The 57,671-nt window shown below is 70.2% G+C and carries 47 protein-coding genes, 1 tRNA gene and 1 pseudogene (2 of these 49 only partly in view); 24 read left to right on the top strand and 25 right to left on the bottom strand.

The window, feature by feature from the left end; genetic code table 11:
* The 3 genes from E0500_RS33115 to rpsA form a co-directional block, all read right to left on the bottom strand.
* On the bottom strand, nt 1-470 hold the 5' portion of the coding sequence (locus tag E0500_RS33115; protein ID WP_131563814.1) for a PAC2 family protein. It extends 469 nt beyond the left edge of the window; only the first 470 of its 939 coding nucleotides appear in the window; its start codon is at nt 468-470; its stop codon lies off the left edge, out of view.
* 94 nt (nt 471-564) lie between these two features.
* On the bottom strand, nt 565-747 hold the full coding sequence (locus tag E0500_RS33110) for a hypothetical protein (RefSeq protein WP_131563815.1): 183 nt from the start codon (nt 745-747) through the stop codon (nt 565-567).
* Between the two features lie 82 nt (nt 748-829).
* The gene (gene rpsA, locus E0500_RS33105; RefSeq protein ID WP_131563816.1) at nt 830-2,320 is read right to left on the bottom strand and encodes a 30S ribosomal protein S1; all 1,491 of its coding nucleotides are present in this window, start codon (nt 2,318-2,320) and stop codon (nt 830-832) included.
* 403 nt (nt 2,321-2,723) lie between these two features.
* Here rpsA and E0500_RS33100 point away from each other — a divergent pair, with 403 nt between their 5' ends.
* The gene (locus E0500_RS33100) at nt 2,724-3,536 is read left to right on the top strand and encodes a class I SAM-dependent methyltransferase (RefSeq protein WP_131563817.1); all 813 of its coding nucleotides are present in this window, start codon (nt 2,724-2,726) and stop codon (nt 3,534-3,536) included.
* Nucleotides 3,537-3,597: 61 nt separating this feature from the next.
* Nucleotides 3,598-6,120 (top strand): ATP-dependent helicase HrpB, encoded by a 2,523-nt coding sequence (gene hrpB, locus E0500_RS33095; protein ID WP_131563818.1) that lies wholly within the window; start codon nt 3,598-3,600, stop codon nt 6,118-6,120.
* Here the strand turns inward: hrpB and E0500_RS33090 are convergent.
* The 3 genes from E0500_RS33090 to E0500_RS33080 form a co-directional block, all read right to left on the bottom strand.
* The gene (locus tag E0500_RS33090) at nt 6,110-7,102 is read right to left on the bottom strand and encodes a DUF3068 domain-containing protein (protein ID WP_131563819.1); all 993 of its coding nucleotides are present in this window, start codon (nt 7,100-7,102) and stop codon (nt 6,110-6,112) included. The genes hrpB and E0500_RS33090 overlap by 11 nt on opposite strands.
* 21 nt (nt 7,103-7,123) lie before the next feature.
* On the bottom strand, nt 7,124-7,258 hold the full coding sequence (locus E0500_RS33085; RefSeq protein ID WP_131563820.1) for an SPW_0924 family protein: 135 nt from the start codon (nt 7,256-7,258) through the stop codon (nt 7,124-7,126).
* Between the two features lie 140 nt (nt 7,259-7,398).
* Nucleotides 7,399-9,168 (bottom strand): lytic transglycosylase domain-containing protein, encoded by a 1,770-nt coding sequence (locus tag E0500_RS33080; RefSeq protein WP_131563821.1) that lies wholly within the window; start codon nt 9,166-9,168, stop codon nt 7,399-7,401.
* A gap of 307 nt (nt 9,169-9,475) precedes the next feature.
* Between E0500_RS33080 and E0500_RS33075 the strand changes: the two genes are divergently transcribed.
* Complete coding sequence (locus E0500_RS33075; RefSeq protein WP_131563822.1) at nt 9,476-10,348, top strand: DUF4184 family protein; 873 nt, start codon at nt 9,476-9,478, stop codon at nt 10,346-10,348.
* Between the two features lie 467 nt (nt 10,349-10,815).
* Here the strand turns inward: E0500_RS33075 and polA are convergent, their stop codons facing one another.
* Nucleotides 10,816-13,542, bottom strand: coding sequence for a DNA polymerase I (gene polA / locus E0500_RS33070; RefSeq protein ID WP_131563823.1), 2,727 nt, complete (start codon nt 13,540-13,542; stop codon nt 10,816-10,818).
* A gap of 290 nt (nt 13,543-13,832) precedes the next feature.
* Between polA and E0500_RS33065 the strand changes: the two genes are divergently transcribed.
* The 7 genes from E0500_RS33065 (at nt 13,833) to E0500_RS33035 (ending at nt 22,962) form a co-directional block, all read left to right on the top strand.
* Complete coding sequence (locus E0500_RS33065; protein WP_131563824.1) at nt 13,833-16,112, top strand: FdhF/YdeP family oxidoreductase; 2,280 nt, start codon at nt 13,833-13,835, stop codon at nt 16,110-16,112.
* 82 nt (nt 16,113-16,194) lie between these two features.
* Nucleotides 16,195-16,686, top strand: a complete 492-nt coding sequence (locus E0500_RS33060; RefSeq protein WP_131563825.1) for a hotdog fold thioesterase — start codon at nt 16,195-16,197, stop codon at nt 16,684-16,686.
* 583 nt (nt 16,687-17,269) lie between these two features.
* Nucleotides 17,270-18,499 carry a branched-chain amino acid ABC transporter substrate-binding protein gene (locus E0500_RS33055; RefSeq protein ID WP_131563826.1) on the top strand — a complete coding sequence of 410 codons (1,230 nt, stop codon included), beginning with the start codon at nt 17,270-17,272 and terminating at the stop codon, nt 18,497-18,499.
* Between the two features lie 116 nt (nt 18,500-18,615).
* Nucleotides 18,616-19,545, top strand: a complete 930-nt coding sequence (locus tag E0500_RS33050) for a branched-chain amino acid ABC transporter permease (protein WP_131563827.1) — start codon at nt 18,616-18,618, stop codon at nt 19,543-19,545.
* Nucleotides 19,546-19,550: 5 nt separating this feature from the next.
* On the top strand, nt 19,551-21,377 hold the full coding sequence (locus E0500_RS33045; RefSeq protein WP_131563828.1) for a branched-chain amino acid ABC transporter permease: 1,827 nt from the start codon (nt 19,551-19,553) through the stop codon (nt 21,375-21,377).
* Between the two features lie 5 nt (nt 21,378-21,382).
* Nucleotides 21,383-22,249 carry an ABC transporter ATP-binding protein gene (locus E0500_RS33040; protein WP_131563829.1) on the top strand — a complete coding sequence of 289 codons (867 nt, stop codon included), beginning with the start codon at nt 21,383-21,385 and terminating at the stop codon, nt 22,247-22,249.
* Nucleotides 22,246-22,962 carry an ABC transporter ATP-binding protein gene (locus tag E0500_RS33035; RefSeq protein ID WP_131563830.1) on the top strand — a complete coding sequence of 239 codons (717 nt, stop codon included), beginning with the start codon at nt 22,246-22,248 and terminating at the stop codon, nt 22,960-22,962. Before E0500_RS33040 ends, E0500_RS33035 begins: the two co-directional genes overlap by 4 nt.
* Nucleotides 22,963-23,087: 125 nt before the next feature.
* Here E0500_RS33035 and E0500_RS33030 read toward each other — a convergent pair whose 3' ends face one another.
* On the bottom strand, nt 23,088-23,738 hold the full coding sequence (locus E0500_RS33030) for an ANTAR domain-containing response regulator (protein ID WP_131563831.1): 651 nt from the start codon (nt 23,736-23,738) through the stop codon (nt 23,088-23,090).
* A gap of 102 nt (nt 23,739-23,840) precedes the next feature.
* On the opposite strand from E0500_RS33030, the gene E0500_RS33025 reads away from it, so the two are divergent.
* Both E0500_RS33025 and E0500_RS33020 read left to right on the top strand, forming a co-directional pair.
* A tRNA-Leu gene (locus E0500_RS33025) sits at nt 23,841-23,913 on the top strand.
* 107 nt (nt 23,914-24,020) lie between these two features.
* Nucleotides 24,021-24,794: a helix-turn-helix domain-containing protein gene (locus tag E0500_RS33020; protein ID WP_131563832.1), complete on the top strand. Its 774-nt coding sequence runs from the start codon at nt 24,021-24,023 to the stop codon at nt 24,792-24,794.
* Nucleotides 24,795-24,809: 15 nt separating this feature from the next.
* Here E0500_RS33020 and pyk read toward each other — a convergent pair whose 3' ends face one another.
* Complete coding sequence (gene pyk, locus E0500_RS33015; RefSeq protein WP_131563833.1) at nt 24,810-26,246, bottom strand: pyruvate kinase; 1,437 nt, start codon at nt 26,244-26,246, stop codon at nt 24,810-24,812.
* Nucleotides 26,247-26,390: 144 nt separating this feature from the next.
* Nucleotides 26,391-27,130: pseudogene (locus tag E0500_RS33010) on the bottom strand (SIMPL domain-containing protein).
* Between the two features lie 178 nt (nt 27,131-27,308).
* Between E0500_RS33010 and E0500_RS33005 the strand changes: the two are divergent.
* Entirely contained in the window at nt 27,309-29,114 is a 1,806-nt protein-coding gene (locus tag E0500_RS33005; protein ID WP_131572078.1) for a 5'-nucleotidase C-terminal domain-containing protein, read from the top strand.
* A 195-nt stretch (nt 29,115-29,309) separates the two neighbouring features.
* Here the strand turns inward: E0500_RS33005 and E0500_RS33000 are convergent, their stop codons facing one another.
* The 5 genes from E0500_RS33000 to E0500_RS32980 form a co-directional block, all read right to left on the bottom strand.
* The gene (locus E0500_RS33000; protein ID WP_131572079.1) at nt 29,310-30,728 is read right to left on the bottom strand and encodes a lysine N(6)-hydroxylase/L-ornithine N(5)-oxygenase family protein; all 1,419 of its coding nucleotides are present in this window, start codon (nt 30,726-30,728) and stop codon (nt 29,310-29,312) included.
* A complete protein-coding gene (locus E0500_RS32995; protein ID WP_181587313.1) occupies nt 30,725-32,092 on the bottom strand; it encodes an aminotransferase class V-fold PLP-dependent enzyme in 1,368 nt (455 codons plus the stop codon). Before E0500_RS32995 ends, E0500_RS33000 begins: the two co-directional genes overlap by 4 nt.
* Before the next feature lie 232 nt (nt 32,093-32,324).
* Nucleotides 32,325-34,841, bottom strand: coding sequence for an aminopeptidase N (gene pepN / locus E0500_RS32990; protein ID WP_131563447.1), 2,517 nt, complete (start codon nt 34,839-34,841; stop codon nt 32,325-32,327).
* A 96-nt stretch (nt 34,842-34,937) separates the two neighbouring features.
* Complete coding sequence (locus E0500_RS32985; RefSeq protein WP_131563446.1) at nt 34,938-35,288, bottom strand: chorismate mutase; 351 nt, start codon at nt 35,286-35,288, stop codon at nt 34,938-34,940.
* Nucleotides 35,289-35,298: 10 nt separating this feature from the next.
* Nucleotides 35,299-36,120 (bottom strand): AraC family transcriptional regulator, encoded by an 822-nt coding sequence (locus tag E0500_RS32980; protein WP_258573865.1) that lies wholly within the window; start codon nt 36,118-36,120, stop codon nt 35,299-35,301.
* A 110-nt stretch (nt 36,121-36,230) separates the two neighbouring features.
* Between E0500_RS32980 and E0500_RS32975 the strand changes: the two genes are divergently transcribed.
* Nucleotides 36,231-38,027: a beta-galactosidase family protein gene (locus E0500_RS32975; RefSeq protein WP_131563444.1), complete on the top strand. Its 1,797-nt coding sequence runs from the start codon at nt 36,231-36,233 to the stop codon at nt 38,025-38,027.
* A gap of 223 nt (nt 38,028-38,250) precedes the next feature.
* On the opposite strand, the gene E0500_RS32970 is transcribed toward E0500_RS32975, so the two are convergent.
* Nucleotides 38,251-39,033, bottom strand: coding sequence for a trypsin-like serine protease (locus E0500_RS32970; protein ID WP_131563443.1), 783 nt, complete (start codon nt 39,031-39,033; stop codon nt 38,251-38,253).
* Nucleotides 39,034-39,270: 237 nt separating this feature from the next.
* Between E0500_RS32970 and E0500_RS32965 the strand changes: the two genes are divergently transcribed.
* Both E0500_RS32965 and E0500_RS32960 read left to right on the top strand, forming a co-directional pair.
* Nucleotides 39,271-40,185 (top strand): hypothetical protein, encoded by a 915-nt coding sequence (locus E0500_RS32965; protein WP_131563442.1) that lies wholly within the window; start codon nt 39,271-39,273, stop codon nt 40,183-40,185.
* A 96-nt stretch (nt 40,186-40,281) separates the two neighbouring features.
* On the top strand, nt 40,282-41,115 hold the full coding sequence (locus E0500_RS32960; protein WP_131563441.1) for an ankyrin repeat domain-containing protein: 834 nt from the start codon (nt 40,282-40,284) through the stop codon (nt 41,113-41,115).
* Here the strand turns inward: E0500_RS32960 and E0500_RS32955 are convergent.
* Complete coding sequence (locus E0500_RS32955) at nt 41,063-41,977, bottom strand: SDR family oxidoreductase (protein ID WP_131563440.1); 915 nt, start codon at nt 41,975-41,977, stop codon at nt 41,063-41,065. The two genes, E0500_RS32960 and E0500_RS32955, sit on opposite strands and share 53 nt — an antisense overlap.
* Complete coding sequence (locus tag E0500_RS32950; protein ID WP_131563448.1) at nt 41,974-42,738, bottom strand: SDR family oxidoreductase; 765 nt, start codon at nt 42,736-42,738, stop codon at nt 41,974-41,976. The genes E0500_RS32955 and E0500_RS32950 overlap by 4 nt, the downstream gene beginning before the upstream one ends.
* A gap of 170 nt (nt 42,739-42,908) precedes the next feature.
* Between E0500_RS32950 and E0500_RS32945 the strand changes: the two genes are divergently transcribed.
* The 4 genes from E0500_RS32945 to E0500_RS32930 are packed head-to-tail and all read left to right on the top strand — an operon-like array spanning nt 42,909 to nt 46,405.
* Nucleotides 42,909-43,670 carry an enoyl-CoA hydratase family protein gene (locus E0500_RS32945; protein ID WP_131563439.1) on the top strand — a complete coding sequence of 254 codons (762 nt, stop codon included), beginning with the start codon at nt 42,909-42,911 and terminating at the stop codon, nt 43,668-43,670.
* Complete coding sequence (locus E0500_RS32940) at nt 43,663-44,592, top strand: CoA transferase subunit A (protein ID WP_165934990.1); 930 nt, start codon at nt 43,663-43,665, stop codon at nt 44,590-44,592. The genes E0500_RS32945 and E0500_RS32940 overlap by 8 nt, the downstream gene beginning before the upstream one ends.
* Entirely contained in the window at nt 44,589-45,347 is a 759-nt protein-coding gene (locus E0500_RS32935; protein ID WP_131563438.1) for a CoA-transferase subunit beta, read from the top strand. Before E0500_RS32940 ends, E0500_RS32935 begins: the two co-directional genes overlap by 4 nt.
* On the top strand, nt 45,347-46,405 hold the full coding sequence (locus tag E0500_RS32930; RefSeq protein WP_131563437.1) for a nitronate monooxygenase family protein: 1,059 nt from the start codon (nt 45,347-45,349) through the stop codon (nt 46,403-46,405). Before E0500_RS32935 ends, E0500_RS32930 begins: the two co-directional genes overlap by 1 nt.
* On the opposite strand, the gene E0500_RS32925 is transcribed toward E0500_RS32930, so the two are convergent.
* Genes E0500_RS32925 through E0500_RS32915 form a run of 3 tightly spaced genes read right to left on the bottom strand, consistent with a single transcriptional unit; the run spans nt 46,389 to nt 49,008 of the window.
* Nucleotides 46,389-47,546: an acetyl-CoA C-acetyltransferase gene (locus E0500_RS32925; protein WP_131563436.1), complete on the bottom strand. Its 1,158-nt coding sequence runs from the start codon at nt 47,544-47,546 to the stop codon at nt 46,389-46,391. The two genes, E0500_RS32930 and E0500_RS32925, sit on opposite strands and share 17 nt — an antisense overlap.
* Nucleotides 47,547-47,577: 31 nt before the next feature.
* Nucleotides 47,578-48,189 (bottom strand): TetR family transcriptional regulator, encoded by a 612-nt coding sequence (locus E0500_RS32920; RefSeq protein ID WP_131563435.1) that lies wholly within the window; start codon nt 48,187-48,189, stop codon nt 47,578-47,580.
* Between the two features lie 15 nt (nt 48,190-48,204).
* Complete coding sequence (locus tag E0500_RS32915) at nt 48,205-49,008, bottom strand: SDR family oxidoreductase (RefSeq protein WP_131563434.1); 804 nt, start codon at nt 49,006-49,008, stop codon at nt 48,205-48,207.
* A 70-nt stretch (nt 49,009-49,078) separates the two neighbouring features.
* Between E0500_RS32915 and E0500_RS32910 the strand changes: the two genes are divergently transcribed.
* Both E0500_RS32910 and E0500_RS32905 read left to right on the top strand, forming a co-directional pair.
* On the top strand, nt 49,079-50,254 hold the full coding sequence (locus E0500_RS32910) for an acyl-CoA dehydrogenase family protein (protein WP_131563433.1): 1,176 nt from the start codon (nt 49,079-49,081) through the stop codon (nt 50,252-50,254).
* Nucleotides 50,255-51,226 (top strand): acyl-CoA dehydrogenase family protein, encoded by a 972-nt coding sequence (locus E0500_RS32905; RefSeq protein WP_131563432.1) that lies wholly within the window; start codon nt 50,255-50,257, stop codon nt 51,224-51,226. It abuts the gene before it with no gap.
* Here the strand turns inward: E0500_RS32905 and E0500_RS32900 are convergent.
* Nucleotides 51,201-52,847 (bottom strand): cytochrome bc complex cytochrome b subunit, encoded by a 1,647-nt coding sequence (locus tag E0500_RS32900; RefSeq protein ID WP_131563431.1) that lies wholly within the window; start codon nt 52,845-52,847, stop codon nt 51,201-51,203. The two genes, E0500_RS32905 and E0500_RS32900, sit on opposite strands and share 26 nt — an antisense overlap.
* 150 nt (nt 52,848-52,997) lie before the next feature.
* Nucleotides 52,998-53,717, bottom strand: coding sequence for a VWA domain-containing protein (locus E0500_RS32895; RefSeq protein WP_131563430.1), 720 nt, complete (start codon nt 53,715-53,717; stop codon nt 52,998-53,000).
* 161 nt (nt 53,718-53,878) lie between these two features.
* Here E0500_RS32895 and E0500_RS32890 point away from each other — a divergent pair, with 161 nt between their 5' ends.
* Nucleotides 53,879-54,811: a rhomboid family intramembrane serine protease gene (locus E0500_RS32890; RefSeq protein WP_131563429.1), complete on the top strand. Its 933-nt coding sequence runs from the start codon at nt 53,879-53,881 to the stop codon at nt 54,809-54,811.
* A gap of 46 nt (nt 54,812-54,857) precedes the next feature.
* Complete coding sequence (locus E0500_RS32885; protein ID WP_131563428.1) at nt 54,858-55,769, top strand: chitosanase; 912 nt, start codon at nt 54,858-54,860, stop codon at nt 55,767-55,769.
* Between the two features lie 427 nt (nt 55,770-56,196).
* Here the strand turns inward: E0500_RS32885 and E0500_RS32880 are convergent, their stop codons facing one another.
* Nucleotides 56,197-57,657, bottom strand: coding sequence for a glutamate synthase subunit beta (locus tag E0500_RS32880; RefSeq protein ID WP_131563427.1), 1,461 nt, complete (start codon nt 57,655-57,657; stop codon nt 56,197-56,199).
* On the bottom strand, nt 57,650-57,671 hold the 3' portion of the coding sequence (gene gltB, locus E0500_RS32875) for a glutamate synthase large subunit (RefSeq protein WP_131563426.1). The gene runs 4,622 nt beyond the window's last position; the window shows 22 of its 4,644 coding nt (coding positions 4,623-4,644); its start codon lies off the right edge, out of view; its stop codon occupies nt 57,650-57,652. Before gltB ends, E0500_RS32880 begins: the two co-directional genes overlap by 8 nt.

Below are 57,671 nucleotides of genomic sequence, written 5' to 3'. Positions count from 1 at the left end.
GTGAGGCCCACGGGGCGGGTGTGCGGGACGCCCATGGGGATGCCGTGGAAGTTCACCGACAGGCGGACGCCGAGGCGCTCCACGATCTGCTGGACAGCTGCCGCGAAGCGCTCCCACTCGACGTCGGGCTCGGGACCGGACAGCAGCAGGAAGGGCGCACCGGTGGCGTCCTGCACGAGCCGCACGTCCAGCGTGGGCTCCTCGTAGCCCGCCCAGCGGTCGCGCTTGAACGTCAGCAGCGGGCGACGGGCTCGGTAGTCCACCAGTCGGTCGTGGTCGAAGCGGGCCACGACCTGGTGGGGCAGCGAGTCGAGAAGCCGGTCGACGATCTGGTCGCCGGTCTCGCCCGCGTCGATGTATCCGTCGAAGTGGTAGAGCATGACAAGACCGGCCGACTCCTGGGCGAGCGCCATGTCGACGACTGCCAGGCCTTTCGGCTCCCATGCGTACAAACCCTGCGGATCAAGCACTGTGACCGCTCCTCCTCGTGTCCGTACTGCACAACGCAGGGCGGGGCGCGGGCATTCCCGCCCGCACCCTTCACGCCCTCGTCTCAGGGGCTTTTCATCCGTACGGGGGACGGGCCCGTCTGCCGACGAGCCGCTCCTGGTCGTCGACCGTCAACTCACCGTCCTGGGCGCCCTTGTCGGTGGCCTTGGCGAGCAACTCGGAAACAGGGCCGTAGACATCGGCCTTGGCCGGAGCCAGGGCCGTGCCCGGGGGAAGAAGCCAGCCCGAGTGCGCCATGCGTCGGCGCACAACAGACTTAGGGCCCGCACCCAGTGAGGTGCGGGCCCTAAGTCAGCGGTTACTGCCTAGCGGTGAGCGATCAGCTCTGGCCGCCGGCGAGCTTCTCGCGGAGCGCGGCCAGGGCCTCGTCCGACGCGAGGGCGCCGGAGTTGTCCGGACCCTCCGAGGAGTACGAACCACCGGAGGCGGCCGGAGCGGCGGCCTCGCCACCCTCGGCAGCGGCCTTCTCGTCCGCCTCGCGGGACTTGATGACCTGCGCCTGGTGCTGCTCGAAGCGGGCCTGCGCCTCGGCGTACTGGCCCTCCCACGCCTCGCGCTGGGTCTCGTAGCCCTCGAGCCAGTCGTTGGTCTCGGGGTCGAAGCCCTCGGGGTAGATGTAGTTGCCCTGGTCGTCGTAGGACGCGGCCATGCCGTACAGGGTCGGGTCGAACTCGACCGACGCCGGGTCGGCACCGAAGGACTCGTTGGCCTGCTTGAGGGACAGCGAGATCCGGCGACGCTCCAGGTCGATGTCGATGACCTTGACGAAGATCTCGTCGTTGACCTGGACGACCTGCTCCGGGATCTCCACGTGGCGCTCGGCCAGCTCGGAGATGTGGACCAGACCCTCGATGCCCTCGTCCACGCGGACGAACGCACCGAACGGAACCAGCTTCGTGACCTTGCCGGGCACGACCTGGCCGATCTGGTGCGTGCGGGCGAACTGCTGCCACGGGTCTTCCTGGGTCGCCTTCAGCGACAGGGAGACGCGCTCGCGGTCCATGTCCACGTCGAGGACCTCGACGGTGACTTCCTGGCCCACCTCGACGACCTCGGACGGGTGGTCGATGTGCTTCCAGGACAGCTCGGAGACGTGGACCAGACCGTCGACGCCGCCCAGGTCCACGAAGGCACCGAAGTTGACGATCGAGGAGACCACACCGGAGCGGACCTGACCCTTCTGAAGGGTCGTGAGGAACGTCTGGCGGACCTCGGACTGGGTCTGCTCCAGCCAGGCACGGCGGGACAGGACCACGTTGTTGCGGTTCTTGTCCAGCTCGATGATCTTCGCCTCGAGCTCCTTGCCGACGTACGGCTGGAGGTCGCGGACGCGGCGCATCTCGACCAGGGAGGCCGGGAGGAAGCCACGGAGGCCGATGTCGAGGATGAGACCACCCTTGACGACCTCGATGACGGTACCGGTGACGATGCCGTCCTCTTCCTTGATCTTCTCGATGGTGCCCCAGGCACGCTCGTACTGGGCGCGCTTCTTCGAGAGGATCAGGCGGCCTTCCTTGTCCTCCTTCTGGAGGACGAGGGCCTCGATCTCGTCGCCGACGGCAACGACCTCGTTCGGGTCGACGTCGTGCTTGATCGAGAGTTCGCGGCTCGGGATGACACCTTCGGTCTTGTAACCGATGTCGAGCAGGACCTCGTCCCGGTCGACCTTCACGATGACGCCGTCGACGATGTCGCCGTCGTTGAAGTACTTGATCGTCTCGTCGATCGCGGCGAGGAAGGCTTCCTCGTTACCGATGTCGTTGACCGCTACCTGCGGGGTGGTGGCGGTGGTCTCGGTGCTGCTCGTCATGTGGGAAAGGGCTCCGGTACGGACATTGAAGTCGTAGGCACTGCTCACGCCGGGAGCCCGTTATCGCACTGCAGAAGCCGGACAGCCAAGGAAGCGCCACACCAGAAATCCGGTGGCGCCTCGACAACCGAGGGGACATACAACAGATGCGAGCGCAGCCTGCTCCGTCTGAGGTGCGCAGGCCCGCAGCGCAACTTGTAGCATACGGGGGCAGCCGGGCAGGGTCAACGCACGAAGACCCACACCCGGGGCGGATCGCCCCATTCCCGGCACAGGAACACACACGGCGGCAACCGCATGCCGTGCACCGGACGGTGTTCCGAGCCCGTGCAGGCCCGGTACGCCCCTTCCGTGACACCACCGATACCGGTAGTAGGTACGGAAGAGTACGACGAGGGAGCCGATCATCCAAGAGCCCGATGACTTCGACCCCGAAGCGACCCGGCGTGCTGCGGGAGTCGCGGAGAGTTCCCGTGCCAACCGGGGCTGGTGGGACCGGAACGCGGACGAGTACCAGGTCGAGCACGGCACCTTCCTCGGGGACGACCGTTTCGTGTGGGGCCCCGAGGGCCTCGACGAGGTGGAGGCCGAACTCCTGGGGCAGCCGGAGGATCTGAAGGGCAAGGACGTCCTGGAGATCGGCGCCGGCGCCGCCCAGTGCTCGCGCTGGCTGGCCGCGCAGGGTGCCCGTCCGGTGGCGCTGGACCTCTCCCACCGCCAGCTCCAGCACGCGCTGCGCATCGGCGGAACCTTTCCCCTGGTGCAGGCCGACGCGGGCGTCCTGCCCTTCGCGGACTCGTCCTTCGACCTGGCGTGCTCGGCGTACGGCGCGCTGCCGTTCGTCGCCGACCCCGTGCTGGTGCTGCGGGAGGTGCGCCGGGTGCTGCGTCCGGGCGGCCGCTTCGTCTTCTCGGTCACTCACCCGATCCGCTGGGCGTTCCCCGACGAGCCGGGCCCCGAGGGGCTGAGCGTCGCCGACTCGTACTTCGACCGCACGCCGTACGTCGAGCAGGACGAGGCGGGCCGTGCGGTGTACGTCGAGCACCACCGCACCCTCGGCGACCGGGTGCGGGACATCGCCGTGTCCGGTTTCCGTCTGGTCGACCTGGTCGAGCCGGAGTGGCCCGCCTGGAACACGTCCGAGTGGGGCGGCTGGTCCCCGCTGCGCGGGAACCTGATCCCAGGGACGGCCATCTTCGTGTGCGAACGCGACTGAGCTGAACTGAGCCGCACGCGCGCGTGGAGGGCGGCTTTGACGGCCGTACGACACTTGGGGCGTGATCCGTTACGACGCCCTGGACGCGCTGCCCGTACGACATGCCCTGCCCGCGCTGAGCGACGCTCTGGAGGGGCACGGCTGTGCCGTTCTGGTGGCGCCGCCCGGCACCGGGAAGACCACACTCGTTCCGCTGGTGCTGGCCGGGCTGGTGGGTGACGGGCCCGCACGGCGTGTCGTCGTCGCCGAGCCGCGCCGTATCGCCGCCCGGGCGGCGGCTCGGCGGATGGCGTGGCTGCTCGGGGAGAAGGTCTGCGAGAGCGTCGGGTACAGCGTGCGCGGCGAGCGAGTGGTGGGGCGGCACGCGCGCGTGGAGGTCGTCACGACGGGCCTGCTGCTGCAGCGGTTGCAGCGGGACCAGGAGCTGGCGGGCGTGGACGTCGTGGTGCTCGACGAGTGCCATGAGCGGCATCTGGACGCGGACACGGTGGCGGCGTTCCTGCTGGACGTACGGGCCGCGCTCCGCCCCGAGCTGCGTCTGGTGACCGCGTCCGCCACGACCGACGCGCAGGGGTGGGCCCGGCTGCTGGGCGACGCGCCGGTGGTGGAGGCGGAGGGCGTCTCGCACCCGGTGGAGGTCGTGTGGGCCCCGCCGGTACGTCCCGTGCGGCCTCCGCACGGCATGCGTGTGGACCCGGCACTGCTGACGCATGTGGCGTCGGTGGTGCGGCGGGCGCTGGTGGAGCGGGAGGGCGATGTCCTGTGCTTCCTGCCCGGGGTCGGGGAGATGGCGCGCGTGGCCGGGCAGTTGGGCGACCTGGACGGCGGCGCCGAGGTCCTCCAGGTGCACGGGCGGGCGCCCGCGGCCGTGCAGGACGCCGTGCTGTCCCCCGGGGTGCGCCGCCGGGTGGTGCTGGCCACGTCCGTGGCCGAGTCGTCGCTGACGGTTCCCGGCGTACGGGTCGTGGTGGACTCCGGGCTGGCGCGGGAGCCGCGGGTGGACCACGCGCGCGGGCTCAGCGCGCTGACGACCGTACGGGCCTCGCAGGCGGCCGGGCGCCAGCGGGCGGGGCGTGCCGGGCGTGAGGCTCCGGGCGCCGCGTACCTCTGCTGGGCAGAGGCCGAGAACGCACGTCTGCCGCGTTTCCCCGCACCCGAGATCAAACTGGCCGACCTCACCGCGTTCGCCCTCCAGGCGGCCTGCTGGGGTGACCCGGATGCTGCCGGGCTGGCGTTGCTCGACCCGCCGCCGGGCGGGGCGATGGCGGCGGCGCGGGACGTCCTGTCGGGGATCGGGGCCGTGGACCCCGATGGGCGGGTCACGGAGCGTGGCGTGCGGATGTCCCGGCTCGGGCTGCACCCGCGGCTGGCGCGAGCGCTGCTGGACGCGGCGTCCGAGGTCGGCGCGGACCGGGCGGCCGAGGTCGTCGCCCTGCTCAGCGAGGAGGCGCCGCGCGAGTACGGCGACGATCTGGCCGCCGCGCTGCGGACGGCCCGGCGTGGCGGTGACGCGTACGCGGGGCGCTGGCGGGCCGAGACACGGCGTCTGCGGTCCGCGGCGGCGGACGTGCCCCGGGGGTCCGGGCCCGCACCAGGTTTCCCTGCGCTCGCGGATGACGCCGCTGTCGGGCTCGTGGCGGCGTTCGCCTTTCCCGAGCGGGTGGCCAGGGCGCAGGGCGGGTCGTACGTGATGGTGTCCGGGACGCGGGCCGATGTCGGGGACGGCTCGTCCCTGCGTGGTGTCCCGTGGCTGGCTGTCGCCGTCGCGGACCGGCCCGTCGGTGCGGGGCACGCGCGCGTGCGGCTCGCCGCCGCGGTGGACGAGGACGTGGCCCGGCGCGCGGCGGCGCCGCTGCGTGCCGTCGGCGAGGAGGTGCACTGGGCCGACGGGGACATCGTCGCTCGGCGGGTGGAGCGGCTGGGGGCGGTGGAGCTGACGGTGCGCCTCCTCAAGGACGCCGACCCCGGGCTCGTACGGCGGGCGCTGCTGGACGGGCTGCGGGAGGAGGGGTTCGGGCTGCTGCGGTGGTCCCAGGACGCCGAGCGGCTGCGGCAGCGGCTCGCGTTTCTGCGGCTGCACCTGGGCGAGCCGTGGCCCGATGTCTCCGACGACGCCCTCCACGCGCGCGTGGAGGAGTGGCTGGAGCCGGAGCTGAGCCGTGCCCGGCGTCGGGGCGATCTGGCGCGGGTCGACGCCGGGGAGGCGCTGAGCCGGTTGTTGCCGTGGGCCTCCGGCGATGCCGTTCGTCTCGACCAGCTCGCTCCGGAGCGGATCACCGTACCGAGTGGGTCCAAAATCCGGATCGACTACGCCGATCCCGAACGGCCCGTGCTGGCCGTGAAGTTGCAGGAGATGTTCGGGCTCCACGAGTCGCCCGCGCTTGCCGGTGTCCCGGTCCTCGTGCATCTCCTCTCCCCCGCCGGACGGCCCGCCGCGGTCACCGCCGATCTCGCGTCCTTCTGGAAAGAGGGGTACAGGGCCGTGCGGGCGGAGTTGCGCGGCCGGTACCCGAAGCATCCGTGGCCCGAGGACCCGGCGACCGCCGAGCCGACGCGGTACACGAAGGCGCGGCTCAGGCACTGACCGGCTGCGGTGCCACGGTCTCTGTGGGCTCCGGTTCCCCGGGCCCGCGGCCGCGGGCCTCCAGGTAGAGGGAGAGCGACAGCAGCAGGACACCGAGGGCGAGGAAGCCCCACGGCAGGTACGAGGTCATCAGCAGCACCAGCGCCCGGTTGGACTCGACCAGGTCCGCGGTCGATCTGATGTAGTCCTCGCGCATCTTCACGTGCCCGGCGAAGGCCGTCACCTTCTCGCGGCCCCCCAGGAGTGTGCCGCCGCGGAGTTCCTCCTTGTGGATCTCCTCGCCGTACACGGGGGCGCCGGTGAGGGGTTCGACCCAGAACTTGCGGACGGTGCTGTACCAGCGGGTCGTGCCGGTCCTCGCGACCGACTCCGGGGTGATGCCCTGGACGGGCATGATCTTGGGGAAGGGCACCTTGGTCCACGGGATGGTCTGCTCGAAGTAGTAGACCTCGATGCCGCGGAAGTCCTGGGTGCCCTTGTAGTGGATGGGTGCGGTGACACGGGCCTGGGCGTCGAAGTACTCGTAGTCCCGTTTCTCCGTCAGGAACGGCCACTTGAACTCGATGCCCGTCCGTTTCACCGGATCGCCGTCGACCATCTCACCTTTGACGTGCACGGGTTCCTGGGTGTGGGCGTCGAAGACATACCGTTCGGGGATCTTGGAGACCATCTCGCCGTCGGGGCCCTGGACGTAGGAGAGCCCGTCCCAGACGACGACATCCCGGCCGGCCGTCTTCTCGATCTTCTCGGAGGCCTCCACGTTGCCCTTGAGGGTCTGCACGATGGTGACCTTGGGGACCTTCTTCGCCCGCATCGTGCCGTAGTCGAGGAGGGTCGCGTCCTTCGCCTCCAGGACCATGTCCTGGTACTGGTTGGCCGGGATCTTGGCCAGGCGCGGGAAGGCGTACCAGCGCACCAGCGGGGACAGCGCCGCGAAGAACACGGCGAGGGCGAGCAGTATCAGGCTGGACCTGCGGCGCATCTCGGCCTCCGTCCCGGGGAGTTACGGGTGTGCGGGCACCGTCGTCAGCAGTGGTTTCGGTGATGTCCCGCCCGCCGGTGAGCCCATCGCCGTGATCGTGAACACCAGGGCGAGTGCGAGGGCGAGACCGGTCGCGGCGGCGGCAAGAGCGCGCATGCGAGCCTCCCGGCGGACATGAACTGATACATCGTCAGTTCCGGCACGGTAGCAACGGCCGGGCGAGATGAGAACACGTCGCACACACGGCGACGGCGCCCCTCCGTCATGGAGGAGCGCCGTGGCTGTCGTGACAGGGGTTACGCGGAGGGGCTGGGCGACGCCGACTCGGCCGCCGCGACCTTCAGCTCGACCGTGAGCGTCGCGCCGCCCGTGGTCGTGATGCGGAGCAGGAACGTGCCGGTCGTGTCGTCCGCGTACAGCTTCGGGAGCTTGAGCAGGCCGTCCTTGCCGGTGGTGAGGCCCTTGAGGGTGCGGACGGTCTTGCCGTCGGCGTCCTTGAAGTGCGGGCCCTTGTCGTTCTCGGTGGGGTCGTCCGCCGACTTGATGAGCGTGGCGGTGGCCGCGACTGCGTCGGCGACCCCGCCCTTGTACGTGGCCTTCACCTCGACCTGCTCGGCGAACTCGCCGCCCGGGACGCAGGTCAGCGCGGTGTCAGTGGTGCGGGCGAGGGCGTCGGCCTGGCGGGCGGTGACGGTCGCCTTGTAGTCCAGGCCGGGCACCGCGCGACCCACGACGGTGGCGCGGACCGTGAAGCCGCCGGTCTTCTCGCCGGCCCGCAGCGTGGGCGCGGTGGCCGTGCCGGCGCTGTCGGTGACGACCGTGGCGACGGTCTCGCCACCGGTGAACGTGGCGTCCGTGTCGCCGACGACGGTGAAGCGGACCCTGACCTTCGCCACGGCCTCACCGGCCTTGGTCTCGGTACTGACGGCGACCTTCTCGGCGAAGGCGTCGCCGGCCATGGCCGTGAGTGTCCCGGTGCCCGCGTTCTCCAGGTGGTCCACCGTGTCGGTGGGCGTGGGCGGCGTACTGGGGGGTGTCGTGCCGGGCGGTGTGGTGCCAGGGGGTGTGGTGCCGGGAGGTGTGCTCGGCGGGGCGGGACTGCCAGAATCTGCGCCGCCGGTACCGGGGTTGCCGGGCTTGGCGGGGTCCGTGGTGCCCTCCGGGGGCTTCGGCTTCTGCGAGTCCCTCGGCGACGGGCTGGGACTGACGCTCGACCCGGAGGTGCCGCCGTCGCTCGGGTTGCGGGGCAGCGTGCCCGTGCCGTCCGGGACCTCGTGAGTGCCCTTGCGGTAGTACTCCAGCCACGACAGCACCGTGTTCAGGTAGTGCGTCGAGTTGTTGTAGCTGAGGATCGCGCGCCTGAGGTCGGCCTGGTCGGACAGGTCCCAGTTGAACCGGCACAGGTAGTTGCCGGCCGCGAGGGCCGCGTCGTAGATGTTGTTGGGGTCCTTGCGGCCGTCGCCGTTGCCGTCGCGGCCCGCCCACTCCCAGGTGGACGGGATGAACTGCATCGGGCCGACGGCGCGGTCGTACGTGCTGTCGCCGTCGTACGCGCCGTTGTCGGTGTCCCGGATGTTCGCGAACTGGCCGCCGTTGAGGACCGGGCCGAGGATCTTCGAGTACGTCGTGCCGTCGGCGTCGACACGGCCGCCGCGGGCCTGGCCCGACTCGACCTTGCCGATGGCGGCGAGGAGCTGCCAGGGCAGGTTGCAGCCCGGCTTGGACTCACGCAGGGCCGACTCGGCCTTCTTGTAGGCGTCGAGGACGGTGGCGGGGATGCCGCGCTCGGCGTTGGCCGTGATGCCCGAGGTGTCGCCGCCCGCGCCGGGCGTGGCCGTGGGGCTGTCGAGGGGTGGGAGGTCCGTGTAGTAGCGCGAGTTGCCGGTCGCGGTGTCGTCGGCACCGGACGCGGCGTCGGGCGCCGACGAGTCCGTGGCCTGCCGTCTGCCGGCGCTGTCGGTGGTCACTCCCGGAGCCTGGGAGGCGGCCAGTGCCGCGACTGCGACAGCGGCAACCGTGGTGGTCGCCGCTCCCCTGCGCAGCCTTTTGCCGAATTGCGCCGACATCGAGTGAATCCCTCCCGCGGACGTTGGTCTTCGCGTTCCCTGTGGTGCCGTCTGTCAGGACTGTCGACGCGCCTCTTCGGTTGCCTCGTCATCGGTGTTCGACAGCGCCCCGGCAACGTGACCCAGGCGACCCTACGACAACTTCCGTCGCGGGGGCACCCGTTGGCGCCCGTTATTCACCGGTTGGCCATATCCGCTCCACCGGGATCGGGCGCCCTTGGGGCGGGCGGCACCCTGTCGCGCATACTGGCGGGCAGTGATCGCCGGCCGGGGGGTGCCGGGCCAACGCCAGTCACAGGGGGACTACTTGCCCTTCACGCTCAGCCACGCGGCCGCCGCCCTGCCCGCCGTGCGTCTCGACGGGACCGGGCGCGGACCGCTGGTGCCCTCACTGCTCGTCGCCGGTTCGCTTGCGCCCGACATGACCTATTACGCCGCGAGTGTGCTGCCCGGAGCGATGGAGTTCGGGGACTTCACCCACTCCCTCGCAGGGGTGCTCACCTTCGACGTCCTCGTCACCTGGGCACTGGTGGGGGTGTGGCTGGTCCTGCGTGAACCGCTGGTGGCCCTGCTGCCCCGGGGGCGGCAAGGCCGGGTGGCGGCGCTGGTGGGGTGCGGGACGGAACGAACGGGACGAACGACGGGACACGGACGACTGCGCGGGCGGCCACGCCCGTCCGAGGTGGCGTGGTGGTACGTCTCGGCGGCTATCGGTGCGCTGACGCATGTCGTCTGGGACGCGTTCACGCACTTCGACCGGTGGGGGACGCGGCTGTTTCCGGTGCTGGGGGAGGAGATCGCGGGTTCGCCGCTCTACTGGTACCTGCAGTACGGCGGCTCGGCCGTGGCCGCGGCCGTGATCGCGGTCTTCGTGTTCCTGGCCCTGCGCCGGCAGCCGGATCGGGAGCCCGTGAGCGTGCCCGCGCTGTCCGTGGCGGACCGCCTGGTGGCCGGGGTCGGGATCGGGGGTTGCACGCTGGCGGCCGCGGCGCAGCGGGTGACCCGGTGGTGGGAGTACTGGGGGTCCACCGCCAAGCCGTACGAGGTGATCCCCACGCTGTGCTTCGGCGCCGGAGCGGGGCTCGCGCTCGGGCTGGTGCTGTACGGGGTCGGGGTCAGGGTGTGGCGCCCGGTGCCCACGCCCTCGGACGATGCCGTCGTGGAGCGCGTGTCCCACTGATCGCGCGCTGTCCGGTCACGCGCTGTCTGATCGCCCACTGTTCCTGGCCGGTCCCGTACTCAGGGCCGGGGGGTTGTTCGTGAGATCGCCGTGGCCGCCTGTTCGGCTGCGCGAGCAAGGTCGCGCGGCGAGCGGAAGCGGGTGACGTCCTCGGGGATACGGGGTGTGCTGGCGCCGGGCGCGGAGACGGGTGACCGTCGGAGCAACGCCGATACGAGTACGCCGACGGTCATTGCGGTACGGCGGCGAAGCGTGCGTATACCCATGCCCGCATCCTTGCTCCGCGCGCCCGTCCGGGCGCCCTCTTGAGGGCCACCTGGGTGACGGTTCCCGGGACGTCGGGTGACTTCGACCGGATGACGTGGGAACGAGCCGAGGGGCCCGGCACCCGGTGGTGCCGGGCCCTGGTCGCGCTGCCCGGTGTGCCGCCCGCGTCCCGCCCGAGGCGCAAGCGGCGCTTGGGTCGCTCAGTGCGCGGCAGACTCCCAGTCCGGGCCCGAGCCGACGGAGACGTCCAGCGGAGCCCTCAGGTGGACGGCGCCCGCCATCTCGCGGCGGACGAGTTCCTCGGCCTTGGCACGCTCGCCGGGGGCGATCTCCAGGACGATTTCGTCGTGGACCTGGAGGAGCATGCGGGAGGTGAGACCCTCCTCGCGCAGCGCCCGGTCGACGTTCAGCATGGCGATCTTGACGATGTCGGCGGCCGTGCCCTGGATCGGGGCGTTCAGGGCCATGCGCTCGGCCGCCTCGCGGCGCTGGCGGTTGTCGCTGTTGAGGTCGGGCAGGTAGCGGCGGCGCCCGAAGAGCGTCGCCGTGTATCCGGTCGCCCGGGCCTCGTCGACCGCCCTGCGCAGGTAGTCGCGGACACCGCCGAACCGCTCGAAGTAGGCGTCCATCAGGGCGCGGGCCTCGGCCGCCTCGATGTTCAGCTGCTGGGAGAGGCCGAACGCCGACAGCCCGTACGCCAGGCCGTACGACATCGCCTTGATCTTGCGGCGCATCTCGGCGTCCACCGCCGAGGGGTCGACGGCGAACACCTGCGCGGCCGCCGTGGTGTGCAGGTCCTCACCCGACGTGAACGCCTCGATCAGGCCCGCGTCCTCGGAGAGGTGGGCCATCACCCGCAGTTCGATCTGGCTGTAGTCCGCCGTCATCAGGGACTCGAAGCCGTCGCCGACCACGAACCCGCGGCGGATGGCCCTTCCCTCGTCCGTGCGGACCGGGATGTTCTGGAGGTTCGGGTCCACGGACGACAGGCGGCCCGTGGCGGCGACCGTCTGGTTGAACGTGGTGTGGATGCGGCCGTCCGCCGCGATGGTCTTGATGAGGCCCTCGACCGTGACACGCAGCTTCGCCTGCTCGCGGTGGCGGAGCATGATGACCGGCAGTTCGTTGTCCGTCTGGGTGGCCAGCCAGGCCAGGGCGTCGGCGTCGGTCGTGTAGCCCGTCTTCGTGCGCTTGGTCTTGGGCAGGGCCAGCTCGCCGAAGAGGACCTCCTGGAGCTGCTTGGGCGAGCCCAGGTTGAACTCGTGCCCGGCCGCCGCGTGCGCCTCCTTCACGGCCTGCTGCACGGCGCCCGCGAACATCTGCTCCATGGCCTCCAGGTGAGCCCTGTCCGCCGCGATGCCGTGCCGCTCCATGCGGGCCAGCAGCGTGGAGGTGGGGAGCTCGACGTCCCTCAGAAGGTCCGCCGCGCCCACCTCCTGCAACCGCGTCCCGAACGCCTCGCCCAGGTCGAGGATCGTGCGCGCCTGCACCATCAGCGCCTCGGCCTCGGCCCCGTCGTCCGCGCCGAAGGCCAGCTGTCCGTCGGCCTCGGCAGCGGGCGCCAGCTCCCGGTGGAGGTACTCCAGGGAAAGCGCGTCCAGGTCGAAGGAGCGGCGGCCCGGCTTGACCAGGTAGGCGGAGAGGGCGGTGTCCATCGTGACGCCCTCGACGGTCCAGCCGTGCTCGGCGAAGACCCGCATCGCGCCCTTGGCACTGTGGAACACCTTGGGCTTGGCCGGGTCCGCCAGCCAGACCGCCCACGCGTTCTCGTCGGCCTCGTCCAGCTGGGCCGGGTCGAACCAGGCGGCCGCTCCCCCGGCCGCGGCCAGCGCGACCTCGGCCACCGCGCCCGCACCGAGCGCCCACGAGTCGACCGTGGCCGCCCCGAGGACCGCCTTGCCGTGCTCGGCGAGCCAGGGGGCGAGCTCCCCGGCGCCGAGCACCGTGCCGTCCAGCTCGACGCCGCCGTCGGTGACCGGGGTGACGTCGACCTCCTCGGCCCCCGGGTCGACGGCCAGCAGCCGCTCACGCAGGGACGGGTTGCGGATCTCCAGGGTGTCCAGGACCATCGCGAGGGCCTTGCGGTCGTACGGCGCGCGCTCCAGGTCGGCGACGGTCCTGGGCAGTTCGACGGTGCGCACCATCTCCGTGAGACGGCGGTTGAGCTTGACCGCCTCCAGGTGGTCGCGGAGGTTCTGCCCGGCCTTGCCCTTGACCTCCTCGACGCGCTCGACCAGCTCCGCGAACGAACCGAACTGGTTGATCCACTTCGCGGCGGTCTTCTCACCGACGCCGGGGATGCCCGGCAGGTTGTCCGACGGGTCGCCGCGCAGCGCCGCGAAGTCGGGGTACTGCGCCGGCGTCAGCCCGTACTTCTCGATGACCTTCTCCGGGGTGAACCGGGTGAGCTCGGAGACGCCCTTCGTCGGGTACAGCACCGTCGTGTTCTCGGTGACCAGCTGGAAGGAGTCGCGGTCGCCGGTGACGATGAGGACCTCGAAGCCCTCGGCCTCGGCCTGGGTGGCGAGCGTCGCGATGACGTCGTCCGCTTCGAAGCCGTCGACCGCGAAGCGCTGGGCGTGCATCGTGTCGAGCAGCTCGCCGATCAGCTCGACCTGGCCCTTGAACTCGTCGGGGGTCTTCGAGCGGTTCGCCTTGTACTCCGTGAACTCCTCGGAGCGCCAGGTCTTGCGGGACACATCGAACGCCACCGCGAAGTGCGTGGGCGCCTCGTCGCGCAGCGTGTTGGCCAGCATCGACGCGAAGCCGTAGATCGCGTTCGTCGGCTGGCCCGTCGCGGTCGTGAAATTCTCCGCGGGCAGCGCGAAGAACGCGCGGTACGCCAGTGAGTGCCCGTCCATGAGCATGAGCCGGGGGCGGCCGCCGCCAGGGGTCTTCTCGGTCTTCTTCGATGCTGTTTCTGCCACGCCCCCGATCCTGCCACGAGCCACTGACACTCGGCCCCGGCCGGCGTGGGCGGGCGCCTCACCCCGCGATCACCACCGGCCGGAACCCCCGATACGTCACCCCCGGCACGGTGGGCAGTTGCCACGCCACGGAGAGTTGCCGGGCAGGGCCGGCGGTCCGGTCTCCGTGGCCGACGGCCTCCCTTCCGCCCTCCGGTGATCGCTGTCACTGACACGTGCGAGGATCGGAGACGTACATCACCTCGTAGTCGAAAACCGTGCTTCACCTCGCGGTCGAAGGAGAGCGTGCGATGGCAACCAAGCCGCCGAAGGGCGATCCGGTCCAGGACGCGCCACAGGTCGCCGGACCGAAGCACGCGGCCGCCGGGCTGCCCGCCGTCGGGCACTCGCTGCGGATCGCCCAGCAGCAGATGGGCGTCAAGCGCACCGCGCTCACCCTGCTCCGCGTCAACCAGAAGGACGGCTTCGACTGCCCGGGCTGCGCCTGGCCCGAGCCCGAGCACCGGCACACGGCGGAGTTCTGCGAGAACGGGGCGAAGGCGGTCGCCGAGGAGGCCACCCTGCGCCGGGTCACCCCGGAGTTCTTCGCCGCCCACACCGTGGCCGACCTCGCCACCCGCAGCGGCTACTGGCTGGGCCAGCAGGGCCGCCTCACGCACCCCATGTACCTTCCCGAAGGGGGCGAGCACTACGAGCCGGTGTCCTGGGACCGGGCCTTCGACATCGTCGCGGAGGAACTGAAGGCCCTGCAGAGCCCCGACGAGGCGCTCTTCTACACCTCCGGACGCACGAGCAACGAGGCCGCGTTCCTCTACCAGCTGTTCGCCCGCGAGTTCGGCACGAACAACCTGCCGGACTGCTCCAACATGTGCCACGAGTCGTCGGGGTCGGCACTCTCGGAAACCCTCGGCGTCGGCAAGGGCAGCGTCCTGCTCGACGACCTCTACAAGGCGGACCTGATCATCGTGGCCGGGCAGAACCCGGGCACCAACCACCCGCGCATGCTCTCCGCCCTGGAGAAGGCCAAGGCGAACGGCGCCCGGATCATCACGGTGAACCCGCTGCCCGAAGCGGGCATGGAGCGCTTCAAGAACCCGCAGACCCCGCAGGGCATGCTCAAGGGCGCCGCTCTCACCGACCTGTTCCTCCAGATCCGCATCGGCGGCGACCAGGCGCTGTTCCGCCTCCTCAACAAGCTGATCCTGGCGACGGACGGCGCGGTCGACGAGGACTTCGTCCGCGAACACACGCACGGGTACGAGGAGTTCGCCGAGGCCGCGCGGGCCGCCGACTGGGACGAGACGCTCACCGCGACCGGTCTCACCCAGGAGGAGATCAACGAAGCCCTCGGCATGGTCCTCGCCTCGCAGCGCACCATCGTCTGCTGGGCCATGGGCCTCACCCAGCACAAGCACTCCGTGCCGACCATCCGCGAGGTGGTCAACTTCCTGCTGCTGCGCGGCAACATCGGCCGCCCGGGCGCGGGCGTGTGCCCGGTACGCGGCCACTCGAACGTGCAGGGCGACCGCACGATGGGCATCTTCGAACGGCCCGCCCCGGCCTTCCTGGACGCCCTGGAGAAGGAGTTCGGCTTCGCGCCGCCCCGGGAGCACGGCTACGACGTCGTCCGGGCCATCCGCGCCATGCGCGACGACAAGGCGAAGGTCTTCTTCGCCATGGGCGGCAACTTCGTGTCCGCCTCACCCGACACCGAGGTGACCGAGGCGGCCATGCGCCGCGCCCACCTGACGGTGCACGTGTCGACGAAGCTGAACCGCTCGCACGCCGTCACGGGCGCGCGTGCACTCGTCCTCCCCACCCTCGGCCGTACCGAGCGGGACCTCCAGGGCAGCGGCGAGCAGTTCGTGACCGTCGAGGACTCCATGGGCATGGTGCACGCCTCGCGCGGCCGGCTGGAGCCCGCGAGCGACCACCTGCTGTCCGAGACGGCCATCGTGTGCCGCCTGGCCCGCCGTGTGCTCGGCGAGGACAGCCGCACACCGTGGGAGGAGTTCGAGAAGGACTACGCGACGATCCGTGACCGCATCGCGCGCGTGGTCCCCGGTTTCGACGACTTCAACGCGCGCGTGGCCCGTCCCGAGGGCTTCGCACTGCCCCACGCCCCCCGTGACGAGCGCCGCTTCCCCACCGGCACCGGCAAGGCGAACTTCACGGCGGCACCGGTCGAGTACCCGGAACTTCCCGCGGGCCGCCTCCTGCTCCAGACGCTGCGCTCGCACGACCAGTACAACACCACGATCTACGGCCTGGACGACCGCTACCGGGGCATCAGGAACGGCCGCCGGGTCGTACTGGTCAACCCCGAGGACGCCGCCGAACTGCAGGTCGCCGACGGCAGTTACGTGGACCTGGTCGGCGAGTGGAAGGACGGCGTGGAGCGCCGGGCGCCCGGCTTCCGCGTCGTGCACTACCCGACAGCCCGGGGCTGCGCGGCCGCGTACTACCCGGAGACGAACGTCCTCGTGCCGCTGGACGCCACCGCGGACACCAGCAACACCCCGGCCAGCAAGTCCGTCGTGGTCCGTCTGGAACAATCGGGAACCGACTGAGCGTTCGCTCAGTCACGGGTGGGCGTTCGGCCCGGAGCCGAACGCCCACGACGAGATCCCTGACGAAACGGAGCCAGGATCCATGGGCGAGCAGCACCACGTGAAGTTCCCTCAGGAAGTCATCGACGAGTACGCGGCGATCGGCGTCGACCTGGTCGCCATGTTCTCGGCGGGGCACCTGGGGACCCGCATGGGCGTGCAGATCGTGGAGGCCTCTCCCGAGCGCGTCGTCGGCACGATGCCCGTGGAGGGCAACACCCAGCCGTACGGACTGCTGCACGGCGGCGCGTCCGCCGTGCTCGCCGAGACCCTGGGCTCGGTCGGCGCCATGCTGCACGCGGGCAGCTCGAAGATAGCCGTGGGCGTCGACCTGAACTGCACACACCACCGCGGCGTCCGGTCCGGGCTCGTGACCGGCGTGGCCACACCCCTGCACCGGGGACGCTCGACGGCGACGTACGAGATCGTCATCAGCGACGAGCAGGGCAAGCGGGTGTGCAGCGCCCGCCTGACGTGCATGCTGCGGGACGTGAACCCGAGCGACGCCGCCCAGTACGTCCCCCCGACGGGCTGACCCGCCCGCGCACGCACCGCCGTTGATCCCGGGAAGCTCGGGCTGACACCGCTGACCGCCGTGTCAGCCACCGGAAGCGGAGAGTCCGCCACACGCGGCGCGCACGGAACCGCCACGGCCGCACATCCGCGCCGAATGAGCGAAGTGTCGGAAAAGGCCGGACCCCTTTCCTGGCTGTAACTCTGCGTAATAAATCGGCAATACACGTCACCGAATTCAGCCCCGGCGAACCCGTGCACACGACTCCACTCAGGCCTTTCAGGTAGCCCGCAGCAACATTTTCGAGACATCACCAAAACACCCGAACACTCCTGAGGGGATCCCGGCAAACGCTGCGGGTTCTCACTATGCGGACTGGGCGAATCGGCCCGAATTCCTCTGATCCACCCAGCGAGTACCGCTCTGCATTACGTCGTGTCATAACAAGAGCGTCACAGCCTCGGTCAGACCCTCCTCCACGTTCCCCACACACGCTTAGAGTCACGCCCAGTCACCGCGCCGACGGATTCGAAGGAACTTCGGTCCAGCGCTCGACTCGGCGGGCTCCAGGGGGAGCCTCCGTGCCAGGGAAAGGACCAGATTCGTGCGTCAACGTTCGCTCATAGCCATCACCGCCGCGCTTGCGGCGGGATCGCTCACCCTCACCGCCTGTGGGTCGCGCGACGACAGCGGCAGCGGTGGCGGCGGCGACAAGACGACCGTTGTGCTCGGCGTCGACGCCCCGCTCACGGGTGACCTGTCCGCTCTGGGCCTCGGCATCCGCAACTCCGCCGACCTGGCCGTGAAGATGGCCAACAAGGAGGAGTACGTCAAGGGCGTCGAGTTCAAGCTGGAGCCCCTCGACGACCAGGCGCAGCCGTCCGTCGGCCAGGCCAACGCCCAGAAGTTCATCAGCAACAAGGACCTCCTCGGCGTCGTCGGCCCGCTGAACTCCAGCGTCTCGCAGTCGATGCAGAAGCCGTTCAACGACGCCGGACTCACCCAGGTCTCCCCGGCCAACACCGGCACCGAGCTCACCCAGGGCGACGGCTGGAAGACCGGAGACTCGGTCCGCCAGTTCAAGACCTTCTTCCGCACCGCCACCACCGACGAGGTCCAGGGCGCCTTCGCCGCCGAATACCTCTTCCAGAAGGCCGGCATCAAGAAGACCTACCTGATCAGCGACCAGAAGACCTACGGCGCCGGCCTCGCCGCCTCCTTCAAGGCGAACTACACCAAGCTCGGCGGCGAGATCGTCGGCACCGACAACATCAACCCCGACGACCGTGACTTCAACGCCGTCGTGGCCAAGATCAAGAAGACCGGTGCCGAAGCGCTCTACTACGGCGGCGAGTACCCCGCCGCCGCTCCGCTGAGCCAGCAGCTCAAGGACAGCGGCCAGAGCATCCCGCTGATGGGCGGCGACGGCATCTACTCCGCCGAGTTCCCGAAGCTCAACAAGAAGGCCGCCGGCGACCTCGCCACCTCCGTCGGCAAGCCGGTCGAGCAGCTCGACTCCGCCAAGGAGTTCATCAAGAACTACGAGGCGGGCGGCTACAAGGACGCCTACGAGGCCTACGGCGGCCTCACCTACGACGCGACCTGGTCCATCATCGAGGCCGTCAAGCTGGCGGTCGAGGGCAACGACGGCAAGCTCCCGTCCGACGGCCGCAAGGCAGTCCTCGACGCCATGGCGAAGGTCAAGTTCGACGGCGTCACCGGCACCGTGTCCTTCGACGAGTTCGGCGACACCACGAACACCCTGATGACCGCATACAAGATCAAGGACGACGCCTGGGCGCCCGAGTTCAGCGGCTCGCCCAAGTTGAGCTGAGCAGGGGACAAATAGACAGCACCTCCCCATCCCACATTGATCCAGGCCGCGCGGGAGCGCCCACCAGCGCTCCCGCGCGGCGCCATATCCGAAAACACTCCCACGGAGGCCCTGCGGTGAACGAACTGCCGCAACAGCTGGCCAATGGACTCATCCTCGGCGCGATGTACGGTCTCATCGCGATCGGCTACACGATGGTCTACGGCATCGTCCAGCTCATCAACTTCGCCCACGGCGAGATCTTCATGGTCGGGGGCTTCGGGGCCCTCACCGTCTACCTGTGGATGCCCGACGGCTTCGCCCTCGGCGCCGCAGTCCCCCTCATGATCCTCGGCGGCATCGTCGTCTCCGTCGCAGTCGCCACCGCCGCCGAGCGCTTCGCCTACCGGCCACTGCGCGGCGCACCACGACTGGCCCCCCTGATCACCGCAATCGGCCTCTCCATCGTCCTCCAGCAGATCGTGTGGATGTGGTACCCCGACGCGAAGAAGGACCACCCCTTCCCGCAGTTCGAGGGCGGCCCGATCGACATCTTCGGTGCCAGCATCCAGCGCGGTGACCTCTTCGTCCTCATCGCCGCCCCGCTGTGCATGTTCGCCCTCGGCCTCTTCGTCACCAAGACCCGCTCGGGCCGCGGTATGCAGGCCACCGCCCAGGACCCCGACACCGCGAAGCTGATGGGCGTCAACACCGACCGCATCATCGTCATGGCCTTCGCCATCGGCGCCGCGTTCGCCGCCATCGCCGCCGTCGCCTACGGCCTCAAGAACGGCCAGGTCGGCTTCCGCATGGGCTTCCTGATGGGCCTCAAAGCCTTCACCGCCGCCGTACTCGGCGGCATCGGCAACATCTACGGCGCCATGCTCGGCGGCATCGTCCTCGGTGTCGCCGAATCCCTTGCCACCGGCTACATAGGCGACATCCCCGGGATGGACCTCTTCGGCGGCGGCGCCTGGAAGGACGTCTGGGCGTTCAGCCTGCTCATCCTCGTCCTGCTGTTCCGACCACAGGGCCTGCTCGGCGAACGCGTCGCGGATCGGGCGTGATACCCATGACCACCAAAACCACCAACGCCACGGCCACGGACACCACCAAGTCCGCCGCCACCGAACCGACCCCCATCATCCCGATGCCACCCGCCGCCGCACGCGCCACAGCCGTAACCGGCTCCGTCGTCGCCCTCGTCGGCACCTTCCTCGCCTGGACCTGGACCGAGGAATTCCCCGGCAACCTCACCGTCACCGGCTACCCCGGCGGCCTACAGGTCCTCACCCTCATCTCAGCCGCACTGACCGCGCTGTTCGCGCTCTCCGGCTACGGAATCCGAGGCCTGGGCTGGCTCACCCCCGGCGGCACCAACAGCCCCACCCGCCTCCTCGCACTCGGCGTCCTCGGCACCACCGGGTACACCATCGGCGCGATCTCCTCCGAACTCGGCGGCCTCGTCAACCTCGAACCCGGCGCCTGGGTCTCCGGCATCGGAGCCCTCCTCGCCGTGATCGGCGCCCTCGGCCTCCCGGCCGACCAGGGCTACGACCGCGACGAATCCCCCAACCTGTGGGGCAGGATCCGCCACTCCCTCAGCGCCCCCGAACCCGGCCGCGCCAAGGAACTCCCCTCCTGGGCAGAGATCCTGATCATCGCCGCCGGCTTCGGCATCGGACTGTACGTCTTCGCCTACGGCATCAGCACCGAGTACTCCGAGCTGTTCATCGGCTTCCTGATCACCGCCGGATTCGGCTTCACCGCCATCCTGCGCGCCGGACTCATCAAGCAGCTCTCGACGCTCACCGCCAAACACCGCAACGTCACCATGGCCGCCGCCTTCGTCGCGGCCATCTGCTTCCCCTTCACCCAGAGCAACGACCAGTACGCCCTCATCGGCGCCAACATCCTGATCTTCGCCACGGTCGCCCTCGGCCTCAACGTCGTCGTCGGCCTCGCAGGCCTCCTCGACCTCGGATACGTCGCCTTCCTCGGCGTCGGCGCCTACGCCGCCGCCCTGGTCTCCGGCTCACCCCAGTCCACCATCGGCGTCCAGTTCCCGTTCTGGGCAGCCGTCCTCACCGGCGCCGCCGCCTCCCTGATCTTCGGCGTCGTGATCGGTGCCCCGACCCTCCGACTGCGCGGCGACTACCTCGCGATCGTGACCCTCGGGTTCGGTGAGATCTTCCGCATCACCATGAACAACCTCAACGGGAACAGCGGACCCGACATCACCAACGGCTCCAACGGCATCCCCAACATCCCGGACCTGGAACTCTTCGGCTTCAACCTCGGACTGCCCCACAACGTCCTGGGCACCGAACTCACCCGATCCGGGAACTACTACCTCCTGATGCTGCTGTTCACAGCCATCGTCGTGCTGGTCTTCCGACGCTCCGCCGAGTCCCGCATCGGCCGGGCCTGGGTCGCCATCCGCGAGGACGAGACCGCCGCCACCGCCATGGGCATCAACGGCTTCCGCCTCAAACTCCTCGCCTTCGCACTCGGCGCCGCCCTCGCCGGCCTCGCCGGCACCGTCCAGGCCCACGTGTCCTACAGCATCACCCCGGAGCAGTACCAGTTCGCCGGCTCCGTACCGCCCAACTCGGCCTTCCTCCTCGCCGCCGTCATCCTCGGCGGCATGGGAACCATCAGCGGCCCCCTCATCGGCGCCGCACTCCTCTACCTCATCCCGGCCAAGCTCCAGTTCATGCAGGAATACCAGCTCCTGCTCTTCGGCTTCGCGCTGATGCTCCTCATGCGCTTCCGGCCCGAGGGCCTGGTCGCCGACCGCAGGAAGCAGCTCGAATTCCACGAGACCGGACAGCTCGACGTACCGGAGGACAAGCCATTGCCCGAAGGCGCGACCGGCGTCGCCAAGGCAGGGGCGTGACCGCCATGACAACCACCACGACCACCACAACCACGGTGCTCGACGCCACCGGCGTCACCATGCGCTTCGGCGGACTCACCGCCGTACGCAGCGTCGACCTCACCGTGGGCAGCGGCGAGATCGTCGGACTCATCGGCCCCAACGGCGCCGGAAAGACGACCTTCTTCAACTGCCTGACCGGCCTGTACATCCCGACCGAGGGCACCGTCACCTACAAGGGCACCGTGCTCCCGCCCAAACCCCACCTGGTCACCCAGGCAGGCATCGCCCGCACCTTCCAGAACATCCGGCTCTTCGCCAACATGACCGTTCTGGAAAACGTGCTCGTCGGCCGCCACACACGGACCAAAGAAGGACTCTGGTCAGCCCTCCTGCGCCTCCCCGGCTTCAAGAAAGCCGAAGAGGAATCACGCGACCGAGCCATGGAACTCCTCGAGTTCACCGGACTCGCCGCCAAGGCCGACCACCTCGCCCGCAACCTCCCCTACGGCGAACAGCGCAAGCTGGAAATCGCCCGCGCCCTCGCGAGCGAACCCGGCCTCCTCCTCCTCGACGAACCCACCGCCGGCATGAACCCACAGGAGACACGGGCCACCGAGGAACTCGTCTTCGCCATCCGCGACAAGGGCATCGCCGTCCTCGTCATCGAGCACGACATCCGGTTCATCATGAACCTCTGCGACCGGGTCGCCGTACTCGTCCAGGGCGAAAAACTCGTCGAAGGCCCCGCCGAAGTCGTCCAGGCCGACGAACGCGTCATCGCCGCCTACCTCGGCACACCCTTCGAGGGCGCCCCCGGCAAGGAGGAGGTCGCCGAGGTCGAGGCCGCGGAGGCCGAGGCGCACAGCACCACAGAAGGGGACGCCAAGTGACCGCACTGCTAGAGGTCGAGGACCTCAGGGTCGCCTACGGCAAGATCGAAGCCGTCAAAGGCATCTCGTTCAAGGTCGAGGCTGGCGAAGTCGTCACCCTCATCGGCACCAACGGCGCCGGAAAGACCACCACCCTGCGGACCCTCTCCGGCCTTCTCCAGCCGCTCGGCGGCCAGATCAAGTTCGACGGCAAGTCACTGCGCAAGATCCCCGCCCACAAGATCGTCTCGCTGGGGCTGGCCCACTCCCCCGAAGGCCGGCACATCTTCCCCCGCATGACGATCGAGGACAACCTCCGGCTCGGTGCCTACCTCCGCAACGACAAAGAAGGCATCGAAAAGGACATACAGCGCGCCTACGACCTGTTCCCCATCCTCGGAGAACGCAGGAAACAGGCCGCAGGCACCCTCTCCGGCGGCGAACAGCAGATGCTCGCCATGGGACGAGCACTCATGTCCCAGCCCAAACTGCTCATGCTCGACGAACCCTCCATGGGCCTCTCACCGATCATGATGCAGAAGATCATGGCGACCATCCAGGAGCTCAAGGCCCAGGGCACCACCATCCTGCTCATCGAGCAGAACGCCCAGGCCGCCCTCTCCCTGGCCGATCAGGGCCACGTCATGGAGGTCGGCAAGATCGTCCTCTCGGGCACGGGCCAGGACCTGCTCCACGACGAATCGGTCCGCAAGGCCTACCTCGGCGAGGACTGAACCCTCCCGCCACGCACGACGTGAGGCCCGCGCCCCCCTTCTCCGGGGGCGCGGGCCTCACGTCGTGCGTGGCGTACGCGACGTACGTGACATGCGTGACTTGTGTGACGTACGTGGCCCGAGGGTCAGCCCTTGGCGGCCTTCTTCTCCTCCGCATCCAGAATGACCGCCTCCGCAACCTGCTGCATGGACATACGACGATCCATGGACGTCTTCTGAATCCACCGGAACGCCGCCGGCTCCGACAGGCCGTACTCGGTCTGAAGCACCGACTTCGCCCGGTCCACCAGCTTCCGCGTCTCCAGACGCTGCGTGAGATCAGCGACCTCGTTCTCCAACTGCCGCAGCTCGTTGAAACGCGACACCGCCATCTCGATGGCCGGAACGACATCACTCTTACTGAACGGCTTCACCAGGTACGCCATGGCCCCGGCATCCCGGGCCCGCTCCACCAGGTCACGCTGCGAAAACGCGGTGAGCATCAGGACCGGCGCTATGGACTCCTCGGCGATCTTCTCAGCCGCCGAGATACCGTCGAGCTTCGGCATCTTCACATCGAGGATCACAAGGTCGGGCCGGTGCTCCCGGGCGAGCTCGACGGCCTGTTCGCCGTCGCCCGCCTCACCGACGACGGTGTAGCCCTCTTCTTCGAGCATCTCCTTGAGGTCGAGGCGGATCAGCGCCTCGTCCTCGGCGATGACGACACGGGTCGTCAGCGGAGGCACGTGCGACTTGTCGTCGTCTTCGACTGTCTGGGGCGACTCGGGGGCGGTCACGTGGGCTCCTTGTTGCAGGGCAGGGGTACTGCTGACAAGAGCGTACCTAGCTGCGGTAAGGTGGTGACACGGCGGGAGACTGCTGACCTTCATTTTGAAGGGGCCCCGGTAGCCCAGCGGTAGAGGCCATGGATTCAAAACCCATACAGCGTCGGTTCGAATCCGACTCGGGGCACTTTTCCTTCGATTCCAAGGTCGCCACTGAAAAGCGGATGTCCACGTTCTCGTGAACATCCGCTTTCTGCTGCACGCGGGTCACGACCAGTCGCACAGAGTGTCCGCATGTACGACATGGATACACGCAAACGAACACTCGCTCTCGTCGCACAAGGTCGCAGCCTGAACTCAGTGAGCAAAGAGACCGGCATCTCACGGGCCGCAATCCGCTCCTGGCAAGTACGCATCGAACCGGTCATGAACTCGGGCCCTCCCTGCCCCCGGTGCCGGGATGCCCCCGGCCCGCCCGACGAGCCGGCCGCGTACGCCTACCTGCTGGGCCTCTACCTCGGTGACGGCTGCATCAGCCCCAATCGAAAGGGCGTGTACATCCTCCGTGTCGCGTGCGCCGACGCCTGGCCCGGCCTCATCGAAGCCTGCGAGGCAGCCATCCTCTCGGTGCGCCCCGACAACAGCGTATGCCGCGTCCAGGCACAGGGCCACGTCTCTGTCGGTTGCTCAAGCAAGCACTGGCCCTGCCTGTTCCCGCAGCACGGTCCCGGCAAGAAGCACGAGCGCACCATCGCCCTTGAGCCCTGGCAACAGGAAATCGTCGATGCCCACCCGTGGGACTTCATCCGCGGCCTCATCCACTCCGACGGCTGTCGCATCACCAACTGGACCACCCGTCTCGTGGCCGGTGAGCCGAAGCGCTACGAGTACCCGCGGTACTTCTTCACGAACAAGTCGGACGACATCCGGAAGCTCTTCACTGAGGCCCTCGACGGGGTCGGCGTCGAGTGGACCGTCCTCGCCCGCGGCAGCGATCCGTTCAACGTCTCGATCGCCCGCAAAGCCTCCGTCGCCCTCATGGACGCCCACGTAGGCCCCAAGTACTGACCGACCCCAAGGCCCCTACTTCGGGCTGTCGTCATCCCCGATGTGGTGCACCCGCACCATGTTCGTCGTACCGGAGACCCCCGGAGGCGAGCCCGCCGTGATGATCACGGTGTCGCCCTTCTTGCAGCGGCCGTACTCCAGGAGCAGCTCGTCGACCTGGTCGACCATGGCGTCGGTCGAGTCGACGTAGGGGCCGAGGAAGGTCTCCACACCCCAGGTGAGGGTGAGCTGGGAGCGGGTGGCCGGGTCCGGAGTGAAGGCGAGCAGTGGGATCGGAGAGCGGTAGCGGGACAGGCGGCGGACCGTGTCGCCGGACTGTGTGAACGCGACGAGGAACTTCGCGCCGAGGAAGTCGCCCATCTCGGCGGCCGCGCGGGCCATGGCGCCGCCGTGGGTGCGGGGCTTGTTGTGTTCGGTCAGGGGCGGCAGGCCCTTGGCCAGGATGTCCTCCTCGGCCGCCGCGACGATGCGGGACATCGTCCTTACTGTTCCCACGGGGTATTTGCCGACGCTCGTCTCGCCGGAGAGCATCACCGCGTCCGCGCCGTCGATCACGGCGTTCGCCACATCGGACGCCTCGGCCCTGGTCGGGCGGGAGTTGTCGATCATTGAGTCGAGCATCTGTGTCGCGACTATCACGGGTTTGGCGTTGCGCCTGGCGAGCTTGATCGCGCGCTTCTGGACGATCGGGACCTGTTCGAGGGGCATCTCGACGCCAAGGTCGCCTCGGGCGACCATGATGCCGTCGAAGGCGAGCACGATGTCGTCGATGTTGTCGACGGCCTGCGGTTTTCCGATCTTGGCGATGACCGGGAGGCGCCGGCCCTCCTCGTCCATGATGCGGTGGACGTCTTCGATGTCGCGTCCGCTGCGGACGAAGGACAGGGCGATGATGTCGCAGCCGGTGCGCAGGGCCCAGCGGAGGTCGGCTTCGTCCTTCTCCGACAGGGCGGGCACCGATACGGCGACGCCGGGAAGGTTCAGGCCCTTGTGATCGGACACCATGCCGCCCTCGACGACCGTGGTGTGCACACGGGGGCCGTCGACGGAGGTGACTTCCAGGCATAGCTTGCCGTCGTCCACGAGGATGCGTTCACCCGTGGTGACGTCGTCGGCCAGTCCGTCGTACGTCGTCCCGCAGGTGGTGTGGTCGCCCTTGACGCCCTTCTCGACCGAGATGGTGAAGGTGTCGCCGCGTTCAAGGAGTACGGGGCCTTCGGTGAAGTGGCCGAGTCGTATCTTCGGGCCTTGAAGGTCGGCGAGGATGCCGATGCTGCGGCCGGTCTCGTCGGCGGCCTTGCGCACGCGCTGGTAGCGGTCCTCGTGTTCGGCGTGGGTGCCGTGACTGAGGTTGAGGCGGGCGATGTCCATTCCGGCTTCGACCAGGGCCTTGATCTGGTCGTACGAGTCGGTGGCGGGCCCCAGAGTGCAGACGATCTTTGCTCGGCGCATGGTTCGAGCGTAGGCCTTACCGACCGGTAGGGAGTTGGCGGGTCATGACTACTCAACAACCTTTGGATGAAGGGTAGTTGACAAGGTTTGAAGTGTGCACCGGGGTGCTCTGATGAGCATCCCGGGCGCGCTTCTCGGGGCTTGTCACAGCCGGGGCGGTGCCATGGTGAAGCGGGCGTTCACCTGGGCGTAGACGTGTTGCCGCTGGGGTTCGAGGTCGAGGGGGGCGGCTGCTTCCCCGGTGTCCGCCCCGTATGCCATGGACCGCATGCGGCCGGGGGCGGGCGGGTAGGGCGGCTGGGTGTTCTCGGCGCCGATGTCGGCGAGTTCGACCAGGGCGGCGAGGGTCGTGCCGAGGGCCTCGGCGTATTCGCGGGCGCGTAGGACGGCCTCGCGGACGGCTTGCTGGCGGGCCCGGCGGTGGGCGGGTGAGGCGGGGCGCAGGGTCCACCAGGGGCCGTCGACGCGGGTGAGTTCCAGGTCGGCGAGGCGGGTGGTGAGTTCGCCGAGTGCGGTGAAGTCGGTGAGTTCGGCGGTGATGTGGACGCGGCCGTGGTAGGCGTGGATGCGTTCGCCGCGGCCGTGTTTGGTCAGTTCGGGGGTGATGGAGAAGGCGCCGGTCTCCACTCGCTCCACGGCGTCCCCGTATGTCTTGATGAGGTCGAGGACGGTGGCGTTGCGGCGGGTGAGGTCGTCGAGGGCGGCACGTCGGTCCTTGCCTCGGGCGCTGACGGTGACGCCGATGCGGGCGATCTCGGGGTCGACTTCGAGGTGGGCCTCGCCGCGGACGGCGATGCGGGGGCTTCGGGGGTGCCGTAGGGGACGGCGGCGGGCCGGTGTTCGTCCGGTGCGGGGGTCGGGGGTTCCTCGGGTGTGGCGGTCATACGTCCCACTCTGTCACTCGTGACCCGGTTCGGAGGGGCACCGGTCACCAGATCGCAACCTGGAAGGGCTGTTGCCGCCATCTTGGCCGGGCCAGAATCTACGCGCGTTATCTACGCGAGTTGTTGCAGTAGGTCCAGTTTTCTGGCCCTGAGTTCTTCCCCCCGAGGAGTGCCCGCCATGCCGTTGAATCGCCGGAAGTTCCTGAAGAAGTCTGCCGTGACCGGAGCGGGCGTCGCGCTGACCGGCGCGGTGGCTGCGCCGGGCGCCCAGGCGGTGGAGGCGCAGGGTGGGGGCTCGCGGCCGCAGCGGTACTCGTTCACCGTGCTGGGTACGACGGACCTGCACGGCAACGTGTTCAACTGGGACTACTTCACGGACGCCGAGTTCGACGACAAGGCGCACAACGACATCGGCCTCGCGAAGATCTCCACGCTGGTGAACCAGGTGCGCGCGGAGAAGGGTCGCGGCAACACGCTCCTCATCGACGCCGGCGACACCATCCAGGGCACCCAGCTGTCGTACTACTACGCCAAGGTCGACCCGATCACCGCCAAGGGCGGGCCGGTGCATCCGATGGCGCAGGCCATGAATGCGATCGGTTATGACGCGGCGGCGCTCGGCAACCACGAGTTCAACTACGGCATTCCGGTGCTGCGGAAGTTCGAGGAGCAGTGCCGTTTCCCGCTGCTCGGCGCCAACGCGCTGGACGCGAAGACGCTGCGGCCCGCTTTCCCGCCGTACAGCATGCACCGGCTGCGCACCCCGTTCGGCCGTGCGGTGAAGGTGGCGGTGCTCGGTCTCACCAACCCGGGTATCGCGATCTGGGACAAGGCGAACGTGCAGGGCAAGATGACGTTCCCGGGTCTGGAGGAGCAGGCTGCGAAGTGGGTGCCGAAGTTGCGCTCGATGGGTGCGGACGTGGTCATCGTGTCGGCGCACAGCGGGTCGTCGGGTACGTCGTCCTACGGTGACCAGCTGCCGTACGTCGAGAACGCGGCGGGGCTGGTGGCGGAGCAGGTGCCGGGTATCGACGCGATCCTGGTGGGCCATGCGCACGCGGAGATCCCCGAGTACTTCGTCACCAACAAGGAGACCGGCAAGCAGGTCCTGCTGTCCGAGCCGCTGAAGTGGGGTCAGCGTCTGACGCTGTTCGACTTCGAGCTGGTCTGGGAGAAGGGCCGCTGGAGGGTCGAGAAGGCGGGCGCGCAGGTCCTGAACTCCAACACGGTGGAGGAGGACCCGAAGATCACGAAGCTGCTCGGCGACGAGCACGAGAAGGTCGTGGCCTACGTCAACCAGGTCGTCGGCACGAACGCCGTCGAGATGAGGTCGGTCGAGGCGCCGTACAAGGATGTGCCGATCATCGACCTGATCAACCACATCCAGGCCGACACGGTGAAGCAGGCGCTGGCGGGCACGGAGTACGCCGCGCTGCCGGTGTTGTCGCAGGCCGCGGCGTTCTCGCGCAGTGCGGTCATCCCGGCGGGCGAGGTCACCATCCGGGATGTGGCGGGTCTGTATGTGTACGAGAACACGCTGGAGGCGCGTCTGATGACGGGTGCGCAGATGAAGGCGTACCTGGAGTTCTCGGCGAACTACTTCGTGCAGACGGCCGCGGGTGCGGCGGTGGACCCGGCGAAGCTGACGAACGCGAACAACACGCCGGACTACAACTACGACGTGGTCAGCGGCTTGTCGTACGAGATCGACATCGCCAAGCCGGCCGGGTCGCGCATCACGAACGTGCGGTTCGAGGGTGCGCCGCTGGACGACGCGCAGCAGTTCGTGTTCGCGGTGAACAACTACCGGGCGAACGGTGGCGGCAACTTCCCGCATGTCGCCGGGGCCAAGCAGTTGTGGGCGAACTCGGACGAGATCCGCAACATCATGATCGCCTGGGTGAAGGCGAAGGGGGCCATCGATCCGGCCGAGTTCGCGGCGGTGGACTGGAAGCTGACGCGGGACGGCACGCCGGTCTTCTAGGGTTTCGGTCTTCTCCCAGGGTTTCGGTCTCCTAGGGTTTCGGTTTTCTGGAGCTGCGGTCTTCTGCGGCTCCGGGCTTCTGGAGCTTCAGGTGTTTCAGGTATTTCAGGTGTTTCAGGTCCACGGCGTCGGCGAGGGTTTTCGTGCCGGCGTCGTGGACGGGGGGCGTCCGGTGTGGCCGGGCGCCTCGTTCGGTTATGTGTGGTCGGCGAGTGGGGTGAGGTTCCGTTCCTGGTGTGCGGGTGGGACCTGTGGCTGTCGTGGGGTGAGGCCGAAGGTGGTGAAGGCCGTGCGGTCGGGCAGCGGATACGGTTCCTTGCCGGTGAGGGTGTTCAGGATGGTGGCGCTGCGCCAGGCGGCGAGGCCGAGGTCGGGGGTGCCGACGCCGTGGGCGTGGAGTGCCGCGTTCTGTACGTAGATGTGGCAGCCGGAGCCAGTGATCGAGGGGTCGAGGACGAGGCGGAAGCGGTCGTCGACGCGGGGTCGCTCGGAGTTGTCGCGGCGCATGTACGGGTCGAGGCCGGCGAGGATGCGGTCGACGGGGCGTTCGCGGTAGCCGGTGGCGAGGACGACGGCGTCGGTGGTGAGGCGGGAGCGGGTGTCCTGCTGGAGGTGTTCCAGGTGGAGTTCGATCTGGGTTGAGGAGAGCCGGCCGGCGGTGCGGACCAGGACTCCGGGTGTGAGGACGGCGTCGGGCCAGCCGCCGTGCAGGGTGCGGTGGTAGAGCTCCTCGTGGATGGCGGCCAGGGTGGGGGCCGCGATGCCCTTGTGGAGTTGCCACTGGGTGGCGACGAGCCGGTCGCGCGTCGGTTCGGTGAGGGCGTGGAAGTAGCGGGTGTAGTCGGGTGTGAAGTGTTCGAGGCCGAGCTTGGAGTACTCCATGGGTGCGAATGCCTCGGTGCGTGCCAGCCAGTGGATCCGTTCGCGGCCTTCGGGGCGGGTTCGGAGCAGGTCGAGGAAGATCTCGGCGCCGGACTGGCCCGCGCCGATGACGGTGATGTGGCCGGCGGCGAGGAGGCGGTCGCGTTCGTCGAGGTAGTCCGCGGCGTGGATGACGGGCACGCCGGGGGCGTCGACGAGGGGGATGAGGGAGTCGGGCACGTGGGGGGCGGTGCCGATGCCGAGGACGACGTTTTTGGTGTAGGTGCGGCCCGGGGGTTCGTCTGCGCCGTCGTGGAGCCGTGTGAAGTCGACTTCGAACAGGTCGCGTTCGGGGTTCCAGCGGACGGCGTCGACGCGGTGGCCGAAGCGTAGTCCGGGGAGGTTCTCGCTGACCCAGCGGCAGTAGGCGTCGTATTCGGCGCGCCGGATGTGGAAGCGCTCGGCGAAGTAGAAGGGGAACAGCCGGTCGCGGGTCCTGAGGTAGTTGGGGAACGACCAGGGGCTGGTGGGGTCGGCGAGGGTCACGAGGTCGGCCAGGAAGGGGACCTGGAGGGTGGTGCCTTCGATGAGGAGGCCGGGGTGCCAGTGGAAGGCGGGGTGCTGGTCGTAGAAGACGGCGTCGAGTTCGGCGAGTGGGTGGGCGAGGGCGGCGAGGGAGAGGTTGAAGGGGCCGATGCCGATGCCGACGAGGTCGCGGGGGGCTTCGGGCTCGTGGCGTGGGGGTGTGCTCATGAGGGGGTGTTTCCTTCCACGAGTTTCAGGAGTGCGGCCAGGTCGGCGGGCCGGGTGTGCGGGTTGAGCAGGGTGGCTTTGAGCCAGAGCCGGCCGTCGGGTGCGGCCCGCCCGAGGACGGCACGGCCGTCGTGGAGGAGCCCCCGGCGGATGTCCGCCACGGCGGCGTCGGTTGCTCCGGTGGGCCGGAACAGGACGGTGCTGATGGTGGGTGGGGCGTACAGCTCGAAGCCGGGGTGCATGTCCACGAGGGCGGCGAATCCCGCTGCGAGGGCGCAGACCTGGTCGATGAGCGCGCCGAGTCCTTCGCGTCCGAGTGTTCTGAGGGTGACGGCGATCTTGAGGACGTCGGGGCGGCGGGTGGTGCGCAGGGACCGGCCGAGCAGGTCGGGCAGTCCGGCCGCGGTGTCGTCGTCGGCGTTGAGGTAGTCGGCGTGGTGGGCCAGTACGGCGAGGTCGGTGGCGTCGCGCACGGCGAGGAGTCCGGCGGCGGCGGGCTGCCAGCCGAGTTTGTGCAGGTCGAGGGTGACGGTGTGGGCGCGGTCGAGGCCGTACAGCCGGTCGCGGTGGCGGTCGCTGAAGAGGAGTCCTCCGCCGTACGCGGCGTCCACGTGCAGTCGGGCACCGCGGGCCGCGCACAGGTCGGCGAGGTCGGGCAGCGGGTCGATGAGCCCGGCGTCGGTGGTGCCGGCGGTTGCGGTGACGAGGACGGGACGGGGCAGCGGGGTGAGGGCGTCGTCGAGGGCGGCGGGGGCGAGGATGCCGGCGGGGGTGGGGACGACGACGGGTTCGGGGAGGCCGAGGAGCCAGGCGGCGCGGCGCAGGGAGTGGTGGGCGTTGGCGCCGCAGACGAGCCGGAGTGGTCCTGGGGCGTGCCGGGTTTCGCGGGCCAGGAGGAGGGCGAGCTGGTTGGACTCGGTGCCTCCGGTGGTGACCAGGGCGTCGCCCGCGTGCAGTTCGTCGGCGAGTGCTCTGGTGACGAGTGTTTCCAGCGCCGAGGCGGCCGGGGCCTGGTCCCATGAGTCGAGGGAGGGGTTGAGGGCGGAGACGGCGAGGTCGGCGGCGGTCGCGACGGCGAGGGGCGGGCAGTGGAGGTGGGCCGCGCACAGGGGGTCGGCTGGGTCGGCGGCGCCCGCGGCGAATGCGCGGACGAGGGTGTGGAGGGCGTCCGGGGCGCCGTGGCGTGGGAGTACCTCGCCGAGGGCGGCCCGGACGTGTGCGGCGACGGCCTGTGGCCCGCCTGCGGGGAGGGGGCCGCCGCCGCGTGCGTCCGCGCCTTCTTGTAGTGCGTCGAGCACCGTGTCGAGCAGGGGTCGCAGCGCGTGGCGGCCTCCGGCTCCTGAGGCGAGGGGCGGGGCGCTCATGCCGTGGACAACGATGCGGCTGCGCTAAGGGTGCTGTTTGGGGAGTGTCGTGGGAGGCCGTGGGGGTCTGTGCCGCTGGGGGTCTGCTCTGCCTGTGGGGGTCTGCGGGGGTGTGGGTGGTTTGTTGCTGCCGCAAGCTCTCAAATCTGTTCGAGCAGGGAGGTACCCCCTTGGGGCGTAGCCGCGTAGTGATGCAGCCTCGCGCCCCTTGCGGGGCGCGTCCCAGCTTCCGTCAGTTCCCTTCGCTGTGTGCCTCCCTCACCTTCAATGCGCGCCCCAGGTCGTCCAGTTGGTCCGTCAGCTGGCGCCGCAGGGACGGGGTCGGGTCGGACTCGCGGAGGCACTGCTCGCCGAAGCGGAGGGTATTCGCGTTGACGGCGTGCACGGGGAAGGACCAGCGGCCCGCGGCGACGGCGATGGCGGGGCTGCGGCGGGCGGCGACGGCGACCGCGTCGGTGAAGTACCGCTGGACGTACTCCTCGACCAGCTCGGCCTGTTCGGGCTGCCAGAAGCCCTGGGCGGTGGCCGTGAACAGGTAGTTGGAGAGGTCGTCGGTGGCGAACATGGCCTCCCAGGCCGTGCGCTTGGCCTCCGGGTCGGGCAGTGCGGCCCGGCAGCGGGCGGCGCCCTCCTGGCCGGTGGCGCTCGGGTCGCGCTGCACCTCGGCGGCGATCGCGGCCTCGTCGGTGGCGCCGAGGACCGCGAGGCGGCCCAGGATGCGCCAGCGCAGTTCGGGGTCGAGCTCGGGACCGCCGGGCACGGTGCCGTCGGCAAGCCAGGCGGCGATGGTGTCGGGGTGGGCGGCGACATCGATGAAGTGGCGTACGGCCGTGAGGCGCAGGCCGGGGTGGGAGCCGTCCTCGGTGCGGCGGATCAGGTCGCGGCACAGGGCGGTGAGGGTGGACAGGGCGGCGGGACGCTCTGTGTCGGCCAGGAAGCGGTCCGCGATCTGGGCGGACGCGAACGACAGGACGCCCTGGACCAGTGCCACGTCCGTTTCGCGGGGCAGATGGGTGCGCGCGGCTTCCAGGTAGGCGGTGGGGGGCAGTTCGCCGTCGCGGACCGCGTCCCGCAGGGAGTTCCAGACGACGGCGCGGGTCAGCGGGTCGGGGAGCTGGGACAGGTTGTCGCGGATCGCCGTGAAGGATTCGGGGTCGAAGCGGACCTTGGCGTAGGTGAGGTCGCCGTCGTTGAGGAGGAGCAGCGCGGGTCGTTTGCCGATCGGCCTGGACTCGTCCTGGGGGATGTCGAATTGGGGGCGTTCGCGCAGGACGAGGCGGCCGTTGTCACCGGGGTCCCGGTCGTAGAGGCCGACGGCGACGCGGTGCGGGCGGCTGCCGTGGCGCTCGGCGGTGAGGGTGTAGGTGCCGTCGTCGGCCGGGGTGACCTGCGGGGTGAGTGTGTCGACGCCTGTGGTGCGCAGCCAGGAGGCGGCCCAGGCGTGTACGTCGCGATCGGTGGCGTCGGCGAGGGAGTCGATGAAGTCGGCGAGGGTGGCGTTGGCGAAACGGTGGCGGGCGAAGTGGGTGTTGATGCCCGCGAGGAAGTTCTTCTCGCCGAGCCAGGCCACGAGTTGCCGGAGGGCGGAGGCGCCCTTGGCGTAGGAGATGCCGTCGAAGTTGAGGAGCGCGGAGGCGGTGTCGTCGACGGTGTCGGGGGCGACCGGGTGGGTGGAGGGGCGTTGGTCGGCGTCGTAGCCCCAGGCCTTGCGGGCGACGCCGAAGTCGACCCAGGTGTCGGTGAAGCGGGTGGCTTCGGTGAGGGTCTGGTAGCCCATGTACTCGGCGAAGGACTCGTTGAGCCAGATGTCGTCCCACCACTGGAGGGTGACGAGGTCGCCGAACCACATGTGGGCCATCTCGTGGGCGATGACCATGGCGCGGGTCTGCCGCTCGGTGTCGGTGACGGCGGAGCGGTAGACGAACTCGTCGCGGAAGGTGACCAGGCCGGGGTTCTCCATGGCGCCGAAGTTGAACTCGGGGACGAACGCCTGGTCGTAGGAGTCGAAGGGGTACGGCTCCTCGAACTTCTCGTGGTAGCGGTCGAAGCACGCGCGCGTGATGTCGAGGATTTCGTCGGCGTCGACGTCCAGGTGGGGCGCGAGGGAGCGGCGGCAGTGGAGGGCGAAGGGGAGTCCCTGGTGTTCGGTGTGCACGGAGTGCCAGGGTCCGGCGGCGACGGCGACCAGGTAGGTGGAGATCAGCGGTGTGGGGGCGGCGCGCCAGGTGCCGTCCTCCTGCTGTTCGGTGACGCCGTTGGCGATGACCTTCCAGCTTTTGGGGGCCGTCACGGACAGTTCGAAGACGGCCTTGAGGTCGGGTTGGTCGAAGGCTGGGAAGACGCGCTTGCAGTCGTCCAGGGCCAGTTGCGTGTAGACGTAGGTCTCGCCGTCGGTGGGGTCGGTGAAGCGGTGCATGCCCTCGCCGGTGCGGGAGTAGCGCATGACGGCGTCGATGCGCAGCTCGTGCTCGCCGGTGGTGAGGTCCTTGAGGGGCAGCCGGTTCTCGGTGAACGTGTCCAGGTCGAGGCTGTGTCCGTCGAGGACGGCGTGGCGCAGTTCTTCGGGCTTGAGCTCGATGAACGTGTCCGTGGCTTTCTGGTCCCCGCGTACCGTGAAGTGGATGACGGTGCGGGAGACGAACAACTCGTCGCCGTGTGTCAGGTCGAGGTCGATCTGATAGCGGTGGACGTCGAGGAGCTTGGCACGGGTCTGCGCTTCGTCGCGCGTCAGTACGGACATGCAGGACATGCTGCCTGATGCCACTGACACGGCACAGGGGCGGGCCGGTACACGGCTTTTGTCCGCCCCGCTCTGCCGTCATCCGTGTGCGCCCGGGGCGCAATGTCACTCCCCCGTGGCGGATGCGCCGTTCACCGCGTCGTCCGCGATGCGCTCGTGGTGGCGGATGACCTCCGCGATGATGAAGCCCAGGAGTTTCTCGGCGAATGCCGGGTCAAGGTTGGCGTTCTCGGCGAGGTTGCGCAGCCGGGCGATCTGCTGGGCCTCGCGTGCGGGGTCGGCGGGCGGCAGCCGGTGCTCGGCCTTGAGGTGGCCGACCTGCTGGGTGCACTTGAAGCGCTCGGCGAGCATGTGGACGACGGCGGCGTCGATGTTGTCGATGCTCTCGCGCAGCCGGGCGAGCTCGGCGCGGACGGCGGGGTCGACTTCTCCGATGCCGGTGTTGCTGGTGGTCATGGGCGTCACCCTACGGGGCGTGCGGTTGTTCGATTGCCGGGCGGCTCTCCTGTGTGCGGAAGTGGACCGGGGCCACGCCGACACGGCGGGTGAACAGGCGGGAGAAGTAGGCCGGGTCGTCGTAGCCGACGCGGCGGGCCACGGCGGCGACGGGCAGGTCGGTCGAGGCCAGCAGTTCCTTGGCGCGGTCCAGACGGATGCGCAGGAGGTAGTCCTTGGGGCTGCAGCCTGCGCCGCGCCGGACGGCGGTGCGCAGTTCGGCGGTGGTCATGCCGAGCCGGGCGGCGTGTTCGGCGACCGACAGGGGCCGGCAGGCGTCGCGGGCGAGGGCCTGCAGGAGCCGGTCTCCGTCGGGGGCGAGGTCGGCGCGGGCGCCGCGCAGGGTGACGAGCAGCTCGTGCAGGGCGGCGCCGGCCGCCACCTCGGGCAGGGGCGTGTCGCGCTGGACGGTGCGGGCGATGCGGCCGATGACCGCGCGGGCGCCGGACGCGTCCGAGAGGGGCACCACGGGCCGGTCGGGTTCGATGCAGCCGAGTTCGGTGTACGCCTCGGTGGCGGGCCCGGTGAAGGCGACCCAGCTCTCGTCCCAGTGGGGGTCGGGGCCGTAGTGGTGCGGGACGCCGGGGGTGAGCCAGAGCAGGACGGGCGCGGTGACCTCGACGCGGGGCCCGTCGCCGGCCCGGAACCAGCCGCCGCCCGCGCCGATCACGACGGCCACGTGGTGGTCGAGGGTGCGGGGGCCGACGGTGGGCAGCTCGCCGTGCTGCAGTCCGACGCCGAGGCAGGCGAGGCCGAGCCGGTGGAGGGCCGGGCCGGGCGTGAAGTACCGCATCCAGGTGTGGTAGGCGCGCCTGGCTGCGTCCACGGTGTCCTCACTTTCGTCCAAGCGCCGTCGATCTTTGTCCATGGACGGGCCCACCGCCAGGGGGCAAGGGTGGGGCCATGAGCGAATCCAGGCTGGGAGACAGCGAATTCAGTGTCGGAGACGGCGACTTCCTGCTGGACGGGCGCCCGGTGCGGCTGCTGTCGGGCGCGCTGCACTACTTCCGGGTACGCGAGGAGCACTGGGGCCACCGCCTGGCGATGCTGCGGGCGATGGGCCTCAACTGTGTGGAGACGTACGTCCCGTGGAACCTGCACGAGCCGCGCCCCGGCGAGTTCCACGAGGTGGGGCAGCTGGGCCGGTTCCTGGACGCTGCCCGGGAGGCGGGGCTGTGGGCGATCGTGCGTCCGGGGCCGTACATCTGCGCGGAGTGGGAGAACGGCGGGCTGCCGCACTGGGTGACGGGCCGGCTGCGCACGCGGGACGAGCGGTTCCTGGGGCCGGTGGAGCGCTGGTTCCGGCGTCTGCTGGGCGAGGTCGTGCCCCGGCAGATCGACCGCGGCGGGCCGGTGATCATGGTGCAGGTCGAGAACGAGTACGGCAGCTACGGCACCGACCAGGTGTACCTGCGCCGGCTGGCCGACCTGCTGGTCGCCGAGGGTGTGACGGTGCCGCTGTGCACCACGGACGGTCCGGAGGACCACATGCTCACCGGTGGCTCGGTTCCGGGGCTGCTGGCGACGGCCACGTTCGGGTCCCGGGGGCGCGAGGCATTCGACGTGCTGCGCCGGCACCGCCCCACGGGCCCGCTGATGTGCATGGAGTGGTGGTGCGGCTGGTTCACCTACTGGGGTGGGGAACCGGCGGCACGTGACGCCGAGGACGCCGCCCGGTCGCTGCGCGAGATCCTGGAGTGCGGTGCCTCGGTGAACCTCTACATGGCGCACGGCGGTACGAACTTCGCGGGCTGGTCGGGCGCGAACCGGGGCGGCGGCGTCCTGCACGACGGGACGCTGCACCCGGACGTCACGTCGTACGACTACGACGCGCCGATCGACGAGTACGGGCGCCCCACCGAGAAGTTCTGGCGTTTCCGGGAGATCCTCGCGGAGTACGCGGACGGCCCCCTGCCGGACGTACCGCCCCCGCCCGCGTCCCTCGGTGAGACCTCCACGGCGCGACTCACCGCGTGGGCGCCTCTGGAGGACGTCCTGGAGGCGCGCGGCGGCCCGTCGGTCGAGGCGCAGGTGCCGCCCACCTTCGAGGAACTGGACGTGGACCGGGGACTGGTGCACTACTCCGTGGACATCCCCGGGCCGCGGGAGCCGTACCCGCTGCTCGCGCGCGGGCTGCGCGACCTCGCCGTGGTGTACGTCGACGGGGAGCGGGCCGGGGTGCTCACGGAGGACGAGCCCCAGCTGAAGGAGCCTGTCGCGGGTCCCGCGCGCGTGGAGCTGTGGGTGGAGTCCCTGGGGAGGGCCAATTACGGGCCCCGGCTCGGCGAGCCGAAGGGCATCACCGGGGGTGTCCTGCACGAGCGGGCGTTCGTGCACGGTGTACGCGCGCGTGGGTTGCGTCTCGACGCGCTGGACGACGTGGAGGGTGTGCCGTTCCGGGAGCTGCCCGAGGAGGGCGCCTCCGGGCTGTACCGCGGCACGTTCGAGGTGAACGGGGCGGGGGACGCGCTCCTCGAACTGCCGGGCTGGACGCGGGGCTTCGTCTGGGTCAACGGCTTCAACCTGGGCCGTTACTGGTCGGTGGGGCCGCAGGGCGCACTGTACGTGCCCGGTCCGGTGCTGCGCGAGGGCGTGAACGACCTGTGGGTGCTGGAGCTCCAGGAGGCCGCCGGCGGCCTGGGGAAGCGCACTTCCTCGTTGCCACCGGGGATGCCCTCGCTGCGGCCGGTCTCGCGGTAGTCCTGTTCTCCGTAGCTCTGTTCGCGGTAGTCCTGTTCGTAGTCGCTCTGTTCGCGGCGGAGGCCGGGCGCCTGGACGGCGGAGGGGCCCTCGTGCCGGGCCGTTGGTCCGGCGTGATCATTACGAGAGGCGCCCGCGACCTCGGTCGCGGGCGCCTCGTGCGTCACGGCGTGGACGCGGGAGTCACCGCGTGCACGGTCGTGTCACAGCGTGATCCGGCGCGTCACAGCGTGGACGCCGCCTGGGCTATGGCCGACGCGAAGGTCGACACCTCGGTGTAGACACCGGGGGCGTTGGGCCGGGCGCAGCCGTCGCCCCAGCTGACGATGCCGACCTGGATCCAGGCACCGGCGTTGTCCTTGCGGAACATGGGGCCACCGGAGTCGCCCTGGCAGGTGTCGACGCCGCCCTGCGGGAAGCCGGCGCAGATCTCCTCGCCCGCGACGAGGTCGTCGTAGTAACCCCCGTAGGCCTTGCAGGTGGCGTCGCTGACGAACGGCACGGTGGCCTTGAGGAGGTAGCGCTGCTGGGCGCCGCCTTCGGTTGCCGCGCCCCAGCCGGCGACGGTGAAGTCACCGGTGTTGTACTGCGTGGTCGTGGCGATCTTCAGGGTCGGCAGGTTGATCGGCTGGGCGAGCTTGATGAGCGCCCAGTCCTTGCCGGTGCCGTTGTAGCCGGGCGCCTGGAGGACCTTGGTGGAGCGCACCTGGACGCGGCCGCTGGTGGACTGCAGGTCCACGACACCGGCGGTGGCCGTGATGCTGGTGTTGTTGCCGGAGCCGCTCACACAGTGAGCGGCGGTCAGCACGATCTGCTGGGTGTAGAGGGCGCCTCCACAGCCCATGGAGAGCCGGACCATGAACGGGAACTCACCCTGCGCGGCACGGGTTCCGCCCACGACCGGCGACGGCGCGGCACTCGCGCTGACCGGCTGGAGGCTGACGACGGCGAGGGCGGCGGCACCGGCCACCGCGGCTCTCTTGAGGAAGGAGAACAGCTTCTTCAACGGACTGTCCTTTCGTGGGGGGTGGGGCGTAATGTCAGGTTCATGACATGTCAGAGGACATGACGCACCTCAGATGACGGTCAGGTCCCTGTCAGAACGTTGTGTGAAGTATGAAGATCCGCGTCCACCGGCCACAAGGGGCGAAAACGCGCCACCGCGCGCCGGTCGTCAACCCGTCGGCACGCCCGGCCGTCGGCTTAAAGTGGAGGCGTACCGAGGCGTCGTGGGGGTGCTGACGTGGCGAACGGCGGACCTGTTGAGCACGGCTTCCCGCACCTGGACACCGTACGGGAGTCGATCACCGCGCTGTACAAACGCCTGTCGTACGACACGATCCACAGCTTCGGCACCAGCGTGGCGCCCGTCGACGTGGCGTTCTGCGACACGGACGACCTGCATCTGGGCGCGCAGCGCGTCGCCCGTGAGATCGTCCTGCACTACCGGCTGCCGGACACCCGGATGATCATCAGCTTCCGCGAGATGGCCCACGCGGCGAACGTCGAGCTGACCGCGGGTCCCGAGTACTTCATCGAGCTCAACGACCGCTTCCGCACCCACCGCCGGGACATCGGCGCGGCCCTCGCCCACGAGGTCATGCACGTCTACCTGCACCGTCTGGGCCTGTCGTTCTCCGGCACCCGCGACAACGAGATCCTCACGGACACGGCGACGACCTACCTCGGCGCGGGCTGGCTCCTGCTGGACGCCTTCCGGGAGGACCGGGCCTCCTCACAGAAGCTGGGCTACCTCACCCCGGAGGAGTTCGGCTATGTGCTCGCGAAGCGGGCGGCGCTGTTCGGCGAGGACCCGTCGATCTGGTTCACCAGCCCACAGGCGTACACCGCGTACACCAGGGGCGCGGCCCAGGCCCGTCGCGACGAGCAGCAGCCCCCGCTGACGGCCGCCGGCTGGGCGGGCCGCCGCCGCTACGCCAGGGACCGGCGCCATGCCCAGGACCACCGGTACACCCAGGGCTCCCGCCCGCCGGGCCCGCTGCCGGGGGTCCCGTACGCGTTCACACCCGACGGCCGGGGCCCGCTGCGTGTCTCCTTCCCCTGCCCCACCTGCCACCAGCGCATCAGAGTCCCGGTCCGGGGCCGGGTCCGCGCCCGCTGCGGGTTGTGCCGGACGGTGCTGGAGTGCGACACCTGAGGATCCGTACCGGACCACGTCATACGTCATATCCATTCAAGCCTTTGCATTTAAGCCTTTGCCTGAAGCGGGCCGGGCGAGCGAGGCTCGGGCGGTATGAGCGAGCACGAGCCGCCGACCGGACCAGGTCTCTTCACGGCGGTGTACGAGGATGACGAGGACGCGGTCGTACGGCTGCTGCGCGCCGGCGCCAGCCCGGAGGCGACGGACGAGGACGGCCAGTCGGTCCTGTACCTGACCACGGTCAGCGACATGCCGGGCATCGCGCGTCTGCTGCTGGCGGCGGGCGCCGACCCGGACCGTCTCAGCGCCGGTACGGACTCCCCGCTGTGCGGAGCGGCCTGCGGCGGCCACACGGAGGTCGTGCGCGCCCTGCTGGCCGCCGGGGCGACGCCCGACCTGGAGGAGGAGCTGGGCTTCACCGCGCTGACGTGGGCGGTACAGCGGGGCAACGCCGAGGTGGTGGCGGCCCTCCTGGAGCACGGCGCGGACCCGCACCGCCCCACCCCGACGGGCGAACCCCCACTGGTGGCGGCGGCGCGCCGAGGCTCCCCCTCGTGCGTGCGCGCCCTTCTGGAGCACGGCGCCCACGCGCGCGCGGAGGCCCTGGCCGAGGCGCGCCGCTGGCTGACGCTGGACGTGGCGTCGGAGCTGCGCGCCGGGCTGGAGCGGGCGTACGGTCCGGGCCACGAAGTGACGACCCACCGCGTCCCCGAGGACGGCGGCATCACCGTCGTGGTCGAACTCCGCACCGGTGACCGGACGGTGGCGGGCAACGACCAGCAGACCGGCCACGCGGAGATCGTGGAGCTGCTGGAAGCCGCCCTGGCCGAGGGAAACGGCCCGCCCGCCGCTCCCCCGGAGGTCGACGCCCACGTCACCCCGCCCCGTACACCGGCCTCGGAAGCTCCGCCTCCGCCAGGAGTTTGAAGACCTCCTCGCCCGCCTCGGCCGGCGTCCAGCGAGCTCCCCTGTCGGCGGTCGGTCCCGGTCGCCAGCCTTCCATGACCGTGATGCGGCCGCCCTCGGCCTCGAAGATCCGCCCGGTGACACCCGCGCTCGCCGCGGAGCCGAGCCACACGACCAGCGGCGACACGTTCTCCGGGGCCATCGTGTCGAAGCCGCTGTCGGGCGCGGTCATCGTCTCGGCGAAGGCGTGTTCCGTCATACGGGTGCGGGCCGCGGGAGCGATGGCGTTCACCTCGACCCCGTAGCGCCCGAGTTCGGCCGCGGCGACCAGGGTCAGCCCGACGATGCCGGCCTTGGCCGCGCTGTAGTTGCCCTGCCCGACCGAGCCCAGCAGGCCCGCGCCGCTGCTGGTGTTGACGACCCGGGCCACCGGTGCCCGCCCCGCCTTGGCCTCGGCCCGCCAGTGCGCGGCCGCGTGCTTCAGCGGCAGGAAGTGCCCCTTCAGGTGGACGCGGACGACGGCGTCCCAGTCGTCCTCGTCGAGGTTGACGAGCATCCGGTCGCGCAGGAACCCGGCGTTGTTCACGAGGGTGTCGAGCCGGCCGTACGTCTCCAGCGCGGTGTGCACGAGGGACGCGGCGCCCTCGGTCGTGGCGATGTCGCCGCCGTGGGTGACCGCCTGGCCACCGGCCGCGCGGATCTCGTCGGCGACCCGGGACGCCGGGCTGTCCGGTCCCGGGGTGCCGTCGAGGCCGACGCCGAGGTCGTTGACGACGACACGGGCGCCCTCGGCGGCGTACGCGAGGGCGTGGGCGCGTCCCAGTCCGCGCCCCGCGCCGGTGACGATGACCACGCGCCCCTCACAGAGCCGGCGTGCGTTCATCCCGGTTCTCCTTTCCCGGTCCGGTGGTTGACGGTCGCGGCATCGAGGAAGGCCGGCCGTTCGCCGCCGCCGTGGACGAGGAGCGAGGCCCCGGTGATGTACGCGGCGGCGTCCGAGGCGAGGAAGACGGCGGCGGCGCCGATGTCGGAGGGCTCGGCGAGGCGCCCCAGCGGGACCGTGCGGCCGACGGCCGCGACACCGCCCTCGTCGCCGTAGTGGAGGTGGGACAGCTCGGTGCGGACCATGCCGACGACGAGTGTGTTGACGCGGATGTCCGGCGCCCACTCCACGGCCATCGAGCGGGCCAGGTTCTCCAGTCCCGCCTTGGCCGCGCCGTACGCCGCCGTCCCGGGCGAGGGACGGGCCCCGCTCACACTGCCGATCATCACGACGGCGCCCCTGGCCCGTTTGAGGTGCTCGTACGCGGCGAGTGAGACGGTCAGCGGCGCGGTGAGGTTGAGCTCGATGACGCGGGCGTGGCGCCGGGCGGCGGTAGCGGCACCGGCGTCGGCCAGGGGGCGGTAGGGGGAGCCGCCCGCGTTGTTGACGAGGACGTCGACACGGGGCAGGCCGTCGAACAAGTGGTGCACGGCATCGGGGTCCCGGACGTCCACGGGCACGAACTCCGTTCCCTCGACCGGCTTTTCGGGGGGACGCCGGGCGCAGACGACGGTGTGGGCGCCCGCCTCGACGAAAGCCCGCGCGATCCCGGCACCGACACCGCGGGTGCCGCCGGTGACGAGGGCGAGCTTGCCCTTCAGCCCGGTGCCGCCTTGCTGTCCTGCTAGCTGCTGTCCTGCTAGCTGCTGTCCTGCTCGCTGCCGTCCTGCTCTCTGTGCGGAGTTATCCACAGGCTCTCCCGCGGGCTTCCGTTCGCTGCTACCTTCGACGAACCTAACAAATGTTTGGTGGAAAGGTAGCTGATGAGCTGATGAGTGTCTCCACCTCGTCCCCGGAAAAGGGGATTTCCGTCGTCACGGTCGACTTCCCGCCGGTGAACGCGCTGCCGGTGCACGGCTGGTTCGAGCTGGCCGGGGCCGTGCGCGCGGCCGGGCGCGATGCCGACGTCCGCTGTGTGGTGCTGGCGGCCGAGGGGCGCGGGTTCAGCGCGGGGGTGGACATCAAGGAGATACAGGCCCAGGGCGGCCCGGCCCTGGCGGGTGCCAGCGAGGGTTGCGCGGAGGCCTTCGCCGCGGTGTACGAGTGCGAGGTGCCCGTGGTCGCGGAGGTGCACGGCTTCTGTCTGGGCGGCGGGATAGGCCTCGTGGGGAACGCGGACGCGATCGTGGCGAGCGACGACGCCACGTTCGGCCTGCCCGAGTTGGACCGGGGCGCGCTGGGCGCGGCCACGCACCTGGCCCGGCTGGTCCCGCAGCATCTGATGCGCGCGTTGTACTACACGTCGCGCACGGCAACGGCGGCCGAGTTGCACGCGCACGGGTCGGTGTGGCGGGTCGTGCCGCGCGGCGATCTGCGCGCCGCCGCGCTGGAGCTGGCCCGTGAGATAGCCGCCAAGGACGGCCGGCTGATCCGGCTCGCCAAAGCCGCGATCAACGGCATCGACCCCGTCGACGTCCGCCGCAGCTACCGCTTCGAGCAGGGCTTCACCTTCGAGGCGAGCCTCAGCGGGGTGGGCGACCGGGTCCGGGACACCTTCGGGAAGGAGGGGACGCAGGTGGGTGACCATGGCTGACAAGACGATGACCGCCGACGAGGTCGTCTCCCGGCTGGAGAGCGGTATGACCCTCGGTATCGGCGGCTGGGGCTCGCGCCGCAAACCGATGGCCCTGGTGCGGGCACTGCTGCGCTCCGGGATCACCGATCTCACGGTCGTCTCGTACGGCGGCCCGGACGTGGGCATGCTCGCGGCCGCCGGGCGCATACGGAAGCTGGTCGCCGCGTTCGCGACCCTCGACTCGATCCCGCTCGAACCGCACTACCGCGCGGCCCGCGAGCGCGGAGCCTTCGAGCTGATGGAGGTCGACGAGGCGATGTTCATGTGGGGCCTGCACGCGGCCGCGAACCGGCTGCCCTTCATACCGGTGCGCGCGGGCATCGGCTCGGACGTGATGCGGGTCAATCCCGGGTTACGGACGGTTCGGTCGCCGTACGAGGACGGGGAGACACTCGTCGCCATGCCCGCCCTGCGGATGGACGCGGCGTTCGTCCACCTGAACCGCGCGGACCGGCTGGGCAACGGGCAGTACCTGGGCCCGGACCCGTACTTCGACGACCTGTTCTGCGAGGCGGCCGACCGCGCGTACGTCTCGTGCGAACGCATCGTGGACACGGCAGAGCTGACGAAGGAGGCGGCGCCCCAGACGCTGCTGGTGGCACGGCACACGGTGACCGGAGTGGTGGAGGCCCCGAGCGGGGCGCACTTCACGTCGTGTGTGCCGGACTACGGCCGGGACGAGGAGTTCCAGCGGCACTACGCGAGCACACCCTGGCCGGAGTTCGCCGAGCGGTTCCTCACCGGGGACGAGCAGGACTACCAGCGCGCCGTACAGGCCTGGCACAAGGAGCACACGGAGAACAAGGAGCACGGAGAGAAGAAGGTGCGCGAGGAGAAGAAAGGGCGCGGGGAGAAGCACGAGGAGAGGGAGGGGGCATGACGACCGTGACCCGGGCCGAGTACTGCGTGATCGCCTGCGCCGAGGCCTGGCGCGGTGCGGGGGAGATCCTCGCGAGCCCCATGGGCCTGATCCCCTCCGTGGGTGCGCGGCTGGCCCGGCTGACCTTCGCCCCGGAGTTGCTGCTGACCGACGGTGAGGCGACGCTCGTCGGTCCGGACGGTGCGCCGGAGGGCTGGCTGCCGTACCGCCGGCACCTGGCCCTGGTCACCGGCGGCAGCCGGCACGTGATGATGGGCGCGAGCCAGATCGACCGGTACGGCAACCAGAACATCTCGTGCATCGGAGACTGGGCCAGGCCCCGCCGGCAGTTGCTCGGAGTGCGGGGCGCACCGGTCAACACGCTTAACAACCCGACCAGTTACTGGATACCGAGGCACTCCCGGCGGGTCTTCGTCGAGCAGGTCGACATGGTGTGCGGGGTGGGATACGACCGTGTGGCCGAGCATCCGGTCACGGGCCGTTTCCACCGCATCCCCCGCGTGGTGTCCGACCTCGGGGTCTTCGACTTCGCCACGGCGGATCACTCGATGCGCCTGGCGTCGCTGCACCCGGGGGTGACGGTGGAGCAGGTGCGGGAGGCCACGGGATTCGAGCTCACGGTTCCCGGAGACCTTCCCCGGACCCGTGAACCGACGCCGGAAGAGCTGCGGTTGATCCGCGAGGTGCTCGACCCGAAGGGCACCCGGGAGCGGGAGGTCCCGACCCCCACGACGGCCGGAGAGGCGGTCCGCTGATGGACACCGCGCTCACCCGGCTCGTCGGAGTCCGTCACCCCGTCGTGCAGACCGGCATGGGCTGGGTGGCGGGCCCCCGCCTGGTCTCCGCCACCGCGAACGCGGGCGCGCTCGGCATCCTGGCGTCCGCGACGATGACGCTCGACCAACTCCGGGACGCCGCGAGGGAGGTGAGGTCCCGCACGGACGCGCCGTTCGGGGTGAACCTGCGGGCCGACGCGGGGGATGCCCGTGACCGGGTGCGGATCATCATCGAGGAGGGCGTGCGCGTGGCGTCGTTCGCGCTATCGCCGTCCAGGGAGCTGATCGGCGAGCTCAAGGACGCCGGTGTGGTCGTCATCCCCTCCATAGGTGCCCGCCGGCACGCGGAGAAGGTGGCGGCGTGGGGTGCGGACGCGGTGATCGTGCAGGGCGGCGAGGGCGGCGGGCACACCGGGGAGGTGGCGACGACCGTGCTGCTTCCCCAGGTGGTCGACGCCGTGGACATACCGGTCGTGGCGGCGGGCGGTTTCCACGACGGGCGGGGTCTGGTGGCGGCGCTGGCGTTCGGGGCGGCGGGGATCGCCATGGGCACGCGGTTCCTGCTGACCGCGGACTCGACGGTCCCGGACGCCGTGAAGGCCACGTACCTCGCGGCAACTGTCCGGGACGTCACGGTCACCACGGCCGTGGACGGGCTGCCGCATCGCATGCTGCGGACGGAGTTCGTGGACGCCCTGGAGAGGTCCGGGCGTGCGAGAGCGCTCCTTCGGGCCGTACGCCATGCGGCCGGTTTCCGCAAAGTCTCCGGGCTGTCCTGGTCCCGGATGGTCCGCGACGGGATCGCCCTGCGGCACGGCAAGGACCTCGCCTGGAGCCAGGTCCTCCTCGCCGCGAACACCCCGATGCTCCTCAAGGCGTCGATGGTTCAGGGCCGTACGGATCTCGGGGTGATGGCGTCGGGGCAGGTCGCCGGGGTGATCGACGACCTGCCGTCGTGTGCGGAGCTGGTGGACCGGATCATGGCGGAGGCGGAGGAGGTGCTGAAGTCCCTGGAGGCGCTCAGAGTCGTTCGATGATCGTCACGTTCGCCTGCCCCCCGCCCTCGCACATCGTCTGGAGGCCGTAGCGGGCACCGGTGCGTTCGAGTTCGTGGAGGAGCGTCGTCATCAGCTTGGCGCCCGTGGCGCCGAGGGGGTGGCCGAGGGCGATGGCGCCACCGTTGACGTTGACCTTGTCCGGGTCGGCGCCGGTCTCCTTCAGCCAGGCCAGGACGACGGGCGCGAAGGCCTCGTTGATCTCGACGAGGTCGATGGCGTCGAGGGAGAGTCCCGTCTTCTTCAGGGCGTACGCGGTCGCCGGGATGGGGGCGGTGAGCATACGGATGGGGTCCTCGCCGCGCACGGAGAGGTGGTGGACGCGGGCGCGGGGGGTCAGCGCGTGCTCCTGTACGGCCCGTTCGGAGGCGAGGAGCAGCGCGGCGGCGCCGTCGGAGACCTGGGAGGAGCAGGCGGCCGTGACGGTGCCACCGTCGATCACCGGTTTGAGGGCGGCCATCTTCTCCAGCGAGGTGTCGCGGCGCGGACCCTCGTCGGCCCTGACGTCGCCGTACGGGACGGTCTCGCGCTCGAAGCGGCCCTCGTCGAGGGCGCGGACCGCGCGCTGGTGGGAGCGCAGGGCGTACTCCTCCTGGTCACGGCGGCTGATGCCCCACTTGGCGGCGATCATCTCGGCGCCGGCGAACTGGTTCACGGGCTGGTCCCCGTAGCGGGCGCGCCAGCCCTCGCTGCCCGCGAAGGGTCCCTCGGTGAGGCCGAGAGGTACGGCGGCCTGGCGGGAGGCGAAGGCGATGGGGACCATCGACATGTTCTGGACGCCGCCCGCGACGACCAGGTCCTGGGTGCCGGACAGGACGGCCTGCGCGGCGAAGTGCACGGCCTGCTGGGAGGAGCCGCACTGGCGGTCGACGGTCACGCCCGGCACCTCCTCGGGCAGTCCGGCGGCGAGCCAGCAGGTGCGGGCGATGTCGCCGGCCTGGGGCCCGACGGTGTCCAGGCAGCCGAAGACCACGTCCTCGACGGCGGACGGGTCGATCCCGGAGCGGATCACCAGTTCCTTGAGGACATGCGCCCCGAGGTCGGCCGGGTGGACCCCGGCCAGGCCTCCCCCGCGCCGCCCGACGGGCGTACGGACCGCTTCGACGATGTAGGCCTCGGCCATGTCGGCTCCCTGGGTTCAACAGCTGAAACAGCTATTCGCGTACGGCGATTCCGTCCAGCACCATCGACAGGTACTGGCGGGCGATCTCCTCCGGGCTGTGCTGCCCTCCGGGCCGGTACCAGGACGCGGCGACCCACACGGTGTCGCGCACGAACCGGTAGGTGAGCCGGATGTCGAGGTCGGCCCGGAAGACCTTGGCGGCGACCCCGCGCTCCAGCGTGGACAGCCACGCCTTCTCGAACTTGCGCTGCGACTCGGCGAGGAACGCGAAGCGCTCCTGCGGGGCGAGCTGCTTGGACTCCTTCTGGTAGATGGCGACGGCGGCGCGGTGCCGGTCGATCTCCCGGAAGGACTCGGTAACCAGGGCCTCCAGGGTCTCCCGGGGCCCGAGTTCGTCGCCCAGGACCGCGTCGTAGCCGTCCCAGAGCTCGTCGAGGAAGGTCCGCAGGATCTCCTCCAGCATCGACTCCTTGGAGTCGAAGTGGTAGTAGAGGCTGCCCGCGAGCATCCCCGCGTGATCGGCGATCTTGCGGACGGTGGTGGCGTTGTAGCCCTGCTCGGCGAAGACCTCGGCGGCGGTGTCGAGGAGTTCGCGCCGCCGTTCCGGTGCGGCGGTCACCTGGGGCTTCTTCTTGGTAGGCACGGACACATTGTGGTCCTAAGGGTGCTGGCTGCTGACGGCGACGACCTCGCCGGTCATGTAGGACGAGTACCCCGACGCCAGGAAGACGATCACGTTGGCCACCTCCCAGGGCTCGGCATACCGCCCGGAGGCTTCGCGGGCGGTCAGCTCGGCGAGCAGTTCCGGGGTCGTCACCTTCACCAGGTGGGGGTGCATGGCGAGGCTCGGCGAGACCGCGTTGACCCGTACCCCGTACTCGGCGGCTTCCGCGGCCGCGCACCGGGTCAGCGCCATGACGCCGGCCTTGGCGGCGGCGTAGTGGGCCTGTCCGGCCTGGGCGCGCCAGCCGACCACGGAGGCGTTGTTGACGATGACTCCGCCGCGGCCGCCGCTCGCGCCTGCCTCGCGGAAGGCCCGCAGGGCGGCCCGCAGGCAGCGGAACGTGCCGTTCAGCGTCACGTCCAGGACGCGCGACCACTGCTCGTCGGTCATGTCGACGAGGGGCGAAGTACCGCCGAGGCCCGCATTGTTGACCACGATGTCGAGCCCGCCGTGCCGGCTCCGGGCGGCGTCGAAGAGCCCCTGGACCTGGGTCTCGTCGGTGACGTCGCACGGCTGCGCGCCGACGGCGTGCTCGCCGAACTCCCCGGCCAGCTCCTCCTCGTACACCTTGAGCCGCCGGGTGTGCGCGTCGCTGATCAGGACCCGCGCGCCCTCCTCCAGGAACCGGCGCGCGGTGGCCCCGCCGATCCCCGCCCCCGCGGCCGCCGTGACCACCGCGGTGCGCCCTCGCAACAGTCCGTGACCGGGCACGTACGCCGGACTCTCGACGTCTGTCATAGGGCCACGCTAATCTACCAAACAGTTGTTAGGGAAGAACGGCGACGCATGACAGCGAAGGACGGTGACCGTGGACCTGACGCTCTCCCCCGCCGACGAGTCGTTCCGAGCCGAGGCCCGCGCCTGGCTCGACGCCCATGTGCCGGCCGAGCCGCTGCCCTCACTGGAGACCGAGGAGGGCTTCGCGGCCCACCGCGCCTGGGAGGCCGAGCTGGCGGCGGACCGCTGGTCGGTGGTGTCCTGGCCCGAGGAGTACGGGGGCCGAGAGGCCGACATCTTCCGCTGGCTGGTCTTCGAGGAGGAGTACTACGCAGCGGGCGCCCCCGGCCGGGTCGGTCAGAACGGCATCAGTCTCCTCGCCCCCACGCTCTTCACCCACGGCACGCAGGAGCAACGCGCGCGTGTGCTGCCGCCGATGGCAACGGGTGAGACGGTGTGGGCGCAGGCCTGGTCGGAGCCGGAGGCCGGTTCGGATCTGGCCTCGCTCACCTCACGCGCGGTGCGCACCGACGGCGGCTGGCACCTGAGCGGGCAGAAGACGTGGTCGTCGCGGGCGGCGTTCGCGGACCGGGCGTTCGGCCTGTTCCGCAGCGAGCCGGAAACTCCCCCACGCTCGGCCTCGCTCGCGCGGGCGGTACCCCCATCGCCTCATCAGGGGCTCACCTACCTGATGTTCGACCTGCGCGCGCCCGGTGTCACGGTCCGCCCCATAGGCCGCCTCGACGGCAGGCCCGCCTTCGCCGAGCTGTTCCTGGACGAGGTCTTCGTGCCCGACGAGGACGTGATCGGTGAGCCGGGCCAGGGCTGGCGTATCGCCATGTCGACGACCGCCGACGAGCGCGGGCTCACGCTCCGCTCCCCCGGCCGCTTCATGGCCGCCGCCGACCGCCTGGCCGCGCTCTGGCGGGAGCGTGGCCGGGACCCGCTCGCCCGTGACCGCGTCGCCGACGCCCTGATCGGAGCCCGCGCCTACCAGCTCTTCACCTACGCCGCCGCCTCCCGCTCCACCGCGGGTGAGCGGCTCGGCCCCGAGTCCAGCCTGAACAAGGTCTTCTGGTCGGAGTACGACATCGCCGTGCAGGAGGCGGCCCTCGATCTCCTGGGCGGGGAGGGCGAGCAGGCGGACACGGACTGGTCGGAGAGCTATGTGTTCTCCCTGGCGGGCCCGATCTACGCCGGCACGAACGAGATCCAGCGCGACATCATCGCCGAGCGCCTGCTCGGCCTCCCGAAGGGCCGCCGCTAGATGCGCTTCCTCCTGACCACTGAGCAGCGGGCCTTCGCCGACTCGCTGGACGCGATGCTGACGGCCGCGGACACACCGTCGGTGATACGTGGCTGGAGTCGCGGTGATCACGTGGCGGGGCGCACTCTGTGGCGCCGTATCGGTCAGGCAGGGGTCTTCGCGCTGGCCGCACCGGAGGCGTACGAGGGCGTGGGCCCGCTGCCTGTCGAACTCGTGGTCGCCTTCACGGCGTTGGGGCGGCATGCCGTGCCGGGCCCGCTGGTGGAGACCGTGACGGCGACCGTTCTGCTCACCGGGCTGGACGACCCGGGTCCCGCCAAGCGTCTGGTCCCGGCACTGGTGACGGGCGAGTCGACGGCGACCGTGGCGCGTTCCGGGTCGTACGCCCTCGACGGGGACACCGCCACGGCCCGTCTGTCCCTGACCGCCGACGGCGCACTGCGTCTCGCCCCCGGACACGGGCCCGTCCGCCGCTCCCTGGACCCGGCTCGCCGCCTCACGCTCCTGCACCCCGATGGCGAACTCCTCGCAGCCTCAACCCCCTTCACCCACGCCCTCCTCTGGGCCCGGCTCGCCACCGCCGCGCAGGCGCTCGGGGTCGGGCTGGCGCTGCTCGACAGGACGGTGGCGTATGTGCGGCAGCGGACCCAGTTCGGCGTGCCCATAGGCTCGTTCCAGGCGGTGAAGCACCGGCTGGCCGACGCGAAGGTGGCGCTGGAGTTCGCGCGCCCGCTGGTGCTCGGCGCGGCGGTCACCCTGGACCCGGCCGACGTGGCCGCCGCCAAGGTCACCGCCTGCGAGGCCGCGTACGCGACCGCACGCACGGCCCTGCAACTGCACGGCGCGATCGGCTACACCGCCGAGTACGACCTCTCGCTCTGGCTCACCAAGGCCCGTGCCCTGCGCACGGCGTGGGGCACACCGGGCGAGTGCCGGGAGGTGGTGCTCAGTGGTGCTGGTCGCCGCTCGTGAGCTCCCGGTACTCCTCGGCGGTCGGCTTCGGGATGTGGCTGTCGGGCCCGTACATGGCCCGGGCGAGCCGGGCGCGCAGCCGCTGGGCACCCTTGACCCGGCGGACGACGCCGTTCGCGTCGACGCGCGGCCCGATCTCGTACGGCGGCACCTGATCGTGCTGTGTGAGCGTGTGCAACTGCTCCCGCGAGAGCGGCGCGTGGACCTCCACGTACTCGCCGTGCGGCAGCCGTTTGAGCACGCCGGTCTCCCTCCCGTGCAGCACCTTGTCGCGGTCCCGGCGCTGCAACCCCAGGCAGATCCGCTTGGTGACGACGAAGGCGAGTACCGGCACCACGAAGAAACCGATGCGTACGAACCACGTGATGGAGTTGATCGACAGGTGCAGATGGGTGGCCACGACGTCGTTGCCGCCGCCGATCAGCAGCACCCCGTACAGACTGAGCCAGGCCACGCCCAGCGCGGTCCGCACGGGGGCGTTGCGCGGCCGGTCCAGGATGTGGTGCTCGCGCTTGTCCCCGGTGATCCACGCCTCGATGAACGGGTAAACGGCGATGGCCAGCATGATCAGCGGGAAGAGCGAGAAGGGGATGAAGACACCCAGGGCCAGCGTGTGGCCGAAGGCGTTGATCTCCCATCCCGGCATCACCCGGATCAGCCCCTCGGAGAAGCCGAGGTACCAGTCGGGCTGGGCGCCGGTCGTCACCAGGTCGGGCCGGTACGGTCCGAAGGCCCACACGGGGTTGATGGTCGCGATCGCCCCCATCAACGACAGCACGCCGAAGACAAGAAAGAAGAAGCCGCCGGCCTTGGCCATGTACACCGGCATGAACGGCATGCCGACCACGGACTTCTGGTCCCGTCCGGGCCCGGGGTACTGCGTGTGCTTGTGGTAGAAGACCAGGATCAGATGGGCCACGACCAGACCCAGCATGATCCCGGGCAGCAGCAGCACATGGATCGGGAAGAACCGCGAGATGATGTCGTGCCCGGGGAACTCCCCGCCGAAGAGGAAGAAGGAGAGGTACGTCCCCACGACCGGGACCGACAGGATGGCGCCCTGTGCGAACCGGACGCCGGTGCCGGAGAGCAGGTCGTCGGGGAGCGAGTAGCCGGTCAGGCCGGTGATGAGGCCGAGCATCAACAGGGTCCAGCCGAACAGCCAGTTGACCTCGCGCGGCTTGCGGAACGCACCCGTGAAGAACACCCGCATCATGTGCACGAGCATCCCGGCGACGAACACGAGCGCGGCCCAGTGGTGGATCTGCCGGATCAGCAGCCCGCCGCGCACATCGAAGCTGATCTCCAGCGTGGACTCGTACGCCCTGGTCATGATGACGCCGCCCAGGGGCTCGTACGAGCCGTTGTAGACGACCTCGACGCCGCTCGGTTCGAAGAAGAGCGTGAGGTAGACGCCCGTGAGGATCAGGATGAGGAAGCTGTAGAGGCAGACCTCGCCGAGCATGAAGGACCAGTGGTCCGGAAACACCTTGCGCAGGTTGGCCTTCGCCGGCGCGTAGACCCCCAGGCGTCCGTCGGCCCAGTCCGCGAGCCGCTCCCCGTTGCCCGTCGCGGCGCCTCTTCCGCCGCCCTTCCCGCTGACCGATCGCGCGCCGTCCATGCGTCGTCGCCCGCCCTCCCGTCGGCTGCCCTCAGGGTGGCACGCACGGCCGACGATGTAAATGGGGCCCTCTCCCCACTTCTGTCACACCGCTCACACGGCGAATCCTCGTGCGTGCTCACACCGCGATCCCGGGGCGCACTCAGGGCCCTACGCCACGATCCCCTGGGCCCGCGCCGCCACCAGCCACTTCGGGAACTCACCCACCAGCCGGTCGTACAGCTCCCCGTCGGAGACCTGCCCGGGATCCGAACCGGCGTGGAAGAAGCCGGCGTTGTCGACGACGCGCTTGCCCGGCACCGCCAGCTCGTCGAGCTTGCGCAGGAAGTCGAACTGCTTGCTGTCCGGGTCCCCGAAACCGATGAACTGCCAGAACAGCGGCAGCCGGGCCGCCTTGCACAGATACCGTTCCGCAGCGGGCTTGCTGATCGGCCCGCCGTCGGTCTGGAAGACGACCAGGGCGGGGTCCTGTGAACCGCTGTCGAGGTAGTGGTCGATGACGGCGTCCATGGCCAGGTGATAGCTGGTCTTCCCCATGTGACCGAGCCCGGCCACGATGCGCTCGATACGGCCCCGGTAGTCGGCGAGGGTGATGTCGGCGACGGCGTCGACGTCGGTGGAGAAGAAGACGACGGGTACGGTCCCGTCGTCGTCGAGGTGCGCGGACAGACCGAGCACGCGATCGGCGAGCGCCTGCACGCTGCCGTCCCGGAAGTACGGTCGCATCGACCCGGAGTGGTCGACGACGAGGTAGACGGCCGCCCGCTGCCCGTTCAGCCCGTGCTTCGCGAGACTGACACCGGCGGTCTTGTAGAGGCTGACGAGTGCGGGCGCGGTCTCCTCGACCTTGCTGAGGCTGATCGCGGCCATGCGGGCTCCTTCGGGGCTGGTACGGGACGCCGAGGCTATCGCCACACCACCCCCGTCCCTCACGCCGGTCACCGGTGTTCGCTATTTTGTTCGCCGCCGTATTTTGTTCGCCGCCGTCCCCACCGGCTCACCGTCAGACCCGCACCCACAAGGAGCCGGCAGTGGAACCCGATTCGCCGTCCGAGTCCGCCGTCACCACCTGCTACCGCCACCCCAAGGTGGAGTCCCACGTCCGCTGCACGCGGTGCGACCGGTACATCTGCCCGGACTGCATGCGGGAGGCGGCCGTCGGGCACCAGTGCGTGGAGTGCGTACGGGAGGGCGCCCGGTCGGTCCGGGAGGCGCGCACGGTGTTCGGCGGGCGTATCACCACGGGGCCGCTCGTGACGTACGCCCTCATCGCCCTGAACGTCCTCGCCTACCTGGCCGAGGTGGTCCGCCCGGAGATCCTGGACCGTTTCTCGATGCTGGGCGCGGGGCTGACGGGCCCGGACGGCGGTCACTACGTCTGGCAGGACACCTACCCCGCCGGCTTCGCGCCCGAGGGCGTCGTGAACGGCGAGTGGGACCGTCTGCTCACCGGCGCGTTCCTCCATCTGCCGCCCACGCAGGGCACGTTCGGGATCCTGCACATCGTGATGAACATGGTCACGCTGTGGAACGTGGGCCGGGTGGTGGAGTCGCAGCTCGGCCGCTCCCGCTACCTCGCCCTGTACGGGCTGTCCGCGCTGGGCGGCTCGGTCCTGGTCCTCCTCCTGGCACCCACCACGAGCACGGTGGGGGCGTCAGGGGCGCTCTTCGGGGTGAGCGCCGCGTACTACGTCCTGGCCCGCCGCCTCGGTGCCGACCCGGGGAGCGTCAACCGCTTCATGGCGGGCCTGCTCCTGTGGCTGGTCCTCTCCGCGGCGATCACCTCCTGGCAGGGCCACCTGGGCGGCCTGCTGACGGGCTCGGCGGTGGCCCTCGCCTTCGCGTACGCACCCCGCGGCGACCGCCGCACGCTGGTGCAGGCGGGGGCGTGCGTGGCGTTGCTGGCGGTACTGGTGCTTCTGGCGGTGGGGATGGCGTCGGCGTTGAAGAACGGAACGGCCTGAGGCACGGCAGCGGGAGACGCGGGACGACGCCCGAGACGCGCGGGGCCTGTTCGCCGCCGCCCCGCTCGTCATCACGGCGGCGGTCCACGTCTTCACGCCCGAGTCCTCGGCCCCGGACTCCCCAGGAAGCCTGGTGTCCGCGTCCCAGCAGGCCCGCCAGGACGCCAAGGCCAGGGCCGAGGCAAAGGCCGAACGCGAGGCCGAGGCCGAACGCGAGGCTGACGAGAAAGTGATCGCCGCGGCGCCCCCGGGCCTGGCCGCCCCCGACAAGAAGCAACTGGCCCAGAAACTGGTGGCGAGCGCCGAGAACTCGACCCTCGACTGGCGCACCACGTACGGCTCCATCGAGGATGCCGGAGACGGCTGCGGCTGCACCGCGGGCATCATCGGCCTCTGCACCGGCACCAACGACCTGCGCGTCCTGGTCGAGCGCCACACGAAGTCCCACCCGCACGACGGCCTCGCCGCGTATCTCCCCGCGCTGCGCGAGGTGGACGGCACGGACTCCCACGAAGGCCTCGCCCCCGGCTTCACCAAGGCCTGGCAGGCGGAGGCGAAGGCCCCGGCCTTCCGTAAGGCCCAGGACTCCGAACGCGACCGCGTCTACTTCGACCCCGCGGTCCGCCTCGCCGAACTCGACGGCCTGGGCACGCTCGGCCAGTTCGTGTACTACGACGCCATGGTCCACCACGGCCCCGGCACCGGCCCCGACGGCTTCTACGGCCTCCGCGAACGTGCCCTCCAGGAGGCGGACACGCCGGCGGAGGGCGGCCGCGAGAAGGTGTACCTGGATGTCTTCCTCGACATCCGCCGCACGTCCATGAAGTCCGCTGACCCCGACCTCGACACGACCCGCATCGATACGGCTCAGCGGCGGTTCGTTTACGACGGGAACCCGGAGTTGCGGACGCCGTTGGTGTGGCAGGTGTACGGGGAGACGTTCCGGGTGGCGGAGTAGCCACAGGGGTGTTTTCGCCCCCGCCGCCCCTACCCGTCCCATCCCTTCCCTGGGGGCTACCGCCCCCAGACCCCTGCTTGTCGGCCTGAACGGCCTCGTCCTCAAACGCCGGACGGGCTGGGTGGTGCCTGGCCTCGGCCGAAAACCCCCGGCGGAAGATCCCGGCCCCGCCGGGCAAGCTCCCAGCCCGGCCCGCACATTTCAGACCCTCCGGCGTTTGAGGAGCGGGGGTCTGGGGGCGGAGCCCCTTGGGGGCGAAGGGGCGGCGCCCCTGGGTACTACGGGACGGGTAAGGGCGGCGCGGGCGAAGAAATGCGGCGCCCACCCAACGTCCGGTCGGGGACAAGGGGTGGGCGTCGCGTGTTCCGTACGCCGTTGTACGGGACGTATATGAGTGACCGTCAGGTCACCGTTCTCGTGCGGGCTCTCAGACCATCAGCGCCCGGTCCATGGGCCGGATCGGTGCCGGCAGGTCGCTCGCGCCCGTGAGGAAGCGGTCCACCCCGCGCGCCGCCGAGCGGCCCTCCGCGATGGCCCAGACGATGAGCGACTGGCCGCGGCCGGCGTCGCCCGCCACGAACACGCCCGGCACGTTGGTCCGGAAGTCGGCGTCGCGGGCGATGTTGCCCCGCTCGTCGAGGTCCAGGCCGAACTGGTCGACGAGACCGTTCTCGCGGTCCGTGCCCGTGAAGCCCATCGCCAGCGTCACCAGCTGGGCGGGAATCCGGCGCTCCGTGCCCGGCTTCTGGGTCAGCTTGCCGTCGACGAACTCGACCTCGATGAGGTGCAGCCACTGGACGTTGCCGTCCTCGTCGCCCTCGAAGTGGGTGGTCGAGACGGAGTAGAGGCGCTCGCCACCCTCCTCGTGGGCCGAGGTTACCTTGTAGAGCATCGGGAAGGTCGGCCACGGCTGGTGCCCGGCACGCTCCTCACCCGGCCTCGGCATGATCTCCAGCTGGGTCACCGAGGCCGCGCCCTGGCGGTGGGCCGTGCCCACGCAGTCCGCGCCCGTGTCACCGCCGCCGATCACGACGACGTGCTTGCCCTCGGCCGAGATCGGGGGCGCCACGTAGTCGCCCTCCTGCACCTTGTTGGCCAGGGGCAGGTACTCCATCGCCTGGTAGACGCCCTTGAGCTCGCGTCCGGGGACGGGGAGGTCACGGGCCGTCGTGGCGCCCGCGGCGATCACGACCGCGTCGTACCGCTTGCGCAGGTCCGTCGCCTTGAGGTCGCGGCCGATCTCGATGCCGGTGCGGAAGCGGGTGCCCTCCGCGCGCATCTGCTCGATACGGCGGTTGATGTGCCGCTTCTCCATCTTGAACTCGGGGATGCCGTAGCGGAGGAGGCCGCCGACACGGTCCGCGCGCTCGTACACCGCGACCGTGTGACCGGCCCGGGTCAGCTGCTGGGCGGCAGCGAGACCCGCGGGACCGGACCCGACGACCGCGACCGTCTTGCCGGAAAGGCGCTCGGGCGCCTGCGGGGCGACGTCGCCGGTCTCCCACGCCTGGTCGATGATCGAGACCTCGACGTTCTTGATGGTGACCGCAGGCTGGTTGATGCCGAGCACGCAGGCCGACTCGCACGGAGCGGGGCACAGACGGCCCGTGAACTCCGGGAAGTTGTTCGTCGCGTGCAGGCGCTCCGACGCGGCCGCCCAGTCCTCGCGGTACGCGTAGTCGTTCCACTCCGGGATCAGGTTCCCCAGCGGGCAGCCGTTGTGACAGAACGGGATGCCGCAGTCCATGCAGCGCGAGGCCTGCTTGGAGATGATCGGGAGCAGCGAACCGGGGACGTAGACCTCGTTCCAGTCCTTGACGCGCTCGCCGACCGGGCGGGACGTGGCGACCTCGCGGCCGTGGTTCAGGAAGCCCTTGGGATCAGCCATTGGTCGCCGCCTCC

Origin of the sequence: Streptomyces sp. KM273126, from assembly GCF_004337435.2 — a bacterium.
Taxonomy (GTDB): Bacteria; Actinomycetota; Actinomycetes; order Streptomycetales; family Streptomycetaceae; genus Streptomyces; species Streptomyces acidicola.
Note: the sequence above shows the minus strand (reverse complement) of the source record. Positions and strands in the feature narration are given on the sequence as shown.

Bases quoted from the DNA above. Each gene is read 5' to 3' on its own strand.
- E0500_RS33110 (WP_131563815.1), bottom strand. From the start codon at position 747: ATGGCGCACTCGGGCTGGCTTCTTCCCCCGGGCACGGCCCTGGCTCCG.
- E0500_RS33005 (WP_131572078.1), top strand. From the start codon at position 27,309: ATGCCGTTGAATCGCCGGAAGTTCCTGAAGAAGTCTGCCGTGACCGGA.
- E0500_RS32980 (WP_258573865.1), bottom strand. From the start codon at position 36,120: ATGCGGTACTTCACGCCCGGCCCGGCCCTCCACCGGCTCGGCCTCGCC.
- pyk (WP_131563833.1), bottom strand. From the start codon at position 26,246: ATGCGCCGAGCAAAGATCGTCTGCACTCTGGGGCCCGCCACCGACTCG.
- E0500_RS33000 (WP_131572079.1), bottom strand. From the start codon at position 30,728: ATGAGCACACCCCCACGCCACGAGCCCGAAGCCCCCCGCGACCTCGTC.
- E0500_RS32935 (WP_131563438.1), top strand. From the start codon at position 44,589: ATGACGACCGTGACCCGGGCCGAGTACTGCGTGATCGCCTGCGCCGAG.
- E0500_RS32905 (WP_131563432.1), top strand. From the start codon at position 50,255: ATGCGCTTCCTCCTGACCACTGAGCAGCGGGCCTTCGCCGACTCGCTG.
- rpsA (WP_131563816.1), bottom strand. From the start codon at position 2,320: ATGACGAGCAGCACCGAGACCACCGCCACCACCCCGCAGGTAGCGGTC.
- E0500_RS32880 (WP_131563427.1), bottom strand. From the start codon at position 57,657: ATGGCTGATCCCAAGGGCTTCCTGAACCACGGCCGCGAGGTCGCCACG.
- E0500_RS33085 (WP_131563820.1), bottom strand. From the start codon at position 7,258: ATGCGCGCTCTTGCCGCCGCCGCGACCGGTCTCGCCCTCGCACTCGCC.
- E0500_RS33090 (WP_131563819.1), bottom strand. From the start codon at position 7,102: ATGCGCCGCAGGTCCAGCCTGATACTGCTCGCCCTCGCCGTGTTCTTC.
- E0500_RS33060 (WP_131563825.1), top strand. From the start codon at position 16,195: ATGGGCGAGCAGCACCACGTGAAGTTCCCTCAGGAAGTCATCGACGAG.
- E0500_RS33020 (WP_131563832.1), top strand. From the start codon at position 24,021: ATGTACGACATGGATACACGCAAACGAACACTCGCTCTCGTCGCACAA.
- E0500_RS32940 (WP_165934990.1), top strand. From the start codon at position 43,663: ATGGCTGACAAGACGATGACCGCCGACGAGGTCGTCTCCCGGCTGGAG.
- E0500_RS32900 (WP_131563431.1), bottom strand. From the start codon at position 52,847: ATGGACGGCGCGCGATCGGTCAGCGGGAAGGGCGGCGGAAGAGGCGCC.
- pepN (WP_131563447.1), bottom strand. From the start codon at position 34,841: ATGTCCTGCATGTCCGTACTGACGCGCGACGAAGCGCAGACCCGTGCC.
- E0500_RS33080 (WP_131563821.1), bottom strand. From the start codon at position 9,168: ATGTCGGCGCAATTCGGCAAAAGGCTGCGCAGGGGAGCGGCGACCACC.
- E0500_RS32960 (WP_131563441.1), top strand. From the start codon at position 40,282: ATGAGCGAGCACGAGCCGCCGACCGGACCAGGTCTCTTCACGGCGGTG.
- E0500_RS33045 (WP_131563828.1), top strand. From the start codon at position 19,551: ATGACCACCAAAACCACCAACGCCACGGCCACGGACACCACCAAGTCC.
- E0500_RS33040 (WP_131563829.1), top strand. From the start codon at position 21,383: ATGACAACCACCACGACCACCACAACCACGGTGCTCGACGCCACCGGC.
- E0500_RS32995 (WP_181587313.1), bottom strand. From the start codon at position 32,092: ATGAGCGCCCCGCCCCTCGCCTCAGGAGCCGGAGGCCGCCACGCGCTG.
- E0500_RS32925 (WP_131563436.1), bottom strand. From the start codon at position 47,546: ATGGCCGAGGCCTACATCGTCGAAGCGGTCCGTACGCCCGTCGGGCGG.
- E0500_RS32985 (WP_131563446.1), bottom strand. From the start codon at position 35,288: ATGACCACCAGCAACACCGGCATCGGAGAAGTCGACCCCGCCGTCCGC.
- E0500_RS32945 (WP_131563439.1), top strand. From the start codon at position 42,909: ATGAGTGTCTCCACCTCGTCCCCGGAAAAGGGGATTTCCGTCGTCACG.
- E0500_RS32975 (WP_131563444.1), top strand. From the start codon at position 36,231: ATGAGCGAATCCAGGCTGGGAGACAGCGAATTCAGTGTCGGAGACGGC.
- E0500_RS32930 (WP_131563437.1), top strand. From the start codon at position 45,347: ATGGACACCGCGCTCACCCGGCTCGTCGGAGTCCGTCACCCCGTCGTG.
- E0500_RS32895 (WP_131563430.1), bottom strand. From the start codon at position 53,717: ATGGCCGCGATCAGCCTCAGCAAGGTCGAGGAGACCGCGCCCGCACTC.
- E0500_RS32915 (WP_131563434.1), bottom strand. From the start codon at position 49,008: ATGACAGACGTCGAGAGTCCGGCGTACGTGCCCGGTCACGGACTGTTG.
- E0500_RS33065 (WP_131563824.1), top strand. From the start codon at position 13,833: ATGGCAACCAAGCCGCCGAAGGGCGATCCGGTCCAGGACGCGCCACAG.
- E0500_RS32955 (WP_131563440.1), bottom strand. From the start codon at position 41,977: ATGAACGCACGCCGGCTCTGTGAGGGGCGCGTGGTCATCGTCACCGGC.